The sequence below is a fragment of the Xanthomonas euroxanthea genome (assembly GCF_900476395.1).
GTDB lineage: Bacteria > Pseudomonadota > Gammaproteobacteria > Xanthomonadales > Xanthomonadaceae > Xanthomonas > Xanthomonas euroxanthea.
On sequence record NZ_UIHB01000007.1, the window covers coordinates 57,672 to 113,053 of the forward strand.

The 55,382-nt window shown below is 66.7% G+C and carries 57 protein-coding genes and 1 pseudogene (1 of these 58 only partly in view); 35 read left to right on the top strand and 23 right to left on the bottom strand.

Annotated features, from left to right (window positions below; translation table 11 throughout):
- A protein-coding gene (gene speE / locus CPBF1521_RS19440; RefSeq protein WP_115677995.1) for a polyamine aminopropyltransferase crosses the window boundary here: on the top strand, positions 1-430 show its 3' portion. 434 nt of this gene lie to the left of the window's left edge; 430 of the gene's 864 nt are visible here — the last part of the coding sequence; its start codon lies beyond the left edge, outside the window; the stop codon is at positions 428-430.
- A gap of 160 nt (positions 431-590) precedes the next feature.
- Here the strand turns inward: speE and CPBF1521_RS19445 are convergent, their stop codons facing one another.
- A complete protein-coding gene (locus tag CPBF1521_RS19445) occupies positions 591-1,202 on the bottom strand; it encodes a PH domain-containing protein (RefSeq protein ID WP_104584958.1) in 612 nt (203 codons plus the stop codon).
- Between the two features lie 637 nt (positions 1,203-1,839).
- Here CPBF1521_RS19445 and CPBF1521_RS19455 point away from each other — a divergent pair.
- Entirely contained in the window at positions 1,840-2,496 is a 657-nt protein-coding gene (locus CPBF1521_RS19455; RefSeq protein ID WP_164739214.1) for an RIO1 family regulatory kinase/ATPase domain-containing protein, read from the top strand.
- A gap of 157 nt (positions 2,497-2,653) precedes the next feature.
- On the opposite strand, the gene CPBF1521_RS19460 is transcribed toward CPBF1521_RS19455, so the two are convergent.
- A complete protein-coding gene (locus tag CPBF1521_RS19460) occupies positions 2,654-4,633 on the bottom strand; it encodes a glycoside hydrolase family 84 protein (RefSeq protein ID WP_115677997.1) in 1,980 nt (659 codons plus the stop codon).
- Positions 4,634-5,102: 469 nt separating this feature from the next.
- Complete coding sequence (locus CPBF1521_RS19465; protein WP_016904463.1) at positions 5,103-5,441, bottom strand: P-II family nitrogen regulator; 339 nt, start codon at positions 5,439-5,441, stop codon at positions 5,103-5,105.
- A 191-nt stretch (positions 5,442-5,632) separates the two neighbouring features.
- On the opposite strand from CPBF1521_RS19465, the gene ubiK reads away from it, so the two are divergent.
- The 3 genes from ubiK (at position 5,633) to CPBF1521_RS19480 (ending at position 8,232) form a co-directional block, all read left to right on the top strand.
- Positions 5,633-5,911, top strand: coding sequence for a ubiquinone biosynthesis accessory factor UbiK (gene ubiK / locus CPBF1521_RS19470; protein ID WP_115677998.1), 279 nt, complete (start codon positions 5,633-5,635; stop codon positions 5,909-5,911).
- Between the two features lie 15 nt (positions 5,912-5,926).
- Positions 5,927-7,447, top strand: coding sequence for a YifB family Mg chelatase-like AAA ATPase (locus CPBF1521_RS19475; RefSeq protein ID WP_115677999.1), 1,521 nt, complete (start codon positions 5,927-5,929; stop codon positions 7,445-7,447).
- 275 nt (positions 7,448-7,722) lie between these two features.
- Positions 7,723-8,232 carry a lipocalin family protein gene (locus tag CPBF1521_RS19480; protein WP_161960161.1) on the top strand — a complete coding sequence of 170 codons (510 nt, stop codon included), beginning with the start codon at positions 7,723-7,725 and terminating at the stop codon, positions 8,230-8,232.
- Positions 8,233-8,845: 613 nt separating this feature from the next.
- On the opposite strand, the gene CPBF1521_RS19485 is transcribed toward CPBF1521_RS19480, so the two are convergent.
- Positions 8,846-9,022 (bottom strand): hypothetical protein, encoded by a 177-nt coding sequence (locus CPBF1521_RS19485; protein WP_010374782.1) that lies wholly within the window; start codon positions 9,020-9,022, stop codon positions 8,846-8,848.
- Positions 9,023-9,405: 383 nt separating this feature from the next.
- Here CPBF1521_RS19485 and CPBF1521_RS19490 point away from each other — a divergent pair, with 383 nt between their 5' ends.
- The gene (locus CPBF1521_RS19490) at positions 9,406-10,965 is read left to right on the top strand and encodes an EAL domain-containing protein (RefSeq protein ID WP_115678000.1); all 1,560 of its coding nucleotides are present in this window, start codon (positions 9,406-9,408) and stop codon (positions 10,963-10,965) included.
- Between the two features lie 246 nt (positions 10,966-11,211).
- Here CPBF1521_RS19490 and CPBF1521_RS19495 read toward each other — a convergent pair whose 3' ends face one another.
- Positions 11,212-12,336: a fatty acid desaturase family protein gene (locus CPBF1521_RS19495; RefSeq protein WP_104584885.1), complete on the bottom strand. Its 1,125-nt coding sequence runs from the start codon at positions 12,334-12,336 to the stop codon at positions 11,212-11,214.
- 9 nt (positions 12,337-12,345) lie between these two features.
- Positions 12,346-13,422 (bottom strand): ferredoxin reductase, encoded by a 1,077-nt coding sequence (locus CPBF1521_RS19500; RefSeq protein WP_104649968.1) that lies wholly within the window; start codon positions 13,420-13,422, stop codon positions 12,346-12,348.
- Between the two features lie 93 nt (positions 13,423-13,515).
- Between CPBF1521_RS19500 and fabR the strand changes: the two genes are divergently transcribed.
- Positions 13,516-14,163, top strand: coding sequence for an HTH-type transcriptional repressor FabR (gene fabR / locus CPBF1521_RS19505; RefSeq protein WP_104584881.1), 648 nt, complete (start codon positions 13,516-13,518; stop codon positions 14,161-14,163).
- A 478-nt stretch (positions 14,164-14,641) separates the two neighbouring features.
- Entirely contained in the window at positions 14,642-15,454 is an 813-nt protein-coding gene (locus CPBF1521_RS19510; protein WP_104584879.1) for a hypothetical protein, read from the top strand.
- A gap of 116 nt (positions 15,455-15,570) precedes the next feature.
- Here CPBF1521_RS19510 and CPBF1521_RS19515 read toward each other — a convergent pair whose 3' ends face one another.
- The 4 genes from CPBF1521_RS19515 to CPBF1521_RS21540 form a co-directional block, all read right to left on the bottom strand.
- Complete coding sequence (locus tag CPBF1521_RS19515; protein WP_115678001.1) at positions 15,571-16,440, bottom strand: alpha/beta hydrolase family protein; 870 nt, start codon at positions 16,438-16,440, stop codon at positions 15,571-15,573.
- Positions 16,440-17,540, bottom strand: coding sequence for a DUF3182 family protein (locus tag CPBF1521_RS19520; RefSeq protein ID WP_115678002.1), 1,101 nt, complete (start codon positions 17,538-17,540; stop codon positions 16,440-16,442). Before CPBF1521_RS19520 ends, CPBF1521_RS19515 begins: the two co-directional genes overlap by 1 nt.
- 108 nt (positions 17,541-17,648) lie before the next feature.
- The gene (locus CPBF1521_RS21535) at positions 17,649-17,825 is read right to left on the bottom strand and encodes a hypothetical protein (protein ID WP_164739817.1); all 177 of its coding nucleotides are present in this window, start codon (positions 17,823-17,825) and stop codon (positions 17,649-17,651) included.
- Positions 17,826-17,987: 162 nt separating this feature from the next.
- Positions 17,988-18,161: a hypothetical protein gene (locus CPBF1521_RS21540; RefSeq protein WP_181901300.1), complete on the bottom strand. Its 174-nt coding sequence runs from the start codon at positions 18,159-18,161 to the stop codon at positions 17,988-17,990.
- Positions 18,162-18,223: 62 nt separating this feature from the next.
- Here CPBF1521_RS21540 and CPBF1521_RS19525 point away from each other — a divergent pair, with 62 nt between their 5' ends.
- The 8 genes and pseudogenes from CPBF1521_RS19525 to CPBF1521_RS19565 all read left to right on the top strand — a co-directional run bounded on the left by CPBF1521_RS19525 (position 18,224) and on the right by CPBF1521_RS19565 (position 23,698).
- Positions 18,224-18,505, top strand: a complete 282-nt coding sequence (locus CPBF1521_RS19525; protein ID WP_104584871.1) for a hypothetical protein — start codon at positions 18,224-18,226, stop codon at positions 18,503-18,505.
- A 28-nt stretch (positions 18,506-18,533) separates the two neighbouring features.
- Positions 18,534-18,800, top strand: coding sequence for a hypothetical protein (locus tag CPBF1521_RS19530; protein WP_164739212.1), 267 nt, complete (start codon positions 18,534-18,536; stop codon positions 18,798-18,800).
- A 94-nt stretch (positions 18,801-18,894) separates the two neighbouring features.
- On the top strand, positions 18,895-19,488 hold the full coding sequence (locus CPBF1521_RS19535) for a DUF4142 domain-containing protein (RefSeq protein WP_104584867.1): 594 nt from the start codon (positions 18,895-18,897) through the stop codon (positions 19,486-19,488).
- A 201-nt stretch (positions 19,489-19,689) separates the two neighbouring features.
- Entirely contained in the window at positions 19,690-20,577 is an 888-nt protein-coding gene (locus CPBF1521_RS19545) for a TIGR01777 family oxidoreductase (RefSeq protein WP_115678005.1), read from the top strand.
- A 148-nt stretch (positions 20,578-20,725) separates the two neighbouring features.
- Positions 20,726-21,391 (top strand): response regulator transcription factor, encoded by a 666-nt coding sequence (locus CPBF1521_RS19550; RefSeq protein ID WP_104584865.1) that lies wholly within the window; start codon positions 20,726-20,728, stop codon positions 21,389-21,391.
- The gene (locus CPBF1521_RS19555) at positions 21,388-22,572 is read left to right on the top strand and encodes an ATP-binding protein (RefSeq protein ID WP_115678006.1); all 1,185 of its coding nucleotides are present in this window, start codon (positions 21,388-21,390) and stop codon (positions 22,570-22,572) included. Before CPBF1521_RS19550 ends, CPBF1521_RS19555 begins: the two co-directional genes overlap by 4 nt.
- 113 nt (positions 22,573-22,685) lie before the next feature.
- Positions 22,686-22,976 (top strand): hypothetical protein, encoded by a 291-nt coding sequence (locus CPBF1521_RS19560; protein ID WP_104649963.1) that lies wholly within the window; start codon positions 22,686-22,688, stop codon positions 22,974-22,976.
- A 59-nt stretch (positions 22,977-23,035) separates the two neighbouring features.
- Positions 23,036-23,698: pseudogene (locus tag CPBF1521_RS19565) on the top strand (DUF3313 domain-containing protein).
- Between the two features lie 338 nt (positions 23,699-24,036).
- On the opposite strand, the gene CPBF1521_RS19570 reads toward CPBF1521_RS19565, so the two are convergent.
- Complete coding sequence (locus CPBF1521_RS19570; RefSeq protein WP_104649961.1) at positions 24,037-24,855, bottom strand: histidine biosynthesis protein HisIE; 819 nt, start codon at positions 24,853-24,855, stop codon at positions 24,037-24,039.
- 242 nt (positions 24,856-25,097) lie between these two features.
- Here CPBF1521_RS19570 and CPBF1521_RS19575 point away from each other — a divergent pair, with 242 nt between their 5' ends.
- From CPBF1521_RS19575 to CPBF1521_RS19620, 9 genes are all read left to right on the top strand, one after another.
- A complete protein-coding gene (locus CPBF1521_RS19575; protein WP_104584857.1) occupies positions 25,098-26,537 on the top strand; it encodes a Do family serine endopeptidase in 1,440 nt (479 codons plus the stop codon).
- A 116-nt stretch (positions 26,538-26,653) separates the two neighbouring features.
- The gene (locus CPBF1521_RS19580) at positions 26,654-27,016 is read left to right on the top strand and encodes a hypothetical protein (RefSeq protein WP_006450942.1); all 363 of its coding nucleotides are present in this window, start codon (positions 26,654-26,656) and stop codon (positions 27,014-27,016) included.
- Positions 27,017-27,019: 3 nt separating this feature from the next.
- Complete coding sequence (locus tag CPBF1521_RS19585; RefSeq protein ID WP_104584855.1) at positions 27,020-27,508, top strand: hypothetical protein; 489 nt, start codon at positions 27,020-27,022, stop codon at positions 27,506-27,508.
- Entirely contained in the window at positions 27,505-27,888 is a 384-nt protein-coding gene (locus tag CPBF1521_RS19590) for a hypothetical protein (RefSeq protein WP_115678007.1), read from the top strand. Before CPBF1521_RS19585 ends, CPBF1521_RS19590 begins: the two co-directional genes overlap by 4 nt.
- Before the next feature lie 187 nt (positions 27,889-28,075).
- Positions 28,076-29,182 (top strand): AI-2E family transporter, encoded by a 1,107-nt coding sequence (locus CPBF1521_RS19595; protein WP_104584851.1) that lies wholly within the window; start codon positions 28,076-28,078, stop codon positions 29,180-29,182.
- A gap of 122 nt (positions 29,183-29,304) precedes the next feature.
- Positions 29,305-30,042 carry an HAD family hydrolase gene (locus tag CPBF1521_RS19600; RefSeq protein WP_104584849.1) on the top strand — a complete coding sequence of 246 codons (738 nt, stop codon included), beginning with the start codon at positions 29,305-29,307 and terminating at the stop codon, positions 30,040-30,042.
- A gap of 42 nt (positions 30,043-30,084) precedes the next feature.
- Positions 30,085-31,455 carry a leucyl aminopeptidase family protein gene (locus CPBF1521_RS19605; RefSeq protein WP_115678008.1) on the top strand — a complete coding sequence of 457 codons (1,371 nt, stop codon included), beginning with the start codon at positions 30,085-30,087 and terminating at the stop codon, positions 31,453-31,455.
- A 593-nt stretch (positions 31,456-32,048) separates the two neighbouring features.
- Positions 32,049-33,143, top strand: coding sequence for a catalase family peroxidase (locus CPBF1521_RS19615; RefSeq protein ID WP_115678009.1), 1,095 nt, complete (start codon positions 32,049-32,051; stop codon positions 33,141-33,143).
- A complete protein-coding gene (locus tag CPBF1521_RS19620; RefSeq protein ID WP_104649955.1) occupies positions 33,140-33,682 on the top strand; it encodes a cytochrome b in 543 nt (180 codons plus the stop codon). The genes CPBF1521_RS19615 and CPBF1521_RS19620 overlap by 4 nt, the downstream gene beginning before the upstream one ends.
- Positions 33,683-33,786: 104 nt before the next feature.
- Here the strand turns inward: CPBF1521_RS19620 and CPBF1521_RS19625 are convergent, their stop codons facing one another.
- The 3 genes from CPBF1521_RS19625 to CPBF1521_RS19635 all read right to left on the bottom strand — a co-directional run bounded on the left by CPBF1521_RS19625 (position 33,787) and on the right by CPBF1521_RS19635 (position 36,634).
- Entirely contained in the window at positions 33,787-34,575 is a 789-nt protein-coding gene (locus CPBF1521_RS19625) for a ThuA domain-containing protein (RefSeq protein ID WP_115678010.1), read from the bottom strand.
- 177 nt (positions 34,576-34,752) lie between these two features.
- Positions 34,753-35,355 (bottom strand): response regulator transcription factor, encoded by a 603-nt coding sequence (locus CPBF1521_RS19630; protein ID WP_104649953.1) that lies wholly within the window; start codon positions 35,353-35,355, stop codon positions 34,753-34,755.
- A gap of 91 nt (positions 35,356-35,446) precedes the next feature.
- Entirely contained in the window at positions 35,447-36,634 is a 1,188-nt protein-coding gene (locus tag CPBF1521_RS19635) for a sensor histidine kinase (protein ID WP_115678011.1), read from the bottom strand.
- A gap of 432 nt (positions 36,635-37,066) precedes the next feature.
- Here CPBF1521_RS19635 and CPBF1521_RS19640 point away from each other — a divergent pair, with 432 nt between their 5' ends.
- The 5 genes from CPBF1521_RS19640 (at position 37,067) to CPBF1521_RS19660 (ending at position 43,189) form a co-directional block, all read left to right on the top strand.
- Positions 37,067-38,311 carry an efflux RND transporter periplasmic adaptor subunit gene (locus CPBF1521_RS19640; protein ID WP_181901301.1) on the top strand — a complete coding sequence of 415 codons (1,245 nt, stop codon included), beginning with the start codon at positions 37,067-37,069 and terminating at the stop codon, positions 38,309-38,311.
- Positions 38,312-38,693: 382 nt separating this feature from the next.
- On the top strand, positions 38,694-39,383 hold the full coding sequence (locus tag CPBF1521_RS19645) for an ABC transporter ATP-binding protein (RefSeq protein WP_115678012.1): 690 nt from the start codon (positions 38,694-38,696) through the stop codon (positions 39,381-39,383).
- Positions 39,384-39,395: 12 nt separating this feature from the next.
- Complete coding sequence (locus tag CPBF1521_RS19650) at positions 39,396-40,556, top strand: ABC transporter permease (RefSeq protein ID WP_104584262.1); 1,161 nt, start codon at positions 39,396-39,398, stop codon at positions 40,554-40,556.
- A gap of 13 nt (positions 40,557-40,569) precedes the next feature.
- Positions 40,570-41,889, top strand: coding sequence for an ABC transporter permease (locus tag CPBF1521_RS19655; protein WP_370659388.1), 1,320 nt, complete (start codon positions 40,570-40,572; stop codon positions 41,887-41,889).
- A 184-nt stretch (positions 41,890-42,073) separates the two neighbouring features.
- Positions 42,074-43,189: an alpha/beta fold hydrolase gene (locus CPBF1521_RS19660; protein WP_104584260.1), complete on the top strand. Its 1,116-nt coding sequence runs from the start codon at positions 42,074-42,076 to the stop codon at positions 43,187-43,189.
- Positions 43,190-43,441: 252 nt separating this feature from the next.
- Here CPBF1521_RS19660 and rarD read toward each other — a convergent pair whose 3' ends face one another.
- Together rarD and yedA are read right to left on the bottom strand one after the other, a co-directional pair.
- The gene (rarD, locus tag CPBF1521_RS19665; RefSeq protein ID WP_104584258.1) at positions 43,442-44,353 is read right to left on the bottom strand and encodes an EamA family transporter RarD; all 912 of its coding nucleotides are present in this window, start codon (positions 44,351-44,353) and stop codon (positions 43,442-43,444) included.
- Entirely contained in the window at positions 44,350-45,246 is an 897-nt protein-coding gene (gene yedA / locus CPBF1521_RS19670; protein ID WP_115678013.1) for a drug/metabolite exporter YedA, read from the bottom strand. Before yedA ends, rarD begins: the two co-directional genes overlap by 4 nt.
- 84 nt (positions 45,247-45,330) lie before the next feature.
- Between yedA and CPBF1521_RS19675 the strand changes: the two genes are divergently transcribed.
- The gene (locus CPBF1521_RS19675; protein ID WP_104584254.1) at positions 45,331-45,747 is read left to right on the top strand and encodes a Rap1a/Tai family immunity protein; all 417 of its coding nucleotides are present in this window, start codon (positions 45,331-45,333) and stop codon (positions 45,745-45,747) included.
- 122 nt (positions 45,748-45,869) lie between these two features.
- On the opposite strand, the gene CPBF1521_RS19680 is transcribed toward CPBF1521_RS19675, so the two are convergent.
- From CPBF1521_RS19680 to rocF, 7 genes are all read right to left on the bottom strand, one after another.
- Positions 45,870-47,522: a M28 family metallopeptidase gene (locus tag CPBF1521_RS19680; protein WP_370659390.1), complete on the bottom strand. Its 1,653-nt coding sequence runs from the start codon at positions 47,520-47,522 to the stop codon at positions 45,870-45,872.
- Positions 47,523-47,882: 360 nt separating this feature from the next.
- A complete protein-coding gene (locus CPBF1521_RS19690) occupies positions 47,883-48,827 on the bottom strand; it encodes an MBL fold metallo-hydrolase (protein WP_104584250.1) in 945 nt (314 codons plus the stop codon).
- A 57-nt stretch (positions 48,828-48,884) separates the two neighbouring features.
- Positions 48,885-50,174, bottom strand: a complete 1,290-nt coding sequence (locus tag CPBF1521_RS19695; protein WP_115678015.1) for a tryptophan--tRNA ligase — start codon at positions 50,172-50,174, stop codon at positions 48,885-48,887.
- Positions 50,175-50,355: 181 nt separating this feature from the next.
- The gene (locus tag CPBF1521_RS19700; RefSeq protein WP_016904514.1) at positions 50,356-50,565 is read right to left on the bottom strand and encodes a CsbD family protein; all 210 of its coding nucleotides are present in this window, start codon (positions 50,563-50,565) and stop codon (positions 50,356-50,358) included.
- Between the two features lie 250 nt (positions 50,566-50,815).
- Complete coding sequence (locus tag CPBF1521_RS19705; RefSeq protein ID WP_016904515.1) at positions 50,816-50,950, bottom strand: entericidin A/B family lipoprotein; 135 nt, start codon at positions 50,948-50,950, stop codon at positions 50,816-50,818.
- A 78-nt stretch (positions 50,951-51,028) separates the two neighbouring features.
- Entirely contained in the window at positions 51,029-51,181 is a 153-nt protein-coding gene (locus CPBF1521_RS19710) for an entericidin A/B family lipoprotein (protein ID WP_006451340.1), read from the bottom strand.
- A gap of 109 nt (positions 51,182-51,290) precedes the next feature.
- Positions 51,291-52,214 (bottom strand): arginase, encoded by a 924-nt coding sequence (gene rocF / locus CPBF1521_RS19715; RefSeq protein ID WP_115678049.1) that lies wholly within the window; start codon positions 52,212-52,214, stop codon positions 51,291-51,293.
- Positions 52,215-52,683: 469 nt separating this feature from the next.
- Between rocF and CPBF1521_RS19720 the strand changes: the two genes are divergently transcribed.
- The 4 genes from CPBF1521_RS19720 (at position 52,684) to CPBF1521_RS19735 (ending at position 55,110) form a co-directional block, all read left to right on the top strand.
- On the top strand, positions 52,684-53,136 hold the full coding sequence (locus CPBF1521_RS19720) for a roadblock/LC7 domain-containing protein (protein WP_104649943.1): 453 nt from the start codon (positions 52,684-52,686) through the stop codon (positions 53,134-53,136).
- A 63-nt stretch (positions 53,137-53,199) separates the two neighbouring features.
- The gene (locus CPBF1521_RS19725; protein ID WP_016904518.1) at positions 53,200-53,559 is read left to right on the top strand and encodes a roadblock/LC7 domain-containing protein; all 360 of its coding nucleotides are present in this window, start codon (positions 53,200-53,202) and stop codon (positions 53,557-53,559) included.
- 94 nt (positions 53,560-53,653) lie between these two features.
- Positions 53,654-54,571 carry a hypothetical protein gene (locus CPBF1521_RS19730; protein ID WP_115678016.1) on the top strand — a complete coding sequence of 306 codons (918 nt, stop codon included), beginning with the start codon at positions 53,654-53,656 and terminating at the stop codon, positions 54,569-54,571.
- The gene (locus tag CPBF1521_RS19735) at positions 54,568-55,110 is read left to right on the top strand and encodes a GTP-binding protein (RefSeq protein WP_016904520.1); all 543 of its coding nucleotides are present in this window, start codon (positions 54,568-54,570) and stop codon (positions 55,108-55,110) included. The genes CPBF1521_RS19730 and CPBF1521_RS19735 overlap by 4 nt, the downstream gene beginning before the upstream one ends.
- Positions 55,111-55,382: the final 272 nt, after the last annotated feature.

Sequence of the window (55,382 nt, forward strand, 5' to 3'; positions counted from 1 at the left end):
CATGGCCAACTGCCCGGCCGGCAGCGTGGACATCGTGATCGTCGACTCCACCGATCCGGTCGGCCCGGCCGAAGGCCTGTTCAACAAGGCCTTCTACGAGAGCTGCTTCAAGGCACTGAAGGACGACGGCATCCTGGTGCAGCAGTCCGAATCGCCGCTGGCGCTGCTGGAGCTGATCAAGGAAATGCGCACCGAAATGGGCAAGGCCGGCTTCCAGTCGTTCAAGACGCTGCCGTTCCCGCAGCCGTGCTACCCCACCGGCTGGTGGAGCGTGACCATGGCCAGCAAGCAGGCCAACGCCGATTTCGCTTTTCGCCAGGACGCCGCGCAGGCCAAGGGCTTCGAGACGCTGTACTACACCGCGCACCTGCATACCGGCGTGCTGGTCGCACCGCCGTTCGTGGCCAAGGCGCTGGGCGAGTACGCGTAACTGACAGCCCGTTGCGCTGCCGGCAGGTGCGGGTGGCGCGCCGGGAGCCATGGGAGGCGTGGTTCCCGCCGGTTCCGGGCCGCGGCCGCGCCCGCCTGGCGATCGGCGCAGTCGTTTGTCGGTCCTGGCCGTGGCCACGGCCAGGTACCGTGGCGAGCGCCTACAACCGCGCCAGCACCTCGGTTTTCTTGGCGTCGAACTCCTCCTGGGTGACCAGCCCCGCATCCAGCAACTGCCTGAGCTTGCTCAGCACCTGTATCGGATCGTCCGCGGCGGCTGCCGTGCTCGGCGATGCAGACGGCATGCCGCCCTGCGCGCCGGGTGCATGCACCACCACGCCACCGGCCGAGGCGCGCAACTTGTCGAACTCCAGCTGCTGGCGTTTTTCGTAGGCCGATTCTTCCACCTGCTGCGCATAGGCGTAGACCCGCCGGGCCTGTTTCTTGGGCAGGCTGTCGATGGACAGGTAGCCGCCCTGCGTGGTGCGGCACATGATCGTCGCTCCCAGCATCTGCTCGCTCATGTGCACGTCGAGCACCTCGCGCCAGGGGACATCGCGAAACGTCATCCCGAACAGCGTGGGGTGCACCACGATGAATCTGCGAGTGGTCAGCACCACCGCGGCCGGCGACAGGTTCACCACCATTTTCTTCTGCACCGCGATGTACTCGACCTGCTCGTCCCGCGTCAGCAACTCGTTTACCTTGGGCAGGATCTTGCCCACGGCCACCGGGTCCTGCTCGTCGGCCAGGAATTGCGTAAAGACCTCCATACCTTCCTCGTCGTGATCGCCTGCGCCGCAGCGTTGTCCTGTATGACACCACATCCGTGCCTTCGTGGTGCCGATCAGAAACCCGGCCAGCAATGCACAGTGCCGGATCGCTGAGTGCTTCAGGCAGCCCCAACGGGGCAACAAGACGGATGTCGCCATCGCCTTGCTGTGGGCACCACGCTGGTTTTATCGCCGGCGCGAAAGCGGACTCCGGCGCCGGAGCTCAGCACTTCAGCACGATTGATCGTGATGTCTTCGTCGTCGTACTCGTCGGCATGCAGGTCGTTCGTGTGGGGCGCGCTCACACTGACATGCTGGCCGATAGCCACACCGCAGCCTGTACCCAGAGCGGCCACCGACGTCGAAGCCCGCCACGCCGATGGCCACGGCACGCCCTGCGTGCCAAGTCGCCGGCTGCATGCAGTGCGCCGCCCGGATACAGCGACAGGATGAGCCTTAGATGACGCTGCAAGCTGTTGATTCTTCAAACCGTTCCACTCCCGGAACATTTCATTTGTTAAACAAATGTAATTACCATACTTCCAAGTTCTAAAATTCACCGGACCGATCCCTCGCGATCATCGTGAACCTGCCAGACGCGTGATTCCTCCGCGCCGACAAGGTCCGGAGACTTGCCATGCATTACCAGCCGCTGGACACCTCCAGCCTGCAAATCGTCACGCCGGTGTTGCTCAAGCAGGGCACCCGGCTGCTCGAGCCCAACGTCTATCGCACGCATCTGGATGGACAGCTGGCGGTGGTCAAGGACTACAGCCGCTACCGCCGCACGCTGCTGGCGCCGGTCGCGCGGCTGATGGTGCGCCACGAGGCAAAGATGCTGGCCCGCCTGCACGGTTGGCGGCATGCGCCGGCCCTGCTCGGCACGTTGGGTGGTCTGGCGCTGGGCATGGAGTTCATCCCCGGCGACACTCTCAGTGCCAGTGCGGTGGTCGGCCAGGAAGTCTTTCAACAATTGCAGCAGGCACTGCGTCGCCTGCATGCGTTCGGCATCACCCATAACGATCTGCACGGCACCAACGTGGTGGTCAGTGCCGGGGTGCCGGTGTTGATCGATTTCACCTCGGCCTGGCGCTTCCCGCGCTGGTTGCGGCGCGGCACGCTGGCACGCCAGCTGCAGCGCAGCGACGTGGCCAATTTCCAGAAGATGCGCCAGCGCCTGGCCGGGATCGCACCGACCGCCGACGAGGCCGCACGCAGCGCCGAACCGCGCTGGGTGGGCACCCTTCGCGGCGGCTGGAAGCGGCTCTATCGCCGCCTCAAGCGCGGCGCGTAAACAGCTCGGAGCCGCCTGACGAGCATCCGTCAGAGAGGTGCGGACCGCGCGGGGAACCGGCTTGTAGGAGTGGTCCACGCCGCACTTGGCAGCGGCTGCACCGCCTGCCGGTGAGCACAGTCGCTGTGTCAGCGGCTCTCAGCCGCCAACAGCACCATCAGTGCTCCACCGCCGCCGACCCGGCGGGTGCCTTGTAGGCGATCAGGCGCGGCGCGTCGGCGATGAAGCGGTCCAGCACGCCATCGGCAATCTTGACCGGGCCCCCGAAGCGCGTGGCGCCGGGAATCGAGACGATTGCTGCGGCTTCGGCCGCGATCCGCTTGGCATCGGCAAACGCAACGGACGCCTGCGCGTCACCACGATTGGCGGCATCCAGCCCGGCCGCGGTCTGCTGCAGCGCGCGGCCCCAGCCGTCCATCGCTTCCAGCCAGGGACGCGACTGTTCCGCAAAGCCCTTGTCGGCCACGCCCGTACGGATGATCTGCGGCGCAGCCGCGAACGCGTCCGCCGTGCGCGCCAGTTCGGCGATGGCCTGGCTGCGCGCTGCCGCATCGCCGAGCGCAATCGTCTCGCGTACATGGTCGAGCACGGCCTTCAGGCGCGGTGCCTGTTCCTGCCACGGCTGGCTGCCGAAGGTTGGCGCCAGATGCTGGGTATCGAAGAAGGTCAGCAGCGCGGCGGTCACCTGCGCGTCGCCACCGGCCAGGTCGCGCGCGGCCGCGTGCCAGGTGCGCTGGGCGTCGTAGCCGGTGTCGTTCCATGCGAACGCGGTCAGCCCCATCACCGCGACCCGGCTGGGCACTTCCTGATTCATCGGGTTGGAGACGATGCCGGACAACTCCGCCGACAGGCCGGCTTCGCGCCGCGCATACGGGGCCATCAGCAGGCGCCCGGCCGAGGTTTCGAAATCGTTGACCGGGTAGTTGTCCCACAGCAGCGTCTTGCGGCCGAATGCCTTGGTGGCCGCGCGTGCATCGGGAATGGAAATGGCCGGCGGCACCACGTCGGTGCCGGTCCACTGCACCACGATCTTCGGGTCCAGGTGCTTGCGCAGCGCTTCCTTGTACGGGCTTTCCTTGGCGTCGTAGTACTCGGTCGGCACCATGATCAGTTCCGAAGACGCATCGTGGCGGGCCACCAGGTCGGCCTGCACCAGATTGAGCAGGTACGACTGCGCGATGCCGGCCGCCTGCGCGCCGGACGCGCCGAAGGTGGTCTTGTCGCGCTCGCAGTTCCACTTGGTGTATTCGATATCGTCCAGCGCCACGTAGAAGCTACGCACGCCCAGCGCGCGGAAGGCATCGAACTTGCGCAGCAGTGCCTTGGCATCGGCCGGATCGGAGAAGCACACCGTCGGCCCCGGCGAGATCGCATAGACGAAGTCGACGTGATTGCGCTTGGCGGTGGCCGCCAGCTTGCCGAGCGCCTTCAGCGTCGCGGCCGGATACGCCTCGCGCCAGCGGTCGCGCGCATACGGGTCGTCCTTGGGGCTGTAGATGAAGGTATTGGCCTTGCTGCGGGCGAGAAATTCGATGTGCTTGCTGCGGTCGGCCATCGACCATGGCGCGCCGTAGAAGCCTTCGATGGTGCCGCGGATCGGCATCGCCGGATGATCCTGGATCGCCAGGGCCGCAATGGCCGGGCGCTCGACCAGCTGGCGCAGCGTCTGCGCCGCATGGAACAGGCCATCGTTATCGTGGCCGGCCAGCGTGATCAGGCTGCCGGTGCCGCGCGCCACGCTGGCCAGCGTATAGCCCTCCGTGTGGGTGTCCTGCACCGCCTTGCTGCGCGTCAGCGCATCGCGCACCACTGCCGCCTCACCGGTGCCGAGCACGATATGCGGGCGGTCGAGCGTGGCCGGCAGACGCGCCGCAGTGGCGATCTTGGTGACGCCGGCCGTGCCGAGGATGCGGCGCACCAACGCGACCGCCTCCGGATCTGCGCCCGGCGCCACCACCAGCACCACCGACCGACCCAGCGTGACCGTGCCGCCGTCCAGCGTGATCGCGACCGGCGTGGGGAAGATCGCCGGCTGGGTGACCGGCTGCGCCAGTGCGGGGACTGCCGCCGCTGCCAGGCCTGCTGCCAGCCACAGCGAGAGCGGGCGCAAGCCCGACGTTCCAGCGCGTCGCTTCATCCCCGAACTCCGGTATTGAAATGGTATTAGGCCCTAGAGTAGGCAAGTCCTCGCGTGGCGACAAGCAGGCGCGGCCTTTTGGCGTCCTGGCTCGATTTGGGAACGGCAAGCAGGGTGAAGCGCCTCAGGCGGATGCCGAGGCTGGCCTGTGGTGCCGGATCCGGTCTTCGGTATTGAAATGGTATGAGAACGCTGGCTGGCGGCTTATAGCAGCCTAGCTTGAGGAGCGCCCGCGCGACTGCGTCGAGGGCGACCCCGGCTCAGCATTGCGTGCCCACCTCAGCCGTCGACGGCCGCGTGCCACCCTGGAGGACGCAGTGACCGGCGATGCACTGCGCACGCCATGGCACTGCGTCGCCGCACTCAGCCGATCGTCGGTCGCCGACTGGCGCGGTATGGTGTTCCGGCAAGCGGGCGGTTGCCCAGGCTCCAGGCGCACCGTCGCCGACGTCGCTGCCCGCCGGCGCGCTTACAGCGCGTCGCTATCCAGCTCGCCGGTGCGGATCCGCACCACGCTGCCCAGGTCGTAGACGAACACCTTGCCGTCGCCGATCTTGCCGGTCCCGGCCGCGGTCACGATGGCCTCGACCACGCGCTCGGCCTGGTCGTCGGTCACCGCCACTTCGATCTTCACCTTGGGCAGGAAATCGACCACGTACTCGGCGCCGCGATACAGCTCGGTGTGCCCCTTCTGGCGCCCGAACCCCTTGACCTCGGTCACCGTGATGCCCGCCACCCCGCAGCCGGCGAGCGCTTCGCGCACATCGTCGAGCTTGAACGGTTTGACGATGGCCATGATCATTTTCATCGGTGCAGTACCAAGGGCATGACGGGGCGCGCAGCATACCGTGGACGGCCATAACACTCACCCCATGGCGTACCGCCGTCACCGCGGCCGACAGCCGAATGGGACTATCCTTACCGCCTGCCGACTGCCTTGCCGATGTTCCGCGTGTCCCGGCCTGCACTAGGCTTCCTACGGACCTGCGGAGAACACCCATGATCGATTTCAACCAGCTCGACGACCTCGCCCGCCGCCTCAGCGACCTGGTGCCGCCGGGCCTGCGCCAATCGCGCGAAGAACTGCAGAGCACCTTCAAGGGCGCGCTGCAGGCCGGCCTGGGCAAGCTGGACCTGGTCACCCGCGAAGAGTTCGACGTGCAGCGCGCGGTGCTGCTGCGCACGCGCGAGAAACTCGACGCGCTGGAACAGGCCGTGGCCGCGCTGGAAGCCCGCGCGCCCGCGACGCCGCCCGCGGCGGCGCCCACCGCTCCCTGACCAGGGCCTTCCATCATGAGTCTGGCGCTGGTGCACAGCCGTGCCCGCGTGGGGGTGCATGCGCCTGAGGTTCGGGTGGAAGTGCACTTGTCCGGCGGGCTTCCCTCCACCCAGATCGTGGGCCTGCCCGAGGCTGCGGTACGCGAATCGCGCGAACGCGTGCGTGCGGCGCTGCTGTGTGCGCAGTTCGAATTTCCCGCCCGGCGCATCACCATCAACCTGGCCCCGGCCGACTTGCCGAAGGAAGGCGGCCGCTTCGACCTGCCGATCGCCCTCGGCATCCTGGCCGCCAGCGGCCAGATCGATCGCCAAACCCTGGCCGATTACGAATTTCTCGGCGAGCTCGCGCTGACCGGCGAATTACGTGGCGTCGATGGCGTACTGCCGGCCGCCCTGGCTGCCGGGCAGGCCGGCAGACGGCTGATCGTGCCGCTGGCCAACGGCGCCGAAGCAGCCATCGCCGGGCACGTCGAAGCCTTCACCGCGCGCACGCTGCTGGAAGTCTGCGCCGCGCTCAACGGCAGCCAACGGGCACCGGCCGCCGAGGTGGCGGTGCCGGCGCTCGGCGCGCGTGCCCTGCCCGACATGGCCGATGTGCGCGGCCAGCCGCATGCGCGTCGCGCGTTGGAGATCGCCGCCGCCGGTGGCCATCATCTGCTGCTGGTCGGCAGCCCCGGCTGCGGCAAGACCCTGCTCGCCTCGCGCCTGCCCAGCCTGTTGCCCGAAGCCAGCGAAGCCGAGGCACTGGAAACCGCTGCCATCACCTCGGTCAGCGGCCGCGGGCTGGATCTTGCGCGCTGGCGGCAGCGGCCTTACCGGGCCCCGCACCACACCGCCAGCGCGGTCGCGTTGGTCGGTGGTGGCACCCATCCGCGTCCCGGCGAGATCTCGCTGGCCCATCACGGCGTGCTGTTTCTGGACGAGCTCCCGGAGTGGCAGCGGCAGACGCTGGAAGTGTTGCGCGAGCCCCTGGAATCGGGGCTGGTGACGATTTCGCGCGCAGCGCGCAGCGTGGATTTCCCGGCGCGGTTCCAACTGGTTGCTGCCATGAACCCGTGTCCGTGCGGATGGGCCGGCGACGGCAGCGGGCGGTGCCGCTGCAGCAGCGACAGCATCCGCCGCTACCGCAGCCGCATCTCCGGTCCCTTGCTGGACCGGATCGATCTGCATGTCGACGTGCCGCGACTGCCACCGCATGCCTTGCGCAGCGGCAATCCCGGCGAAGACAGCGCCAGCGTGCGTACACGCGTGGTCGTCGCACGCGAACGGCAACTCGCCCGTGCCGGCACACCCAACGCACAACTGGATCAGGCACAGACCGATCATCATTGCCACCTGCAGGGCGACGATCAGGTGCTGCTGGAACGCGCCATCGAACACCTGCAGCTCTCCGCGCGCTCGATGCATCGCATCCTGCGCGTGGCTCGCACCATTGCCGATCTCGACGACAGTGCAGCCATTGCCACCCGGCATCTGACCGAGGCCATCGGCTACCGCAAACTGGATCGTGCGGTGGAGACGGCGAGCGCGGCGTAGTGCGCCGACCCGGGTGCGTCGAGGCGACCGCCCGCCCGCCGCACCCCCCATTCCACGCCGTTGGTTAGGACGCTAAGCACTTCAGCAGGGCAGGACGGTCGACCGCTTCATCGCACCGTCGCTCGCTGCCTGTGCGCCTGCAATGAGCGTGCACGCGCCTTTCTCTGGCGGCACGGCATTGGCCCCATACGTCCAACCGCTCTCTCCGGCGTCGCAACATCCATTTCATGGCAATGCACGTACAACGTCCGCCACACCACTGCGCAGAGGCCGCCATGAGCCGACATCCCGACCTAGTCACCGTCCCGTCCCTGGATCTGAATCGCTATCTGGGCACCTGGTACGAGATCGCACGGCTACCGATTCGCTTCGAGGATGCCGATTGCACCGATGTATCGGCGCACTACTCGCTGCAGGACGATGGCACGGTGCGGGTGCAGAACCGCTGCCTGACCGCCGAAGGCGAGCTGGAAGAGGCCGTCGGCGAGGCGCGCGCCATCGACGACAGTAACGCGCGGCTGGAAGTCACCTTCCTGCCCGAAGGCCTGCGCTGGATTCCGTTCACCAAAGGCGATTACTGGGTGATGCGCATCGATGCGGACTACACCGCCGCGCTGGTCGGCGGTCCCGACCGCAAGTATCTGTGGCTGCTGGCAAGGCTGCCGCAGCTGGACGAAAACATCACCCAGGCCTATCTGGCGCATGCACGCGAGCAGGGCTTCGACCTGGCCCCGTTGATCCACACCCCGCATACCGGGCGACTGACCGAGCAGCCACTTCCCTGAGTGCTGCACACGGCTGCCATCGCAGTCTGCCCGGTGGCCAGAACGCGCGTCCTCGGCCAGCGAATGCTGGTCCGCAGGGGATTGGGTCGCACCGATAGATCGACTGCGGAGCTGGATCAAGAGCGGCTGATCTGCGGCCTGGTTGCAGGGCCCTTGCCTACCCTCGCGCCTACCCACCCTCGCGGGACACGCCGTGACTCCGTTCCCGGAGACTCTTCTGCGGCGTCCATGCCGCACAAGGCCCCGCGGCGGTAGGCGAACAAGGACCACTCAGGATGGTCGCTGTGCCTGGTGCAAGCAGTGCAGGGCTTGGGGTGTCTGGGGTGTGCGCGGCCGGCGTTCCATCGCAAGCCAGGCAGCGGACACCCCCTCAACACGCAACCTACAAACGTCTCATCTGCCCGCCGCACGCCGACTGGCAGGAACGCGGCCGACCGATTTACCGGTGCGGTAGCCCGGCCGGTTACGGAGCCTTTGGCGGCATGGATGCCACCAAGGACCCCTAAGGATGGACGACCTGTCCTGCAAGCGGTGAGGGCACGCACCCTCGGACCTATCCGCGCCTCCGACGCTCCGGCATTGAACGACTGCGCAGACCGGACTGCAGCCCGACTCAACCGTTGAGCGTGCCCAGATCCTTGGCCGCAGCCTGCGCGCCTTCCAGGCTGTCGAAGGCAACACCGGTGTCGCCGACCACGTACTTGGTCAGCTCGCCATCGCGGGTGGTTTCCTGCATCTTGAAGATCGGCACTGCATCGGTGCCGCCGACGCGTTCTTTCTGCGTTGTCATGGTGATTCCTCCAGGGAGAGTGCCTTGCACGGAGCCGGATGGCGCCGCGGCTCCCACGCGGGAGCACAGACGACCCGACCCTAGCGCGCCGTCTAGTGCAGGGGCGTGAATCCATTGACGAGGCCGATTCCCACGGCGCCCGGCACCATCATTTGCAGAAAATCACATCCGCTTCGCCCCGCGGACGCGCGCAACCCACGCGTCTGTCGTACATTCGCGACGTGCAGCCTCATCAGTCCACCGTCACTCTCTCCACCGTCTTGCCGCGGCATGCCCGCGTGCGGTGCAACTACGCCGCGCCGTTCGTGGGGCGATGCATGTCAGCGCTGCCCTGCGCGGGTTGTCGTGCGTGAGCACGCCTCCCCGCAGATGTGGGTGGTGAGGTGAAGCGTCAACGCATCATCAGTGTGACCGTGTTGCTGGTGCTGCTGTGCGCAACGCTTCCGATCAGCCTGTCCTACTACCTGGCATGGCGGCTGGCGCTGGACCGCGAGGAAGGCAAGCTCGCGCAACTCGCGGCATTGTCGATCCGGCGCACCGAAACCGCCTTTGACGAGGCACACGGTGCGCTCTTGAGCATGGGCGCATCGCCGCTGCAGCCGTGTTCCCAACCGCATCTGGCGCAGATGCGCGCGCTGGTGCTGGCCAGTCATTACATCGTCGAACTGGGCTACCTCCAGCAGGGCCGGCTGCGCTGCACCTCGTGGGGCCCATCGCCGGAGGTCGTGGCGCACACCGCTGCCGACTTCGTGGTCAAGCGCGGCATCGCGGTCACCACGCGGTTGCGCCCGCTGGCCAATCCGCACCACCCGCTGATGGCCTTGCAGTTGCGGGACTACAACGTGCTGATCAATCCGACCACGCTGACCGACATCAATCTGCCGCCCGGCCTGCAATTGGCGATTGGCACGCCGGACGGCCAGATACTTAGCAGCACCGGCACCGCCGCCGAGCAGCTGCTGATCGCGCTGCCGACCGCTGCATCCGGCCCCGGGCCGGACGCCCAGGCATTGTCCGGCCGCGACCGCCGCGGCGACTGGGCCGCGGTCGTCACCGAGCCGGTGGCCTATCTGCGCGGGCCGCTGGCTGCTGCACGGCTGCAGGTGGTACCGGTCGGCATCGCGCTGGCGCTGCTGTTGGTCAGCCTGGTGATTTGGGTCTCGCGGCGGCGGTTGTCGCCGCTGGCGCGGCTGGAAATCGCCGTGCAGCGCAACGAGTTCGTGGTGCACTACCAGCCGATCATCGCGCTCGACACCGGCGCCTGCGTCGGTGCCGAGGCGCTGGTGCGCTGGCAGCAACCCGATGGCGTGTTGATCCCGCCCGATGCCTTCATCCCGCTGGCCGAAGAGAGCGGCCTGATCCTGCCGATCACCGATCTGGTGGTGGCCGAAGTCATCCGCGACCTCGGCCCGACCCTGGCGACCGACCCTTCCCTGCACGTGGCCATCAATGTCTCAGCCGACGACATCAAGAGCGGCCGTGTGCAGACCGTGCTGGCCCGGGCGCTGCATGGCACCAACGTGGACAGCGGACAGTTGTGGGTGGAGGCGACCGAACGCAGCCTGATGGACATCGAAGCGGCGCGCACCACCATCACCCACCTGCGCGGTGCCGGCCACACGGTGTCGATCGACGACTTCGGCACCGGTTATTCGAGCCTGCAGTACCTGCAAGGCTTGCCGCTGGATGCGCTGAAGATCGACAAGTCCTTCGTGGACACCATCGGCACCCACTCGGCCACCAGCGCGGTGACCTCGCACATCATCGACATGGCCAAGACGCTGCAGCTGCGCACCATCGCCGAAGGCGTGGAACGGCAGGAGCAGCTGGACTATTTGCGCGCGCACGGCGTGGACCTGGCGCAGGGCTGGCTGTTCTCGCGCGCGCTGCCGGCCACCGGCTTCATCGCCTACCACGCGCTGATGCGCGGCGGCGCGCACTGACCAGCGCCGCTACGGCGTCAACACCGACGTGGAGCCGTGACGGCGAGTCGTCGACCAACCGGGCACGGCGATCCAGGCGCGGCAATCAGCGGGATGCACACACGGCCTGCTCGAATCGCGGCCAAGACGGTTCGCCGGTGCCGAAGGCAGCGAGGTTGCACGCCGACCAGGCGCACGCTCGTGTGGCCGCCAGGCCGGATTGACTGGCCCGACAAGAAAAAGGGCCGCCAGTGGCGGCCCTTTCGATCAGGCGCCTTGCAGGGCACCTTCGCGTTGGCGACGTACCGGCCTGGGCCGGCTCGGGAACGCATGCCGCACGATCCGCCACATCACCTGGCCGAACTGACGCGGCAGCGAGCCGGTGTTGTAGTGCTGGCCGTAGCGCGCACAGATCTGCTTCACCTCGACCGCAATCTGCGCGTAACGGTTGGCCGGCAGGTCCGGGTAGAAGTGATGCTCGATCTGGTGGCTCAGATTGCCCGACAGCACGTTCATCAGCTTGCCGCCGGTGAGGTTCGAAGACCCCCGCAGCTGACGCAGATACCAGTGACCGCGCGACTCGTTGCGGATCGACTCCTTCGGGAACACTTCCGCATCTGCGGTGAAGTGACCGCAGAAGATGATCACGAAGGTCCAGATGCTGCGCAGCACGTTGGCGGCCAGGTTGCCCAGCAGCACGGTCAGGAAGAATGGGCCGGCCAGCGCCGGGAACACGATGTAATCCTTGAGCATCTGGCGGCCGATCTTGCGGCCGACCGGCAGGAACGAGGCGCGTAACTCGGCCGCCTTCATCTTGCCCGCGAACCAGCGGCCCAGGCGCAGGTCCTGGATCGCCACGCCCCATTCGAACAGCAACGCGAACACCACCGCAATGAACGGCTGCAGCAGGTAGAACGGGCGCCAGCGCTGCTCGGGGAAGATGCGCAGCAGCCCGTAGCCGATGTCGTCGTCCATGCCGCGCACATTGGTGTAGGTGTGGTGCTTGAAGTTGTGCGTCTTGCGCCAGTTGTCGCCGGTGGCAACGATGTCCCACTCGTAGGTGTTGCCGTTGAGCTGCGGGTCGCCCATCCAGTCGTACTGGCCGTGCATGACGTTGTGGCCCAGCTCCATGTTCTCCAGGATCTTGGACAGCGTCAGCAGCACCACACCGGCGATCCATGCCGGGATCAGCACGCTGTGCACGAACGCGCCCAGGAACAGCAGCGCGCGTCCGGCCACGCCGGTCCAGCGCACCGCGGCCACGATGCGGCGGATGTAACGCGCATCGGCGGCGCCGACCTGGGCCTGCACGCGGGCGCGGATGGCATCGAGCTCGTCGCCGAAGGACTGTAGTTCGGCAGCGGACAGGGCGCGGTTGTGGACTCGGCTCATGAGGATTCCTTACAGATCCAGGATCAGGTCAGTGCTCGGGGCACTGATGCACAGGCGGACCTGTGCGGTGGGTTCGTTGCTGCGCTCGCCGGTCAATAGGTGGCGCGTGGTGCCGGCCTGGCGCGCGCAGGCGCAGCTGTTGCAGATGCCCATGCGGCAACCGTGCTTCGGCCGCAGGCCTTGCGCTTCCAGCCCCTCCAGCAGCGACTGGCCGCGCGGCAGGGTCAGCGTACGGCCGCTGCGTGACAGCTGGACCTGCACCTCACCGGCTTCGCCGTCGTCCAGCACCGGCACGCTGAAGGCTTCGGCCTGGAACGCGGCCACGCGGCCCTGCAGGCGCGCGCGCGCTGCCTGCACGAAGCCGCCCGGGCCGCAGACCATGACGTGGCGGCTGGAGAGATCGGCGACCTGCTCCAGCGGGTAGCCATCGATGCGCGCAGCCGGCGTGGCGCCTTCGCGGGTGGTCAGCAGGCGCACGCGCAGGCGCGGATGTGCGGCGGCCATCGCCTCGAATTCCTCGACGAAGCAGGCTTCGTCGCGCTGGCGCACCCAGTACAGCAGGTCCACGTCCATCGGCATGCCGGCCTGCGCGGCGGCCTGCAGCAGCGCGCGCATCGGGGTGATGCCCGAGCCGGCCGCCAGCAGCAACAGCGGCGTCGGGGCGGCCGGCAGCAGCATGTCGCCGAAGGCCGGATCCAGCGACACCACCGTCCCGATCGGCGCATCGCCGGCCAGGTAGCGGCTTACCAGCCCGCCCTCGATCGCCTTGACGGTGATCGCCAGGCGGCCATCGGCCAGCACGGTCGGGCTGTAGCTGCGCAGCAGGCGGCGGCCGTCGATCTCCACGCCCAGGCTCACGTGCTGGCCGGCCTGCAGCCCCTGCCAGTGGCCGTTGGGCCGCAGCACCAGGGTCACCGCGTCGCGGCTGGCCGGCGTGCGCGCGACCAGGCGGGCCATTGGCCGTTCCAGGGTCCACAGGGGGTTGAGCCGGGTTGCCCAGAAATCGAACAACTGCGGCGACACCAGCCGGCGCGCCAGGCGCGTCGGCAATGGGGACTTGGACTTGGGGTCGGATGCCAGGTTCATGGATTGCACTATACGCATGCATGCACAGCCGTGTATACAGTTGTATATCGATCAGAGGAGCTATGATTCAGGCCCACGCCCGGCTACCGCCTCATGACCTCCATCGCCCTGCCTTCCAACGACGCGCCGCCGTCACGCAAGCCGGCGATTTCACGTGAGGATCTGATCGCCGCGGCACTGTCGCTGATCGGACCACACCGCAGCCTGTCCACGCTGAGCCTGCGCGAAGTGGCCCGCGAAGCCGGCATCGCGCCCAACAGCTTCTATCGCCAGTTCCGCGACATGGACGAACTGGCGGTGGCCCTGATCGATCTGGCCGGGCGTTCGTTGCGCACCATCATCGGCCAGGCCCGTCAGCGCGCCACCTCCACCGACCGCAGCGTCATCCGGGTATCGGTCGAAGCCTTCATGGAACAGCTGCGCGCCGACGACAAGTTGCTGCACGTGCTGCTGCGCGAAGGTGCGGTGGGCTCGGATGCGTTCAAGCAGGCGGTGGAGCGTGAGCTCAGCTATTTCGAAGACGAGTTGCGGGTGGACCTGATCCGCCTGGCCGCCGCCGACAACGCCAAGCTGCATGCGCCGGCGCTGGTGTCCAAGGCGATCACCCGGCTGGTGTTTGCGATGGGTGCGGTGGCGATGGACTCGCCGCCGGAAAAAGACCCCGAACTGATCGAGCAGATCTCGCAGATGCTGCGCATGATACTCACCGGTGCACGCACCTTGGGCACGCACGGCGGGTGAGCGTGGCCTGACGCTGGAAAGCCACCGGTCTGTCTCGCGTTGACCGGTGACGCATGCTCGCTTCGAGCGATACGCCTGGCTGGTTGCCTACGCATCAAGTCGCACGCATGCGCTGTCGGTGCGTCAATGACCTGCGCGCAATAAGGTGCGCAGTCCGCGTGCATAGCCACGCCAGGTGCATGCAAGCGCCTGTGCATGGATATCGGCACATGCCGCGTTTTGTGCAGACAAGCGAACATGGCGATCGCTGAAACATCGGCAGTGCCTGTTTGTCTTCAAAGCCATCCAACACCCGCAAGGCGATACGGTCGTACGTCTATCTTCTATCGACCAGCCTCATCCATGGCGGCGAATGCACAGTTCAGTCTTGTCGCGGTGGTGCTCACATCCAAGCACACGCGTTTCACTCCTGGCTGGCCAAGGTGGGCCACGTTCGCGATCTGCTCGACAGACGCACCTACAGGCACACGGAGACGACATGAGCAACCACGACACCCCTCTCGACAAGCAGGAACGCAAGGCCGAAGCGCAGGATCTGAACCGCGATCCGATCTCCGGTACACCCGGTTCGCATCCGGTCGGTGTGGGTGTGGGCGGCATCGCAGGCGGCGCTGCTGCCGGTGCGCTGGCCGGCACCGTGTTCGGTCCGCTGGGCACACTGATCGGCGCGGCGGTCGGCGTGGTGGCCGGTGCCGCAGCCGGCAAGGGCGTGGCCGAGCGCCTGGACCCGACGGTGGAAACCGAATACTGGCGTCAGGAGCACCAGAACCGTCCTTACTACAAGGAAGGCACTGATTACGACCGCGATTACGCCACCGTCTACGGCTTTGGCCTGCAGGCGCGCGAAACACGTCCGACCAGCACCTGGGAAGAAACCGAGGCCACGCTGGCTGGCGAATGGCCGCGCAATCGCGGCGAATCGCGCCTGGAATGGGAAGAGGCACGCCTTGCCGCGCGCGATGCCTGGGAGCGTGCCGATCGCACGCATAGCGTCTATCGCGAGGGCGATACGCATTACCAAGGCCGTTTCGACAGCGCGAGCTATCGCGACGCCGAATATTCCTACGACGATTATCGCCCTGCCTATCGTTACGGCATGCAGGCACGTCAGCAATATGTCGGCCGCCAGTGGGACGACCATCTGGAACGCGACCTGGGCGATGGCTGGGACCGTTTCAAGTCCAACTCACGCCTGAGCTGGGAAAAGGCCAAGCATGCCGTGCGCGAAGCGTTCGATTCGGAAAATCACGATCAGGCTGCACGTCGCAACCCGACCGACCCGCGCGTCTAAGGTGTCGCGGCCTGGCACCAGGCCACGCTGATCTGTGAAAAAGAACGGGCCCGATGGGCCCGTTCTTCATTTGTCGAAAACATCGACGGGGACGCTGACCCCGTTGCGTGGACGACTCAGCTGGAGCTGTTTTCCACGGCACGGATGTCGCCACGAAATTCGCGCGCGCCCTGCCCGGGCGATGACACTGCATCGCCCTGTTGCTGCTTGAGCATCTGCTTGCGTGCGGCCACCACTTCCTTGGCCAGGGCGATGCGCCGGCCAACCACCATTTCGGTCAGCCAGTCGATCAGGGTCCGCGTGTATTCCTGCTGGTGTTCCTTGATGCTCAATGCGTGATCGGCACCGGCAATCACCCGCGCGCTCAGCGAGCGCGCATTGACGAAGGCATTGGCATAATTGCGCAATACCGGATGCGGCACGATCACGTCGTGTTGCGCCTCCACCAAAAGCACATCGCCCTTGTAGTCGGCACAGGCCGCCAAGGCGATATTGTCGTCCGGGGTCAGCACGCGCTGCCGGTATTCCATCAATTCCGGATCGGCGTTGAGGCTGACCTTGGGGCGATCCCAATGCTCGTCCTTGTACAGCGCAGGCGAGCGTAACGCCAGCCATTCCACCGGGCGTTCGCGCGTCAGCAAGGCGGACAGGTAGCCACCGTAGCTGAGCCCGACCACGGCGATCGATTGCGGGTCGACATACGGCAGGCCGGCAAGCTGATCGTAGGCCGCCTTGATGTCGTCCAGGTTCTGCGCGCGTGTCACGCTCTGGCGCATGGACGCGTAGCCTTCATGGCCACGCAGGTCGAAGGTCATGCAGATGCAGCCAAGGCCGACCGCTTCGCGCGCGCGCACCAGGCTGTGATGCTGGCTACCGCCCCAGCCATGCACGAACAGCACGGCGGGAATGCCGGTGGGCGTGAGCAGGGTGCCACTGAGTTCGTCCTGGTCGACCGGGATCTGGATGCTGGAAAGTTTGGCTTCCATTACGTGGTGGATACCCTCCTGTATTTGAAGCGCGGACCCGGCCCAGGGCGTTCGGCGCGGTAGTAGATCTGCGCATCTGCGGGCGGTTCGCCCTGATAGATCTCGTGCGTGGATGCATGCACCCAGCGCAGGTTGGCATCGTCCTGAAAGCTGCCAATCGCCGCAAGCTCGGCCGGTGTGGCGCCGCCGACGCGCCAGGATTGCTCCAGCACGCCGCAGACCGCACCGTTCCTCCCATCGTCGCCGCTGACCACATCGTAGTTGCGCCGCGAGATGTGCAACCCAGGATAGGCGGCGGTGATGAATCGATCGTATCTGCAGGCTTGCGCGACCACACGCTGTTGCAGGGGCGGTAGCGCCGTCACGGCCAACGCTTCGAGCGATCCGCGATACACATGCAGCGATGAGCCGCCATAGACGTCCTCGCCCTGCGCATTGCGCACGCTGCATTGGGTGCCGTAATAGGCAATCTGGACGCCGGCAACGCATAGCTCGCCCACGCTATGTGTCACCGGCTGCAGGATATTGCGCTCCAGGACCGCACCATGCGTGCCCAGATAGTCCTCCGGCAAGCTGTCCAGCACCTGCGTCAGTTGCGCTGCATCGGCAATACGCCACTGGCCGTTGCCACCCACGCCGGTCGGGAGCTTGAGTCGCACACCGCCATCCGGCAGCAGGGCCTGCAGCGCACGCAGGGCATCGGTGCGCGAAAACACCGTATAGCCCGCCAACGTGGCCGGAATCAGCGCGGTGGCCAGTGCCTGGTTCCATCCGGGGACGCTGGCTGCCTGCTCGGCAATCAGCGGGTGGCCGATCACCTTGGTTGCGAGAAAGGCATGCGGCACGATGCCGCCCAGCAAGTCCGCAGCGTCATCGATGCCGAGTCCATGCGCCTGTTCCGACGTCAGGGTTTCATCGGGCACATGAAACACGGTCTCGGCAACCACGTGTCCGGAGGCGGCACGATGCCCTGCGCCGCGCACGCCCAGCAGCCGTGCAATTTCGCGACAGACCCACGCATGCGTGGCACGCTCATGACCATCCTCGGGCACCGGCCGCGTGACATGCCCCACGACCTGGCAGTACTGCTTGTGCGCCATCACGTCTCCCCTCGCAGCGTCGAACCGCGTGCCGTTGCTGGCTTTTCAAGCAATTGAAACCCGCGCAGTCGGTGATGCAGCGCTACGCCGGCGACGGAAGAACCCGGCTTACTTCAAGGTCAGATAGAACGCAAACACAATTACAAGGACGACGATCAAGCTGATGGCGACACGTCCCCCACGCAACTCCACCAAGGCATGCCACCACACACGTGCTTCCGAGGTGCCGCTGGCGGCTTGCGGCTTACGACTGCTTTCGCTGTCCTGCATCCTGAGTACTCTCATCTCCATCATGTCATCCGACATCCTAAGCATCAGACGTTACACAAGTGTGGAACGATTCAGAATCTTCCGTAAATTGCGGCATTGCGTGCATGTTTGCCCGGACATCATCGCAACGATCGCCCGATGCACGGTGGCAATGGGACCTTGCCGAACGTGGACCTTTCAAAACAATGCAATCGATTGCTGACGGGTGCTCACCGCTGCGATATGACTTGAATCGCCGATGCACGCTGCAGACGACACGACCTGCATGCGCAGCATGTCACGGCGCAAACGAAGCTGACCAGTTAAGCACGCGCTGCTGCGATTGGGCCAATAGTCGGGTTCGATGATCATCCGTTGACACAGCCACGGTTACCCTGCGTGTCAAGTTTGTTTAACCCGGACCACGCGAAGTCATGAGCAGAGACCCATCCGTCATCGATGTACAGGCCGAAATCGCGCATTGGCAGGCGCGTCACGCGCAGGGCAACCTGGGCGCAGGCAAGTTCAGCGAATTGTCCCCGGTGGTGAAAATGGCCTGCGATATCTATCTGCAGGCACCGCGTTCGAGCGATCAGGAACGTCTGCGCCTGTTTCGCGACCGCCTGGAGCATCACTTCATTTCATCCAGCACGCAGTCCAATTACGAGCAGTTGGCGACCGATTGCTGGCAGCGGTTAGGCAACCGCAATAGTTGAGCAAGACCGTTCCTCATTGGAGAGCATCATGAAAACCCCGTATCAAGTGCAGCAGGAGCTGGAGCGATTGGAGCGGTTGGTTCCGCACATCGTCAGCGACCAGGGCGACCGCGCGGAGGACATCCTAGGCTTCCATGTCGCCAGCTTGCTGGGCAGTGCCCCGGCCAGCGAACACGCGTTGATTCGCGAACGCACCGCACGCATGGCGCGCGTGTGCCGCACCGCGCAGGATACGGTGCGCACGCCGGCCAGATCGTTGGGCCTTGGCGCAGTCGCCCAGCCGCAGCTGGCCTGATCGGCAGGCACCGATCCACGCATCACCGGAGCCGCGTAGCGGCTCCTTTGCATTTCACCGTCGGCAGTGTTGGCCGCCTCTTTCCAGGACCTCCATGAAATCCCTTCTTGTCGCGACATCGCTCCTCGCCATGCTTTCCCTTACCGCCTGCGACCGTCCCGGCGGCGATGCGTCGCGGACTGCGCCGGCAGTGTCCCCCGAACCGACTGCTGCACCGGTCTCCGGGACTGGTGCCACCGAACTGGCCAAGGGCGACGCCGCCGTGCTCGGCGTGTTGGTGGCGCTGGATGAAAACGAGATCGCGCTGGCCAAGCAGGCCATTGCCCAGGATCTGGGCGGTGCGACCGATACGTTCGCCAAGCAGCTGCTGCACGACCACGAAGCCAACCTGGAAAAGAGCAAGGCGCTGGGTGCCACCGACAGCCCCCGTGCCGATGCCATGCGCGCCAAGGGCAAGGCGGCAGTGGACGCACTGGCAAAGACCGCGACCCTGCCCGATGGCAAGGACGCCTACCGCAATGCCTTCATGCGCACGATGGTCAGCGACCACGGCGACACCATCAAGATCATCGATGCCGAACTGCTGCCCGCCGCCGAAAGCGCGCCGGTCAAGCAGCACCTGGAAGAAAGCCGGCGCGTGGTGTCGGCGCACTTCGAGCGGGCCCACGCGGTGTCCTCCTCGCGCTGAGCCTGGCGCACCGTCTGCAAGCATCCAACGCGCCGGCCTGTCCGGCGCGTTGGCGTTTGGGCCTCGCCGATCGAGCGCGCTGTCCACCCGACCGCCATCCTGGCGCCACGCGGCGACCGCCACGCATGCGGCAGCGACTTCACCCTGCAGCAGGCAGCGCTGGCCTATCGTGCCGCATCGATTCGGCGCAGGAGTGTCCCCATGCAGTTGCTCATCACCGGCGGCACCGGCTTCATCGGCCAGGCCTTGTGTCCGGCACTCCTGCAGGCCGGGCACCAGGTCAGCGTGCTGACCCGCAACCCGCGCCGCGCCGGGCGCAGCCTGCCCGGCATTACCGCGGTGGACACGCTGGACGGGGTGCGGGCCGATGCGGTCATCAACCTGGCGGGCGAACCGCTGGCTGCCGGTCGCTGGACTGACGCGCGCAAGCAGCGCTTCCGGGCTTCGCGCCTGGGCATCACCGGCCAGCTGCATGCCTGGATCGCGCAGCAGCCGGCCGAACAGCGCCCGTCGGTACTGATTTCCGGCTCGGCGGTGGGCTATTACGGCGAGCGTGGTGACAGCGTCCTGACCGAGGCAGACCCTGCCGGCGACGATTTCTCCGCGCAGCTGTGCCGCGACTGGGAAGCCGAGGCGGCCAGCATCGCCGCACTCGGCCCGCGCGTGAGCTGGGTGCGCACCGGCATCGTGCTCGACCGCGACGGCGGCGCCCTGGCCCGCATGCTGCCGGCGTTCCGTTTCGGTGGCGGCGGCCCGTTCGGCGATGGCAGGCACTGGATGAGCTGGATCCACCGGGCCGACATGGTGGCCTTGCTGCTGTGGTTGCTGGACCACGGCCAGGGCAGCGCCTACAACGCCACCGCACCGACCCCGGTCACCAATGCCGAATTCGCGCGCACCCTGGCCCACGTGCTGCATCGCCCAGCGCTGCTGGCGTTGCCGGCCGGCCTGCTGCGACTGGGCTTTGGCGAGATGGCCGAGCTGCTGCTGATCAGTCAGCGCGTGCTGCCACAACGCGCCCTGGAGGCCGGCTTCCGCTTCCGCTATGCGCGCCTGGACGAGGCGTTGCGCGCCATCCTGCAGCACTGACCCGCGCGTTGCCCGGGCGGGGCCTTGCGCGCAGGGCGGGCCGCCGGCCGCCCTGCGACGGCCGTTAGCCATGCACTAATATTTGCCTAACGACCATCCCCGACAGTGCTGCCGATCTCGGACTGGCCCCGGGCCCGGCGGAACACCTATGCACCTGCTCCTTGTCGAAGACGACACCATGCTGGCCAACGCGATCTGCGATGGCGTGCGCCAGCAGTCCTGGACCATCGACCACGTCGGCAGCGCCAACGCCGCCAAGACCGTGCTGGTGGACCACCGCTACACCGCGGTGCTGCTGGATATCGGCCTGCCGGGCGAATCCGGGCTGACGGTGATCCGCTTCATGCGCGGCCATTACGACGCCACGCCGGTGATCGCACTGACCGCGCGCGGGCAGCTCACCGACCGCATCCGCGGCCTGGATGCCGGCGCCGACGACTACCTGGTCAAGCCGTTCCAGTTCGACGAGCTGATGGCGCGGCTGCGTGCAATCACCCGGCGCAGCCAGGGCCGCGTGGTACCGCTGCTCACGCAGGGCGATGTCTGCGTCGACCCGAGCAGCCGCAAGGTCACCCGCGACGGCAAGTGGGTGGCGCTGAGCGCGCACGAATACCGGCTGCTGCTGGCGCTGATGGAACGCGCCGGGCGCGTGGTCACCAGGGACCAGCTGGAAGAAGGCGTCTATGGCGGCCCGTGCGAAGGCGGCAGCAACATGATTGCGGTGTACGTGCACCAGCTGCGCCGCAAGCTGGGTGATGCGCTGATCTCCACGGTGTATGGCCAGGGCTACATGGTCGGCAAGGCACCGGAATGAAATCGCTGCAGGCGCGCATGCTGGCGGCGCTGGCCGCAATCGTGTTGCTGAGCTGGTGCACCTCCCTGTGGATCCTGGTCGCCCTGGTCACCCAGGGCCATCACAGCGTGTTCGAGCAGGAACTCAACATCTTCGGCGACCAGCTGATCGGCACCCTGCCCGACGCGCTGGAGCACCGCTTCGATACGCAAGCCGAGCCGCAGGCTGCGCTCGACGCGCGCGCGCCGAGCGGCAATGTGTCCTCGCGCATGAGTTTCAAGCAGACCCTGATTGCGATGGTGCTCAACACCGTGCAACTGGGCGTGCTGGGCCTGCTGGTGTGGTGGGCGGTACGCACCGCGCTCGCGCCGCTGCGCACCATTTCCAGCGCCATTGCGCAGCGCACCGGGCTGGACACCGAACCGGTGCCGCTGGCGCAGGTGCCGGAGGAGATTCGCCCGCTGATCGGCTCCTTCAACTCCCTGCTGGCCCGCGTAGAAAAGACCGTGCAGGCCGAGCGCGATTTCGTGGCCGATGCGGCGCACGAACTGCGCACGCCGCTGTCTGCGCTGCATGCCTATGCCGAGGTCGCGCTGCGTGCGCCCACGCTGGAGGCCAAGGACGCGGCGCTGCAGCAGCTGCTGGAAACCGCACGGCGCAGCAATCGGCTGGCTGCGCAATTGCTGGATCTGGCGCGGCTGGATGCAGGCATCAGTTCGGCGGCGTACCGGCAGGTGGACATGGGCGAGTTGATCTCGCATGTGCTGGACGAATTCAGCGTGCAGGCCGACGCCCGCCACATCACTCTGCAGGTGGAGGCATCGCCGTGCCTGCTGCGTTGCGATGTGGACGCGATAGGCATCCTGATCCGCAATCTGGTCGACAACGCCATCCGCTATGGGCGCCTCCACGGCACGGTGGAAGTGAGTTGCGGCTACTGCCTGCGCGCCGATGCGCTGCATCCGTTCGTGCAGGTCAGCGATGACGGCCCGGGCGTGCCGGAAAGCGCCCACGCGTCCATCTTCGAACGCTTCTACCGGGTCGCCGGCAGCCAGGTGCAAGGCAGCGGGATCGGGCTGTCGCTGGTGGCCGGTATCGCGCGCCTGCACGCGGCGACCATCGAAACCTGCGAAGGCCACCAGGGCCGCGGCCTGTGCGTGCGCGTGGTGTTCGCCGGCGAAGGCGTGCGCCGCACTGGCTGAACGCAGGCGGCGCGCGGCGATCGCCTATCGCCTGTCGTTATCGCCCAAGCCAATAAGTTTCCAACACCCGCTGCCTACAGTGCACTCACCGCATGCATCCAGGATGCCTGGTGATGGTCAACTCGATCCGTTCCACCCCGCTCGTCCCCGCTGCCGTCGCGCTGCTGGCACCGCACGCGGCCGCCAACGACAGCGTCATCCCTGCCGCCGTCACCAACGCGGCACTACGGGAATTCCGCTGTGGCCGCACAGGCACGCGCAATCGCGACATCTGGCGCGCACTGCCGGATATCCGTAGCGCGCGCCAGGCACGCCGGCTGCAGCGCTGGGCCAACGGCGGTGTGTTGTTCACTGCCGCCGCAGTGGTGTTTGCGCTGGCGGTGGCCAGTTATCTGATGCATTGAGCGCGCGGCCCCGCTCGCGCGTGCTTGTCCCTATCTGCTTCCTCTCCAGGTATTTGCCCATGTCGTCGTATTCCCTTGTCCGTTGCTGCGCGCTGCTGGTTGTCGGCGTGACGCTGATCGGTTGTGCCAGTACGCGCCCGATGCCGTACAGCCAGTTGCCATCTTCAAGCTATCTGCGCCCGCACGTTGGCAGCCGCGGTGACCGCATGCCGTACGCCTACCAGGGCGCGGTGGATTGGACACGCTACCGCGCCGCACTGATCGAGCCGGTCAGCATCTATCGCGGTCCCGACGCGCAATTCGAAGACGTGCCCGAGCAGGACAGACGCATGCTCGCCGATTACATGCAGCAGGAGTTCGGCAATGCGATCGGGCAGCGTTGGCAACGCGCGACAGTGGCCGATCGAGACACCTTGCGCGTGCGCATCAGCCTGACCGGTGCCAAACCCAGCAAGCGGGTGCTGGGCACCTTCATGAAGGTGGATCTGGGCGGCGGTTCCTATAACGCGGTGCAGGCCGCACGCGGCAAGGAAGGCGCGTTTTCCGGCTCGGTCAGCTACGCGGTGGAAATCTTCGACGCGCAGAGCAACCGCCTGCTCGCCGCCTAAGTCGAAAAACAGTACCCGAGCGCAATGAACATCAAGGCCAGCCTGGGCGCCTACGACGCTGCGAAGGCGGGTATCCGCAAGGGCGCCGAGCAGTTGGTCAAGGGAATGGATTAGCTGGGATTCGGGATTCGGGATTCGGGATTGGAATCGGGAATCGGGAATCGGGAATCGAGAATCGAGAATCGGATTATCGGAAGCGATGGCTTCTAGTTTCCTTCTCCCACCGGGAGAAGGTGCCCTGCAGGGGCGGATGAGGGTACGGACCAGAGGCCCAATCCAGCCCAGATGTCAGATTCGATTACCTGCCCGATCACAGGAGCACAGCAAGACCGCGGTCGCCGGGTCACCGATCAACCCACGAAAAGGCCGGCGCCGTACGGACAGCGCCGGCCTTTGTCAGTTTGCACGGCCCACGTGTTGTCAGCGGGCCATGCCCTCTTGGCGCTGCAGCCTCAGCGCGTGACCCGCTTGGCCGCCTTCTTGCCGACGGCCTTGCGGGCGGCGGTGGTCTTGGCCACGGCGCGCGTGGCCGGCGTCTTGGTGACCTTGGCGGCCTTCTTCAAGGTGGTCTTGGTCACCGCCTTCTTGAGCGGCACCTTCTTCACTGCAGCCTGCTTGGTGGCGGTCTGCCTGGCCACCGGCGCCTTCTTGGCGGCGGGCTTGACGATGGTCTTGGCGACCGGCTTCTTGACCGGGGCCGACTTGGCCACCGCCTTCTTCGCTGCCGCGCGCGCACCCACCGTGGCCACCGCGCTCTTGCGCGCCGCGCTCTTGGCGGCCGTCTTGGCACTGAGCGCCGCCGCTTCGGCCTTGGCATTGGCCTTGGCGGTCTCCAGCTTCTGCCTGGCGCTGGCCTTGCTGTTGGCCAGTTTCTGTTTGGCAGCATCGGTGGTGGTGCTCAGCTTCTGCTTGGCCGCATCCTTGGTGGAGGCGAGCTTCTGCCTGGCGGCAGCACTGGTGGCGGCCAGTTTGTCCTTGGCGGCCGCTTTGCCCGACACCAGCGAACGCTTGGTCTTGGCCACGCTGCGCTTGACCGCGGTGGCTGCATCGCCGGCTTTGTCGACGACGCGCTGTTCGACCTTGACCACGGCCTTGCGCGCCTTGGCGACGCCGGTCCTGACCTGCGCCGCCGCCGTGCCGGCCGCGTCCTGCACGCTGGCCACCGCGTCGCTGGTGGTGCTGGCGATGGTCTCGCCCAGTTCGGTGGCCGTGCTCTTGACGCTCTCGACAGCGTCGGACAGGGTTGCCGTCACACCATTGCCGTTGTTCATAGACCCTCCTTAAGGGCGTCAGTGCGGAAAACGCGGGCGATGCGCAGCGGCATGCGTATGCTGAACAGGCATCGGATCAAGCGGACGCTACGCCGGGCTCAAGCGGCTGTCAACGCAGCGCCCGCAAGGGATCTGCTGCGCTTTCACCAGGCGTTAAATTGCCCGCTGGCACTCTCGTTCAGCTTGATTTACGCAGCCAGACGCCCTATTCCTCTTCCACCGCGTAACCCGGACTTCGTTGCATGCGCCCGCTGCCTACCTTGCTGACACTTTCCCTGGCCGCTGCCTTCGGCGGTTTTGCCGCCACCGGCATCAATGCCTGGATGGACAACCGCGCCGAGGCCACACCGGCCGGCGCCGCCACCACCTTCAGCCTGCCGGCGGCTGCCGCGTTGCCGGCCGCCGTGGCCGGGCAACCGGTGCCGTCGCTGGCGCCGATGCTGCAACAGGCGATGCCGGCGGTGGTGAGCGTCAACACCAAGCAGGTGGTGCGCGTGCGCAACCCGTTCTTCAACGACCCGATCCTGCGCCGGCTGTTCCCGGAGATTCCGCAGGACCGCATCAATGAATCGCTGGGCTCGGGCGTGATCATCGATGCGCAGAAGGGCTACGTGCTGACCAATCACCATGTCATCGAAAACGCCGACGACGTGCAGGTTACGCTCGGCGACGGGCGCACGGTCAAGGCCGATTTCATCGGCTCCGATGCCGATACCGATATCGCGTTGATCCGCATCAAGGCCGACAAGCTCACCGACATCAAGCTGGCCGACAGCAACGCGCTGCGCGTGGGCGACTTCGTGGTGGCGATCGGCAACCCGTTCGGCTTCACCCAGACCGTCACCTCCGGCATCGTCTCGGCGGTGGGCCGCAGCGGGATTCGCGGGCTGGGCTACCAGAACTTCATCCAGACCGATGCCTCGATCAATCCAGGCAATTCCGGCGGCGCGCTGGTCAACCTGCAGGGCCAGTTGGTGGGCATCAACACCGCCAGCTTCAACCCGCAGGGCAGCATGGCCGGCAACATCGGCCTGGGCCTGGCGATCCCCTCCAACCTGGCGCGCAATGTGGTCGAGCAACTGGTGACCAAGGGCGTGGTCGTGCGCGGCACGCTCGGGCTGGAAACCCAGAACCTCACCCAGCAGATGCTGCAGGGCCTGGGTGTGGATTCGTTGCGCGGCGCCCTGGTGACGCGCGTGTTGCCAGGGTCCGCCGCGGCGGCCGCAGGCGTGCAGCCGGGCGATGTGGTGGTGGCGGCCAACGACCAGCGGGTGGACAGCGCAGAGGCATTGCATAACTATGAAGGCCTGCAGGCGGTCGGTAGCGCGGTAAGGCTGGAGATTCGCCGCGATGGCAAACCGCTCACGCTCACCGCGACACTGAAGGAGCAGGACCGCGCAGTCACCGGCGACATGCTCGACCCACGCCTGGGCGGCGCCACCTTCGTGGATCTGCCCGAATCGCTGCGCCAGTCCGGCATCACCGGCGTCATGGTCAGCGAGGTCAAACGCGGCGGTCGTGCTGCAGCCAATGGTCTGGTCACCGGCGATGTGATCGTGGCCAGCAGCGTGGGCGAGTTTGCCGATCTGGCCAGCTGGCGCGCCAATTTCCAACGCAAGCCGCAGCAACTGGTGGTGCGCATCCTGCGTGGCAATGCGCAATACGACGCGTTGATGCGTTGACATGGCGTGCACTGCCCTCGACCTGCACTAACACCTCCTACACCGCAGCGATGCTATTGCTGCACCACGCCCGCATGCTGTTCGCGGCTGCCATCAATGACCGAAGGAGATATCGCATGAGCCCCACCAATACCGACCAGCTGAAAGAAAACCTGAGCGAAGCCAGCACCCACCTGAAGTCTGCCGCCAGCGCCGCAGGCGAAGCCGTCAAAGGCGCCACCAGTGCTGCCGGCGACGAACTCAAGCTTGGTCGTGCCAACGTCAAGGCAGAGCTCTCCGATACCGCACTGGCCGGTATGGCGGCTGCCGAGTTCGGCGGCGCCGCTGCCAAGGAGCAGCTCGACGTGCTGGTCAGCAAGGGCAACGACCTGCTGGAAAGTGCGACCGATCTGATCCGCGAGCGGCCGCTGGCTGCGTTCGGTGTGGCGTTCGCGACCGGCTGGATCATTGCCAAGCTGGCACGCAGCAACGACAACTAAGTCGTGAGCGATCAGGCCTCCACAGCTGCCGCCTCCGACGCGCCCAACGCGCGGCCGGAAACGCCAGGACTGGACGAAAGCGTACGTGCGGTCGGCGCAGCCGGCCGTGCGACGCTGGGCTCGGCCAAGGACACCAGCCGGGCATTGCGCCGGCTGGTGTCGGCCGATTTACAACTTGCACGCAGTGCCTTCGGGCGCGGACTGGCCTGGGCATGCGTTGCCGTGGTCTTCGGCGCCTCGTCGTGGCTGTTGTTGGCGGGTGCGATCATCGCCCTGCTGCAACGCGCGGGGCTGTCGTGGTTCCAGGCGATGTTTTTCACCGCGTTGGCCAGCCTGTTGGTCACCGGCATCGCGGCGTGGCGCGTGTTCTTCTACTTCGACCACACCGGCTTGAATGCAACACGCCGTCAGCTGGTCAAGCTGGGCATCTTCGATGACAGCAGCGACGACGACGATGCCCATGCATCGGCTGCCACTGGAGCACGTACATGAAGTTTGGCACCTTGCGTCAGCGCGTCGATCGCGCGGAATTCCTGGTGGAAGGGCGCGCACAGGAAACGCGCCTGCATTGGGGAGAACTGCGTGACACCTGGCGTGCCGGATGGTCCCCGTTGCGGATCATGGTGGCCGGGTTCGGCCTGGGTTTTGTCACCGGCCGTAACGAACCGCAGGCGGCGTTGGGCAGTATCGCCAGCAAGCTGGGCGGTATCCCGAAAATCCTGCAGATGATCAGCACGATTTCTGCGCTGTTCACTGCACATCGTGCGCAGGAAGCCTCCGAGCAGGCCGAACGTGCCGCCGACAATGCCGAAGAGGTCGCTGCCGATCCACCGGTGACGGTGGTGCAGGCACCGGTTGATCGCGCCGCATAATGACGACGGTCCCGGGCCATCGCCCGGGATCACGCTGCGCAAGGTGTGCCACCCGGTACACGGCAGAGCCCGCCACTGACATCGTTCGGGCCTGACATCCTGCGCACACCCTCTGTGCGCGGTGTTGACGCGTTCGGCTGATAATGGCGCACCGCTGGCAGCACGCCAGTCTGCTGCCAGGGCGCGCATGACTCTTCCCGTTGATTCAATGGATGCTGCCGTTGCGGCAGATTCGCTTCCGCCGCCACCGGCACCGCGCCCGCGCGCACCGGTCTCGTTGGTGGTGCTGGCCACGCTGGCGGTCGGTTACACCCTGTGGGCGGCACAGACGATCATCCTGCCGGTGATGCTGGCAGCGTTTTTTGCCTTGATCGGCAATCCCATCCTGCGCGGTCTGCGCAAGCTGTATATCCCGCGCTTTCTCGGCGCCTTGATGGTGTTGTGCCTGGGCCTGGCCGCGACCGTGGCGCTGGCTGCGCAGCTGGCCGGGCCGGCAGCCGAGTGGGTGCAGCAGGCGCCCCGACAGATGCGCCAGATTGCGCGCGACGTGCGCGATTTCACCAAGCCGATGATGCAGGCCAACCAGGCCGCGGAAAACTTTGCGCGCGCCGCCGGCGGCGACGGCCAGCGCAGCGTGCAGATCGTGCGCACGCAGATGGACGACCCCTACAAGGCGCTGGTGCGCACGCCGAAACTGGCCGCCTCGGTGCTGGCGGTGGTGCTGCTGACGTTCTTCTTCATGGTCTACGGCGAAAGCCTGCAACGGCATGCGATTGCGTTGCTGCCCAATCGCCAGCAGCAACGCTTCACCACCGAAATCATGCTGGACATCGAGCGCGAGGTCTCGCGCTACGTGCTCACCATTAGCGTGATCAATACGCTGGTCGGGCTGGTCTTTGCCGGCATTCTCTATGTGCTCAAGATTCCGCTGCCCGAAGCGCTGTTGTGGGGCACGGTGGTGGCGCTGCTCAATTTCGCACCGTACGTGGGTCCGTTGATCGGCGTGATGCTGATGCTGCTGATGGGCTTTGTGGAATTCCGCACCACCTTGTCGGCAATGCTGCCGGCGATCCTGTATCTGGCGCTGCACACCATCGAGGGCCAGGTGGTCACTCCGATCGTGCTCGGCCGCCGCATGGCGATCTCGCCGCTGATGCTGATCCTGGCGCTGATGCTGTTCGGCTGGCTGTGGGGCATGATCGGCCTGCTGCTGGCGGTGCCGCTGCTGGTCTGCATCAAGATGGTGCTGAGCCGGGTGGAGGGAATGCAGCGCTGGGCCAGGCTGCTTGAGTAGCCGGGATTCGGGATTCGGGAATCGGGAATCGGGAATCGCAAGAGCAGTGAAGCAGCCCGCCAAAGCGTTGCTCTACCCATTCTCGATTCCCGACTCCCCATTCCCGGCATTACAATCTCGCGATGAGTTTCCCAATCAGCGCCATCACTCTCGACCTCGACGACACGTTGTGGCCCTTTGCGCCGATCGGGGCGCGGATCGACCAGGTGTTGTACGACTGGATGCGCGAGCACAGTCCGGTCACCGCCGAGCGGTTTCCGGTGGAGGCGATGCGCGAACTGCGCGAGCGCAGCTTTGCCGACAACCCGCACCTGCATCACGATCTCAGCGCGCTGCGGCGGCTGACGCTGGAAATGGCACTGCGCGAGAGCGGTGGTGATCTGGCCTTGCTGGAGCCTGCGTATGAGGTCTTCTACGCCGCGCGCAACCAGGTGGAGTGCTACCCGGATGCGCTGGACGCGCTGGCACGCATCGCCGCGCACGTGCCGGTGGCGGCGCTCAGCAACGGCAATGCCGATCTGCAGCGCATCGGGCTGATGCATCACTTCGCGTTTCAGCTGGGCTCGCGCGAGCACGGCAGCGCAAAACCCGACCCGAGCATCTTCCTGGCCGCCTGCGCGCGCCTGGAGGTGCCGCCGGCACAGGTGCTGCATGTGGGCGACCATGTGCGCATGGACGTGCTTGGCGCGCTGGATGCCGGCCTGCGCGCCTGCTGGATCAATCGCGACCGAGCACAGTGGTCACACCCGACCCAGCAGCCGGATCTGGAGTTCGATTCCATGACCGGGCTGGCCGATTGGCTGGACGCGCAGCAACCGCATCCAGGCACCGCACACGCTGGCATCCGCCTTCCCGCCTGAGCCACTTCTGCTCGGCGCATGGCGCCGCCTCCGAGGATTTCCATGTCGCAGCTCACCGGTTTCATCGATCCCAACGCCGCAGCCCTGCCGCTGCATGTGCTCGACCGCGAAGGCTTTGCAGGTTGGTGCGCCGAGCAACCTACGCGCGTGCTGGCGTGGGCGCAGGCGCAGCGTTTCGATGCGGCGCCGGGCAGCGTGCTGTTGCTGCCGGGGGAACACGGGCTGGCCGGCGCGGTGCTGGGCATCGGCGACCGCGCCGATGCCTACGCCTACGCGCACGCACCGATGGCGCTGCCGCCGGCCAGCCGCTGGACGCTGGCCAGCGCGCTGAGCGAGAACGAACAGGCGCTGCTGCACCTGGGCTGGGGCCTGGGCGCGTATCGCTTCTCGCGCTATCGCAAGGTGCCGCGTGCGCCGGCCGAATTGGCTGCCGCACCATCGGCGCAAACCCGTGCCTTGATCGAGGCCTGCCTCCGTGTGCGCGACTGGGTCAATACCCCGACCGAAGACATGGGCCCGCAGCATCTGGAAGAGGCCGCGCGTGCAGTGGCACAACCGCACGGTGCGCAAGTCGAGGCCATCGTCGGTGAGGCATTGCTGGCGCAGAACTTCCCCACCATCCACGCGGTCGGGCGTGCCTCGCACCGGGCCCCGCGGCTGATCACGCTGCAATGGGGCGACGCGGCGCATCCGCATCTGGTGCTGGTCGGCAAGGGCGTGTGCTTCGACACCGGCGGGCTGGACCTGAAACCGGCCGATGGCATGCGCAACATGAAAAAGGATATGGGCGGGGCGGCGCATGCCTTGGCGCTGGCCGGCCTGGTGATGGCGCAGCAGCTGCCGGTGCGGCTGACCCTGTTGATCGCCGCGGTGGAAAACGCCGTCGGCCCGGATGCGTTCCGCCCGGGCGAAGTCATCACCACCCGCGCCGGTGTCACGGTGGAAGTGGACAACACCGATGCCGAAGGCCGCCTGGTGCTGTGCGATGCGCTGAGCTATGCCACCGAGCAGCGCCCCGATCTGATCCTGGATTTCGCAACGCTCACCGGCGCCGCACGCATCGCCCTAGGGCCGGACCTGCCCGCGCTGTTCGCCAACGACGATGCGCTGGCGCAGGCCTGGTTGAACGCCGGCGAGCAGACCCGCGACCCGGTCTGGCGCATGCCGCTATGGCGCCCGTACCTGCGTTACCTCAACAGCCATGTCGCCGACATGGCCAACGCCGGCTCGCGCATGGCTGGCGCGGTCACCGCCGCGCTGTACCTGGAGCGCTTTGTCGCACCGGGCCAGCCGTGGGCGCATCTGGACGTCTACGCCTGGAACGACAGCGACCGCCCCGGCCGCCCGGCCGGCGGCGAGGCACTGGCGTTGCGCTCGGCTTACGCGATGCTCGAGCAGCGTTACGGCGGCTGAGGCCGGCTGACAGCACGGCCTCAACAAGCTCGCCTTCGTCGACGCGTGAAGTGATGTCGACGATGGCAGCGACGTTGATCGGATTAAAGTGCGTGATCAGCCCGCGCTGCATTCACGGCTCGCATCCATGCACACCGACCATTCCGACTGGTCCTTGCCCGCCCACCGTCGCGGGACCTTACGCGGCATGGATGGCCGCGTAAGAGCTTACAAGGACGTACTTGCAGCGTGTCCCGCGAAGGTGGGCGGGCAAGGGGCCTGCAGCAAACCCGCAGATCATCCGCTCCACAACCGATGCATCCACTCTGTTCGATTACCTCTAAAAGGGGAGCGAGCGCTCGAGCTTCAGCATCGTTTGACTATCCCCAAGCTGAGCGGGTCGAGGGCGTAGTGCCTTGAGCACGCTGCGCCATTGCCCGTCATCTGGATCATTCATCGACCGCTTTGGTCGCGGCATCACACACCAGACGCACTGGAGCGTGGACTATGCGCCCACGGGTCGTGCCGGTGCCGCAGGTTGGGCGGGGTGGCGATCACGGCGCCACACGCCTCACCGCATCGACTCTTTGCCGCATTGCCCACCGGAGCCAGCCATGAACTTGCCACCTCCCGCTCCACCCCCGCAGCGCGCACGTGTTGTGGCGCCATTGCTCGGTATCGCCGCGATTGCCGGCGGTATCGCGGTGGCGTTCGCCTGGACCGCCGGCTGGATCGGTGGCGACCGGCTCACTGCCGCGCGCATGACCGACACCATCGAAGCCAGCGGGCCGCCGCATCCGGGCTTTCGCCGCGCGCACACCAAGGGCGTGTGTGTGAGCGGGGAGTTCAAGGCCAGCGGCAAGGCCACCTGGCTGTCGTCGGCACGCATCTTCAGCCAGGCCAGCACGCCGGTGCTCGGGCGCATGTCGATCGGCGGCGGCGACCCGCATGGCGCCGACGGCGCGGCGCGCGTACGCAGCATGGCATTGCTGCTGCGCAGCGACGACGGGCAGGAATGGCGCACCGCGATGAACAGTTTTCCGTTCTTCGTGGTGGCCACGCCGGCCGGTTTTCAGGCCTTGAATGTGGCCTCCAGGCCGGACCCGGCCACCGGCAAGCCCGATCCGGCCAAGCTGGCCGCGTTCGGCAAGCAGTATCCGGAAGCGGCCAAGTTCCAGCAGTGGGCCAAGACCGCGCCGTGGTCCAACAGCTGGGCCAACACCCAATACAACGGGGTGAATGCGTTCCGCGCGATTGCGGCCGATGGACGCGAGCGCTACATCCGCTGGTCGATGCGTCCGCATACGCCGTTCAAGGAGCTCAGCGCCGAGCAGCGCGCGCAGGCCGATGGTGATTTTCTCGCCACCGACCTGGACACGCGCCTGGCGCAGGGTCCGCTGCGCTGGGACATGGTGCTGACCGTGGCCGAGCCGGGCGATGCGGTGGACGATCCCTCGCAGCCATGGCCGGAAAGCCGCAAGCAGATCGTGGCCGGCACGGTGTCGATCGATCATGCGCAGCCGCAGGCCACCGGCCCGTGCCGCGATCTGAATTACGACCCGCTGATCCTGCCCAAGGGCATCGCCGGATCCAACGACCCGATCCTGGCGGCGCGCTCGTCGGTGTATTCGCAATCGTTCAACCGGCGCGAGCATGAGATCGCCAATGGCACAGGCAACGCTGCCACCGGCCAGGGAGCGCACCGATGAGCAGCCATCCCCACTTCAATCTGCCCGCGCGCATCCTGCATTGGTTGATGGCCGCGATGATCCTGACCATGCTGTTCGTCGGCGTGGGCATGGTGGCGTCGGTGACGCAGCGGCCGTGGTTGATCGACCTGCATCGCCCCCTGGGCATTGCGATCCTGGTTCTTGCGGTGCTGCGCCTGATCAACCGCCTGCGTCACCGCCCGCCGCCGCTGCCGGCCGACCTGCCGGCCTGGCAGAAGGCCGCCGCGATCGCCTCGCACTGGCTGCTGTATGCGTTGATGCTGGGGATGCCGTTGATCGGCTGGGCGATGCTGTCGGCCGGTGCGTATCCGATCGTGCTGTGGCCGGGTGCGAACCTGCCGCCGATCGCACCGCACGATCCGGCGCTGTACGCCTGGCTGCGCAGCGCGCATGGCTGGTTGGCGTATCTGTTGTTCGCCACCGTGCTGGGGCATCTGAGCGCGGCGCTGTTCCATGCCTGGGTACGCCGGGATGGCGTGTTTTCCAGCATGGCGCGTGGGGAACGGTCTGCGCGTTGACGGATTGGATGGGTGGGTGTTGGAAGACGTGTTGCGCTGAGTGATTTCACTGCGCGGACGTACCCTCACCCCAACCCCTCTCCCGAAGGGAGAGGGGCCAGGATCTAACGCTGGCGCTTTGTCTTGGCCGCTGGCGCGGGTGCCTGAATGCCCTTGCCGGTCGCGGCCCAGTAGATCCCGCCATACAGATGCTCCAGATAACGCGGGTCGTTGTAGGCCTCGGCCAGATGGCCGAGCGCGGTGGCGAACACGCGGCCGCCTTCGAAGTGGTGGTACCAGGCCACCGGGTGCCGGGTGCCCATGCCCTTGGCAACCTGGCCCGGCCAGATCAGCGTGGGGTCGTAGCTGCTTTCGTCCACCGTCAGCAGCGTGACCAGGTCATCGCTGTACGGCGGATCGTATTCGTACCACTCGTCGGTCCACACCCAGCGCCTGGGCAGGCCGGCGGTGGCCGGGAAGTTGGGGTCCACCACGTCGACCATCGCGGTCTGCATGTACGGATGGGTGCGGAACGAGCGGCCGATCAGATGGTCGTACCACTCCCAGTCGCCACGCTTGATCGCAAACGCCTTGTGCACCGCCACCACGCCGCCGCCGTTGCGCACGTATTTCTGGAAGTTCGCACGTTGCGCCGGATCCAGATCGGTGGCCGGCGTGTTGAGCAGCACGATTGCCGCGTATTGCGATAGATCGCCATCAAAGGCCTTGGCATTCCACGCCCAGACCAGCTCGACATAATGCTTGCGCGCCATCGCTTCGAATTGCGGCTTGGCCACCGGGATGTAGTCGTGGTGATACTGGTTGGGAATTGCCGCCACCAGGATCTTGAACTGCTCGGCGGACGCATTGAATGCGCAGGCCAGCAGCAGACCCAACAGCCACAGAGGTTTCATGCCGTTCGCTCGGAAATCGTTCTGGCCCGGCAGTGTACCTGCGCCTGCACGGCATGCTTTGCGCATGATCTGGAATAGCTGTCCGCTGCGCCGGTGATCGAGTGATGCGTGGCAGTGCATGGCCAATGCCATCCAGCGCTGCGCCCGCTGACAGCGCAACGCGTCTGCCTCACCGGTTCACAGCCAGCCTTTCTGCCGGGCCAGCCGATACGCCTCGATGCGATTGGCCACGCCCAGCTTGCCGATGCATTCGGACAGATAGTTGCGCACCGTACCGTGCGACAACTGCAGCTGCTGCGCGATCTCGCTGGCCGAGCGCCCTTCGCCGGCCAGCCGCAACACGGTGCGCTCGCGTTCGCTCAAGGGGTCGGCTTCCACCCAGGCGTCCAGGGCCAGGTGCGGGTCGATCACCCGGCCGCCGCGCTGCACCTGACGCAGTGCGCTGACCAGTTGTTCGGCCGGCGCGTCCTTGAGCAGATAGGCAGCCACACCGGCATCCAGCGCGCGGCGCAGAAATCCCGGGCGGGCGAAGGTGGTGACGATCATCACCCGCACCGGCAGCGCCTGGCGCTGGATACGCTGGGCCAGTTCCAGGCCGGTCAGGCCGGGCATTTCGATATCGGTGATCAGCACGTCCGGCTGCAGGCGTTGCAGGTCGCGCCAGGCACTTTCGCCGTCGCCTGCGCTGCCGACCACCTCGATATCGTCTTCCAGCCCAAGCAAGGCGACCAATGCGCCACGCAGCAGCGCCTGGTCTTCGGCCAACAACACCCGGATCATCACGCGCGCTCGTATGCAGACAACGGTGGCGCACGATAGCAGCGGTGGCGCCTGCCGTGCATGGGTCGATATGCAGTGGACGTGCGTGCGATCAGCGCGCCGGTGTCACCAGCGGGACCGGCACCGGCGGCTGCGCCGGCGCCGGTGTGGGCTGCGGCAACGGCACGCTGGCGCGCAGGCGCATGCCGCGCGGCAGCGCTTCCACCTCCAGCGCACCGCCCAGGCCGCGCAGGCGTGCGCGCATGCCGTCCAGGCCATTGCCGGGCACGATCACCCCGCCGCGCCCGTCGTCGCTGATGTCCAGCACTGCCTGGTCGCCGTGCGCGCGCAAGCTCACGCGCACGTGTCTGGCCCGCGCATGCCGTTGCACATTGGTGGCCGCCTCGCGCACCACCAGCGCCAGTGCGGTTTCGTGTTCAGGCGGCAATGCCAGCGTCTGCAGGTCGTGTTCCAGCACGATGCCGTCCATGTCCAGCAACACCCGCGCCGACGCCAGTTCGGCCACCAGCCCGGCCGCGCGAATGCCGGTGACCGCGCGCCGCACCTGCGCCAGGGCATCGCGCGAAATCTGCGCCACCGCATCGATCTCGCTGCGCGCCCCCTGCGGATCACGCTCGATCAGACGCGCGGCCAGATCGGATTTGAGCGCCACCAGCGACAAGGTGTGGCCGAGCAGATCGTGCAGATCGCGGCCAATCCGTTCGCGCTCGGCGGTGGCCGCCAGCCGGCGCACTTCGTCCTGCGACAGGCGCAGCAATGCGTCCTTGCGTTCGTTGATGCTGTACACCGCACCGACCCCGGCCATGCCCAGCACCGACACCGGCAACCACACCAGCGATTGCAGGCGCATTCCCAGCCAGTGCGCCCAACCCAGGTAGAGCACGTTCATCACCACCAGCATCGCAAAGTGCCGCCACAGGGCATGCCGTGTGGACGGGCGCAGGCTCAGGCAGGCGAAGACGAAATAGCTGATCCCCGCCGGATACACCGGCAGCAATGCGGCACTGAGCGCACCCATCGCCCAGGCGTAGCGATACAGCGTGCCGCGCGGCGCCAGCAACATCCGCGCGTACAACAGCAGAAACACCGGATACGACAGCACGGTGCACAGCAGCCAGGTGCTGTCGTAGCCACGTGGCGAAAACACCGGCACCACGAACACCCAGCTCGACCACAGCAGATGCACGGCATCCATCCACGGCGACTGGCCCTGCGCCAGCCGTGCGGCAACCTGCGACGTGGCGGCGGGGCGAAGCCAGGCGGGCAGCGACAAGCGCATCGGGATGGGTCCGTGTGAGTGATCGGATTCTGCCACTGCCGGGCCCGGCCGGGCGCCCGATGCGGCAGCTCGCTGCGAACCGGCACGCTCATGCATCTGCGCCGCGCCCGCTCATGGTGATCCTGCACAGCACCGACCCGGGCAATCGCGCAGGCCGACAACAGCAATGAACGCAGCGCATGGCCAATCCGGCAGTATGAGGATGGTGCAGCCTCGCGCGTGCTGCAAAGCCCGGCCAGTTGCCGCTGTCATGGACGGCAGGTGACAGCTGTCACTGGTGGAGGTGCCGCGACGGTCGCATGCTCCGCAGCACCTTGCAGCCGCGTCGATCGCGCTACCGCTCGTCGCCCCACCTGCATTGGTGACTTCCGGCAGCTTGCGGCGCCGCCCGCGTCCGGTCACATTTCGCGCAGCATCCCGTCCCGGTTATCGATGAATACTTCTGCCGATCTGCTCAAGCAACTGCGCATCGACCGCCAGCGTCCTGCCGCCCCCGAACCTGCACGGCGCGGTGGCTGGATCATCGCCGCGGTGGTCATCGTGATCCTGTTGGCGACCGCGGCGTGGTGGTTCACCAGACGCCCAGTGATGAAGGTGCAGACCGCACCGGTGGTGGCGATCAGCGCCGGCAGCAGCAGCGCCTCGGTGCTGGACGCATCCGGCTACGTGGTGGCGCGGCGCATGGCCACGGTGTCGGCGCAGGTTACCGGCAAGGTGCGCGAGGTGATGATCGAGGAAGGCATGCGCGTCGAACAAGGCCAGGTGATGGCCACGCTGGACCCGCTGGACGCCGATGCACAGCGCACGCTGTCGGCATCGCAACTGTCGGCCGCACGCAGCCAGGTCGACAACATGCAGGCGCAGCTGGCGGTGGCCAATGCCGATGCGACGCGGCTGCAATCGCTGGTCGGCGCGCAACTGGTGTCGCGCTCGCAATATGAGCAGGCCACTGCACAACGCGATGCCTTGCGCGCACAGCTGCAGAGTGCGCAACGCAACGTGCGCGTGGCATCGGACCAGTTGGCGATCTCGGCGATCCGCTCGGACTTCAACGTGGTGCGTGCGCCGTTTGCCGGCGTGGTCACCGCCAAGGCCGCCCAGCCCGGCGAAATCGTCTCGCCGCTGTCGGCCGGCGGCGGCTTCACCCGCACCGGCATCGGCACCATCGTGGATATGGAATCGCTGGAGATCGAAGTGGAAGTGGGCGAGTCCTACATCGGCCGCGTGCAGCCGAAGATGCCGGTGGAAGCGGTGCTCAACGCCTACCCGGACTGGAAGATTCCCGGCGAGGTGATCGCCATCATTCCCACCGCCGATCGCGGCAAGGCCACGGTGAAGGTGCGCGTGGCGTTCAAGCTCAAGGACCCGCGCATCGTGCCGGAGATGGGCGTGCGGGTGAGCTTTCTGGAGCGGGCCAACACGAAAGAGGCCAGCAAGCCGCAGGGCGTGCGCGTGCCGGGTGCGGCGCTGGTCGAACGCGACACGCGCACGGTCGCGTTCGTGCTTGGCGAGCGCAACACCGTCAGCGCAAGGACGGTCACTCCCGGCATGGTGATGGGGCAGGACCGCCAGGTGGTATCGGGCTTGAGTGCAGGCGACAGCGTGGTGCTGGATCCGCCGCAAGGCCTGAAAGACGGTGACACGGTGGCCGAAGCGGACGCGGACGCTGCCGAATAACCACAACGGATATTGCAGTCAACAACGCTGGGCAGCAACGCCGCTGCGGCGAGCGCGGCGCCCATAGTGGCAGCCGGCGGCGTATGCGCTCGTTGCGCCTGGATGGCGTTGTGATCGCACACAGCGATGTCGCCATGGCGCCGGGAGCGCGGTCGATCGCGATCCGCATTTGTCATCGGTCATTGCAGAACCACGCTTGGCTCGCCGCCGCCATGCGTCGTCGCCGTTTTCACCCAGCAGTTGCGTCCGTCGTCAGCAAGCCTCGCACCGCCTTGCCGCGTCACCGTCACCGTCATCGCATCGCCGTGTTGCCGTCTCATGCCAGCGCGGTCGCCATGCTGCATCGCGCTTGCCTCTTTCCCTTGCACCGTCAGGAGTCGCCATGACCGCTCTCGTCAGCTTGCGCAACATCACCAAGACCTACCAACGCGGCCCCGAGCAGGTGCAGGTGCTGCACGGCATCGACCTGGACATCGCCAGCGGCGACTTCGTCGCGTTGATGGGTCCGTCCGGTTCGGGCAAGACCACTTTGCTCAACCTGATCGGCGGCCTGGACAGCCCCAGCGGTGGCGAGATCGAGATCCAGGGCGAGCGCATCGACCGCATGAGCGGCGGCCAGCTCGCGACCTGGCGTAGCCATCATGTCGGCTTCGTGTTCCAGTTCTACAACCTGATGCCGATGCTCACCGCGCAAAAGAATGTGGAACTGCCGTTGCTGCTCACCGCGCTCACCGCCGCGCAGCGCAAGCGCAATGCGGAAATCGCGCTGACCCTGGTCGGCCTGCAGGAACGCCGCACCCACAAGCCCAGCGAACTGTCCGGCGGCCAGCAGCAACGCGTGGCGATTGCGCGCGCAATCGTGTCCGATCCCACCTTCCTGATCTGCGACGAACCCACCGGCGATCTGGATCGCCATAACGCCGAGGAGATCCTGCGCCTGCTGCAGGAACTCAATCGCGAACACGGCAAGACCATCGTGATGGTCACCCACGACCCCAAGGCCGCCGAGTACGCCACCCATACCATCCATCTGGACAAGGGCGAGCTGGCCGACGCGCCGCTTGCGCTCTAACGGAGTGATGCCATGAAGTATCTCTCGCTGGTGTGGGCGCAGTTGTTCCGCAGCAAGACGCGCACCTTGTTGACCTTGCTGTCGGTGGTGGCGGCATTCCTGCTGTTCGGCATGCTCGACTCGGTGCGCGTGGCCTTCACCGCCGGCGGCAATGTCAGCGGCGTGAACCGCCTGGTGGTGGCCTCGCGCCTGTCGATCACCCAGTCGCTGCCGATCAGCCTGGAGCCGCAGATCCGCAGCGTGCCGGGCGTGCGCGACGTGACCTCGGCGATGTGGTTCGGCGGGATCTACCGCGACCCGAAGAACTTCTTCCCGAACTTTTCGGTGGCGCCCAATTTCTTCGACGTCTACAGCGAGTACGAGCTGCCCAGGGAGCAACTGAAGGCATTCCAGACCACGCGTACCGGCGCCATCGTCGGCGAGACCCTGGCCAAGGCCAATGGCTGGAAGATCGGCGACACCATCCCGCTGCAGGCCACCATCTTTCCGCGTGGCGGCAGCAACGACTGGCCGCTGCAACTGGTCGGCATCTTCCGCATGAAAGACCGCGCGGTGGCGGCCAACCAGGAGCGCCAGTTGATGATGAACTGGAAGTACTTCGACGAGTCCAACGACTACATCAAGAGCAAGGTCAGCTGGTACACGGTGACGCTGGCCAACGCCGACCAGGCCTCGCGCGTGGCGCAGGCCATCGATGCGTTGTCGGCCAACTCCGATCACGAAACCAAGTCACAGACAGAATCGGCGTTCCAGCAGGCCTTCATCAAGCAGTTCGCCGATATCGGCCTGATCGTCACCTCGATCATGGCCGCGGTGTTCTTCACCTTGCTGCTGCTGACCGGCAACACCATGGCGCAGGCGGTGCGCGAGCGCATTCCGGAACTGGCCACGCTCAAGACGCTGGGCTTTCAGGACCGCACGGTGTTGAGTCTGGTGATGGTCGAATCGGTGCTGTTGATCGGGCTGGGCGGGCTGCTCGGCATGGGCCTGGCAGCGCTGGTGATCCCGCTGGTGGCCGCGCGCAGCGGCGGGGTGATGCCGGTGCAGAGCGTGCCGCTGCAGACCTGGTTGATCGGGCTGGGCCTGATGGCCGGCATCGGCGTCGTGGTGGGTGCGCTGCCGGCGCGACGCGCGCAGCGCTTGAAGATCGTCGATGCCCTCGCCGGCCGCTGACAGGAGCATGCAGATGCAAACCAAATGGAAGAACCATCTCGTCAATCTGCTGTCGGTCGTGGCGCTGGCCGCCGGGCTGGGTGTGTGGATCGCATTGCCCTGGATCGGCGTGCTGGTCATCGCAGCGTTGCTGGCGGTGTGGCTGCTGGCCACACGCAGCGGCCGGCTGTCACTGGCCGCCGCACGCATCGGCATCGCCACGCTGCCGCAACGCTGGGGTGCCAGCTCGGTGATCGTGGTCGGCATCGCCGGTGTGGTCGGCGTGCTGGTGGCGATGCTGGCGATGGGCCAGGGCTTCCAGGCCACGCTCAACAGCACCGGCGACGACACCACCGCCATTGTGTTGCGCGGCGGCTCCCAGGCCGAGACCAACTCGGTGATCACGCGCGAGCTGGTGCCGCTGATCAGCAGCCTGCCCGGCATCGCCGCCGATGCCAGGGGCCGCCCGCTGCTGTCGCCGGAGCTCTCGCAAGTGGTCAACATCGCCTCCAAGTCCGATGGCACCGACGTCAACGCGCAGGTGCGTGGCGTGGGCGAACAGGCCTGGGCGGTGCACGCCAAGGTCAGGCTGGTGCAGGGCCGGCGCTTCACCACCGGCCTGCGCGAGATCGTGGCCGGCAAGGGCGCGTTGAATCAGTTCCGTGGCTTGGAGCTGGGCAGGACGCTCACCCTCGGCAGCCAGCAATGGACCGTGGTCGGCGTGTTCGCCTCCGGCGATGCGCACGATTCGGAGCTGTGGACCGACGCGCAGACGCTGGCCACCACCTACAACCGCAGCGCCTATCAGTCGATCAGCGTACGCACCACCGGCAAGGCCGGTTTCAGCCAGTTCAAGACCGCCATGGCGGCCGACCCGCGGCTCAAACTGGATGTCGAAACCACCCGCGCCTACTACGGCAAACAGGGCGGCGGCTTGAACAGGTTGATCAGCGTGCTGGGCACGGTGATCGGCGCGATCATGGCGGTGGGCGCGGTGTTCGGCGCGCTCAACACCATGTATGCGGCAGTGGCCACGCGGGCGCGCGAGATCGCCACGATGCGCGCGATCGGCTTTCGCGGCACGCCGGTGATCATGGCGCTGATGCTGGAGACCATGCTGCTGGCACTGCTGGGCGGCCTGCTCGGTGGCTTGATCGCCTGGGCCATCTTCAATGGCTACAGCGTGTCCACGCTGGGCAGCAACTTCAGCCAGATCGTGTTCCAGTTCAAGGTCTCACCGGAGCTGTTGTGGAGCGGGCTGAAATGGGCGCTGGGCATTGGCCTGGTCGGCGGGCTATTTCCGGCCTTGCGCGCGGCGCGGTTGCCGATCACGACGGCCTTGCGTGAGGTGTAGCGCGGGCCTTGGCCCGCCGGGAATCGGGAATCGGGAGTGGGGATTCGTGACAGCCAAAGCGGAGCAAGTGCGCTGCTGCGGCTGAACCTAGTGCAGGCTGTCATCGTTTTGTCACTGCAGTGCGGTAGATGCGCGGGCGGGCAGGCCGTAGGCTGCTCGGCCGTTGCATCCATCGATCGTGCCCATGACGCGCCTGATTCTGCTGGCCTGCGCCTGCCTGTGGCTGGCCGGCTGTTCTTCGTCCTCCACCTCGCTCAGCGAACGCCTGGTTGCGCCCGGCGGCACTTCGCCATTGCTGGATGCCGAGCGCATTGCCGCCACCATCGCCACGGTGCCCAACCGCAGCGGGCATGTGGTCACGCGCGACCAGGTGCCGATCTTCTGGCGCGCGATCGACCCCGGCCAGTACGCCATGCACTACCGCTATCTCGGCCAGCGCCACGATCCGGCGCATGCGCTGGATGTGGATTTCAGTTTCAAGGTGCCCACCGCCCCCCCGCCGACGCCGCGCGGCACCGTGGTGCTGTTGCACGGCTGGATGATGGATGGCGATTCGCTGCTGCCGTGGTCGCTGGAACTGGCCCAGGCCGGCTACCGGGTGATCACCATCGACCTGCGCAACCACGGCCATTCCGGCGGTGGCCCGTCCGGCTACGGCACGCGCGAATCCGACGACGTCATCGATGTGCTCGATGCGCTGCAGCCGCGCGGCGAGATCCGCGGCCCGCTGTACCTGTTCGGCATTTCCTACGGCGCCGCCACCGCGCTGTTCACCGCCGACAAGCTCGGGCCGCGCGTGACCGGCGTGGTGGCGATGGAATCCTTCGCCAACGCCGGGCGCGGCATTCGCGACATGGTGCCGCACCTGCTCGCCAGCCAACCGAACGGCTGGCGTGGGCAGGCGGTGGCCGCGTATGCGCGCTGGCGCTATGCCGACCAGGATCTCGATGCGGTAATCGCTGCCGCCGACCGCCAGCTGCAGCTGGATCTGGACCACGTCGATGTCGCGCACGCCCTGGCCGACACCCGCAGCTGCGTGCTGCTGGTGCATGGCGATGCCGATCAGCACATCCCGGTGGCGCATGGACGTGCGCTGGCGCTGGCCAGCCCGCGCGCGCACTACGTCGAGCTGCCCGGCGAAACCCATCTGAGCCTGCCGCTACGACTGGACCTGCTGGGCGGGCCGATCGACCAGTGGCTGGCGCAGACGCAGCAGGATCCGAATCACTGCCCTGCCCCGCAGGCACTGCCGACCTCCACGCTCGCGGTGGCGGCACCGGCGTCGGCGCCGCGCGGCTGAGGGCGGCCGACAAGAACCTTGCGCGGTCGGCAGGCCGGAGCGGACCGCACGCTCTCAGCCTGCGTATACGAAGGACATGCCGATTGCGGGCAGCGACCACGCCCGCATGGCACCGAGCGTAGTGCTCTGCTGGTCGCCCTGCATCCAGACGGGAAGTGGCCGGCGGCAGGCTGCACGGAGCGCGCAACCGCACTGCTGCCCGCCACGCGATGCCGTCGCTGCGCGCTCACCCCGAGCGCGCACCACCGATGCTCACGGCACCGCCACAGCCGGCCGCCGCGACCGCCACACGCTATCGCCGACGAACAGCAGCAGCCCGACCCAGATCGCGGCAAACCCGATCGCGCGCCCCTGATCGAACGGCTCGTGGAAGAACCACACGCCCAGCAGCAACTGCAGGCTCGGCGCGATGTACTGCAGGATGCCCACCAACGACAGCGGAATCCGCCGCACGCCATACGCAAACCCGATCAGCGGCACCGCGGTCAACACGCCGCCGAAGATCAGCAACAGATCGGTGCGCAGGTCCCAGCCGCTCAGGAAGGCACCGCCGTGGCCCTGCTCGCCCCAGCCCGCCAGCAGCAGTGCCGGCACGAACAGATACACGCTTTCCACGCCCAGCCCGGCTACCGGATCCACCGCCACCAGCTTGCGCAGCAGGCCGTAGGCACCGAACGAGAGCGCCAGCCCCAGCGCGATCCACGGCGGTGCACCGGCATCCAGGGTCAGCCACAGCACGCCCACCGCCGCGCATACCACCGCCACCCATTGAATGCGCTGCAGGCGTTCCTTCAGCACCAGCACGCCCAGCAACACGCTCAGCAGCGGATTGATGAAATAGCCCAGGCTGGCCTCGATCACATGCCCGGCGTTGATCGCCCAGATGTACAGGCCCCAGTTGAACGCGATCGCCACGCTGCTGCCGGCCAGCATCCACAGCGCGCGCGGCTGCGTGGCGACAGCGCGCCACCAGCGCAGGCCCGAGGTGGCCAGCAACCACACCACCACCAGCAACGCACTCCAGACGATGCGGTGCGCGATGATCTGCAGCGACGGCACCGCCTTGAGCAGATGCCAGTACAGCGGCACCAGGCCCCAGATCACGAAGGTCGATGCGGTGATCAGCAGTCCGCGGCGTGCCTCGATCGGCGAAACCACCGTCATCGCCGCGCCTTTGCCAGCGTCACCACCAGCACGCCGGACAGGATCACCGCCATCGCACCGATGTCGTGCGCGCTGAAACGCTCATGCCCCAGCCAGGCGCCCAACGCCACCGCAATCACCGGGTTGACGTAGGCGTAGCTGCCTGCCAACGCCGGGCGCACGTGATGCAGCAGCCACACGTAGGCGGTGAACGCCACGATCGAGCCGAACACGCACAGGTAGGCCACGGCCAGCAGCCCCTGCGAGGTCGGCAGGCGCTGTGGGCGTTCGCCGATCAGCAGGCCGGTGCCGACCAGCAACACGCCGCCGCACAGCATCTGCCCGGCGGCGGTCATGAACGGCGACGGCAGGTCGCGTCCGCGCGACCACACCGAGCCCAATGCCCAGCCGATCGGCGCGATCAGCAGCAACACCAGCCCGCCCGGCGAGGCGGTCAGGCTGCTGCCGGCATTGAGCCAGACCACGCCCAGAAAGCCGACCACGATGCCCAGCCATTCGCCACGGCTGGCGTGCTGCCCGCGCACGGCGCCGAACAAGGCCATCCACAGCGGCACCGACGCCACCGCGGTGGCAGCCAGGCCGGACGAGACGCTGCGCTCGGCCAGCACCACCATGCCGTTGCCCAGCAACAGCAGGGCCGCGCCCATCATCGCCACGTTCTTCCACTGCGCACGCGTCGGCGCGGCCACACCACGCCAGCGCAACACCGCATACAACACCGTGCCGGCCACGATGAAACGCGTCCCGGACACCATGGTCAGCGGCAGCGCGCCGCCTTCCAGCGCAAAGCGGATCGCCAGATAGGTCGAGCCCCAGACCACATAGACCAGCAACAAAGCGACAACGACCAGGCCGCTGCGCGCGGGCACAGCAGCATCGTGTGAAGAGGACATCGGAGATTGCCAAGTGCAGCAGAAGCTTCAATTCTAGATCACCTGCCCACGCCAACGGCTACGCCCTCAGGCCCCTGCCGCGTTATGGTGCGCAGTGATCCCCGGCTTGGAGTGCCCATGCAGCGTCACGTCACCTGGTTGACCTTTGCCGCCCTGACCGTGTTATCGGCCAGTGCGTCGGCGCGCGTCCCCGAACCCTGGGAACCGAGCGGGCGCAAACTGCTCGAGGCCGGGCTGGACGGTTCGTTGGCGCCGGAAATCGCGCCCGAACAAACCGAACTCAAGGTCATGCTCTCGGCAAACCGCGCCGGCGCCTACCTGCTCGGCGTCGCCAGCAGCAGCTACCGCACGCACTGGTGCATGCCGGCCGGCAAAAGCGGCCCGCCGGATCTGCAGGCGATCATCGCCGATATCGGCGCGCTGCCGGATGCGCGCCTGGACGAGGCCGCACCCGCATTGATCGTACAGGCGCTGGCCAAGCGCTATCCGTGCCGCAAGTAGCGGGCGGTCGCCAGAAGCAAGCTCGACACACACCATGCAATGGCCGGATGTGGTGCACATGCGCCGCGCGAATCGCTCGCCGCGCCGGCTTGGACGCACCAGGCGTTTGAACACCGCTGGCATTACTTGCGCGCGGCATCGCTGCTGGCGCGGATCGCCTTGAACTCCGAACCGTCCTGCCAGCTCGGCCACTGCCGGCCGTTGGCCAGCGCCACGCCCACGTCGTAGACCAGGGTGGTGTCGGCCGCGTGGCCGCTGGCGTCCCATTGCGGGGTCCAGCGGTCGCAGGGCTGGTGATAGCATTCGGCAAAGTACTTGTCGCGCAGCGCCTTGCCGGCCGCCACGCCGCCTTCGAGCATGTCCAGACCGGGCCCTGCGGTGATCGCCGGCACGCCCATGCGCGCAAAGGCGAAATGGTCGGCGCGGTAGAAGAAGCCCGCTTCCAGATTCGGGTCGGGCGAATAGCTGCGGCCGCGCGCCTTTGCCGCGGTTTCCAGATCGCCTTCCAGCGACACCCGTCCGCGTCCCCACGAGGCGATATCGCGGGTGGGGCCATCGGGGCTGAACATTTCCATGTTGAGCACCGCCACGGTCTTGTCCAACGGCGCCAGCGGATGGGCGGCGTAGTAATTGGCGCCGAGCAGGCCCTTCTCTTCCGCCGTCAACGCGATGAAATACAGCGTGCGCTGCGGCTTGGGGCCGGCGGCAAACACGCGTGCCAGCTCCAGCACGCTGGCCACGCCGGTGGCGTTGTCCACCGCGCCACGCCGCACCGTGTCGCCGCCGGCATCGGCCTTGCCCATGCCGAACGCATCCCAGTGCGCGGAGAAGATCACCGTCTCGTCCGGATGCTGGCTGCCGGTGAGCTTGGCCACCACGTTGTGCGTGACCACGCGCTCGCGCTTGAGCTTGAAGTCCACCGACAGCGTCGCATCGCCCAACGCCATCGGTACGAAATCGCGCTGCTGCGCACGCTGCTTGGCCTGCGCAAAATCCAGCCCGGCGCGCTGGAACAGCGACGCCGCCAATGCCTGCTGCATCCAGCCACGCACCGGTACGTGCTGCGCCTTTGCATCGGCGTCGCTGCGTTCGATATCGAACAACGGCGACAGGCCCGAACTCTGCACCGTCGCCCAGCCGTACGCGGCCGGCGCAGTCTCGTGCACGATCAACACGCCGGCGGCGCCGCGACGCGCGGCCTCTTCGTACTTGTAGGTCCAGCGGCCGTAGTAGGTCACCGCCTTGCCATCGAAGGCGCCCGGCTGGCTGGATTCAAAGTCGGCATCGTTGATCAGCACCACCGCGATCTTGCCGCGCAGGTCTACGCCCTTGTAGTCGTCCCACTGCCGCTCCGGCGCGCTGATGCCGTAGCCCACGAACACCAGCGGTGCATTCTTCAAGCGCACCGCGGCCTGCGGACGCAGGCTCTGCAAGGTCACATCGCTACCATTGACCAGCGCCTGGGTCTTGCCGCCGACACGCAGGCTGGCGTGCACCGGGCCGTCCACCTGCGCGCGTACCAAGGGCACCGCCTGGGTCCAGCCGCCCTGCTCGCCACCCGGCTGCAGGCCGCCGGCCTTGAACTGCTCGACCAGGTAATCGACCGTGCGCTGCTCGCCGGCACTGGCCGGCGCACGGCCCTCGAACTCATCCGATGCCAGCAGGCGCACATGCCGCGACAGCGCTTCGGCATCGATGCCGCCACCGGGCAGATCGTTGGCGGCCTGCGCCACGCCTCCCACGAACAGGCAGGCGGACAACAACAGGATGCGCATCGGATTCACGGCGTGGCCTTGCAACAGATAGATGACACACAGTTTACAAGCGCGCGCCCGCCACGGGACAGCAGACACGCCTTGCATACGCAACCTGCAACCTCTCGCCTGCCGCCGCAGGCCAGGCAACACATTCTCAAGAAAGCAACCTGCAAACGGTCTGGTGCGGTGTCCTCGCCGGTTGCGGGACCGCGTGGCGGCATGGATTCCGCCACCGAGCCTCCACGGACGGGGTCACGGCGTGTCCCGCAAGCGGTGAGGGCGCCGCACGCTCGACTGACTCGGCCTTTGACTGCAGCCACGCGAGGCTACGGCTCGCGACAGCGTTCGCCTGGTGGGGCGTTACCCGCTCCAGGCGCGCTAATTCGTACGCGTCGCGCGGTCCAGCCAGCAGGCCAGGCCCTGCGCGTTGAGTTCGATATCGGTACCCAGCAACTGCGCCACGCGCGCATCGTCCAGGCGGCAGCCGTGCAGGCGGGCGCGCTGCAGATACAGGTCGGTCAGCGCCTCCACCATGCAGCGATGGCGATCGGCGCGCTGCGCGCACGCCAGCGCGATGGCGGTCATCGCATGGATCTGCTCGACCAGCGCCTGCGCCAGCGGTGCCGGCGATTCGACCCGGCCGTAATGGGTGAGATACATCGCCTGCGGCGCGGCCTCCATCAGCCGCGCGATCGACTGCAGCATCGCCTCCGGCTCGAACTGCACCGGCGAGGAGGTCGGCAGGATGAAGGCGCCCTGCGCGCTGTCGAGCTGGCGATACGACAGGCCGAAGGTGTCGCCAGTGAACCAGCTGCGGCTGCGCGCATCCCACACGCACAGATGATGTCGCGCGTGGCCGGGCGTCTCGATGGTGCGCAGCGCGCGCTCGCCCAGCATCACGGTCTGTCCGTCGGCCGCTTCCACCACGCGCTCGGCCGGTACCGGCACGATCGCCCCGTAGCTGCGCGCCATTTCCGCCTCGCCGTACACCGCCGTGGCACCGGCAATCAGCCGGGTCGGATCGATCATGTGCGGCGCGCCGCGCGGATGCACCAGTACCCGCGCATTGGGCAGGTGCTGCAGCAAGGCACCCGCACCGCCTGCGTGATCCAGATGCACATGGGTCAGGATCAGCCAGTCCACCTGCGCAGGCGTCAGCCCGGCCGACTGCAACGCGGCCAGCATCTGCGGCACCGACAGCGAAGTGCCGCAATCGACGAAGGCACCCCGTTGCGCCTCGACGATCAGGTACGCCGCATCGAACTGCACACCGCCAAAGCCGGTGTCGATGGTCTGGATGCTGGAATCAGCAATCGCTGTCATTGCTCCTCCACGGCTATGCGAGAGGCCCCAGTCTAGCCATGGGTTCCACGCATGTCGTTACGCCTCGCGCAACACGCGCATCGCCGCCAGGATCAACTCCGCCTCCACCTGCGCATGCACGCCCGGCAATTGCAGGTCGCTGCCCTGCTCGGCCTGTTTCAGCCGCGCGATCAGCTGGCCCGCATCGCGTGGCGAGGCGAAGCCATCGCTGTGCAGCAGCAATGCGCCGGCGCCATCGGTCAACTTGAAATAGAACTGCCCATCGCTCTCGCGGTACTGCTTGAACACCGGCGGTGCGCTCTTCTCGCCCACCGCCGGCGCGGCCGCATCGCCCTGGCTGGACAGGTCGCGCAGGCCCACCGCAGCACGCAGCTCGGCCAGGAACGGCGTGGCGTAGCGTGCGCGCAGACGTGCGCCACCGGCGCGCAGAATCGCCTCGATCTTGCCCGGCTCGGCCATCAACGCGTCATAGCGCGTGCGCAGCGGAGCGATCTCCTGATCGATCCGCTCGAACAGCTGCTGCTTGGCATCGCCCCAGCCGATGCCATCGGCGAAGGCCTGCGCAAAGGCGGCCGTTTCCTGCGGCGTGGCAAAGGCCTGGTACAACTGGAACAACGCCGACCCCTGCGTGTCCTTGGCCTGGCCCGGTGCGCGCGAATCGGTGAGGATGGAGAACACCAGCTTGCGCAGTTCCTCGCGCGGGGCGAACAGCGGAATCGTGTTGCCGTAGCTCTTGCTCATCTTGCGGCCATCCAGACCCGGCAAGGTCGAGACCTGCTCATCGATCACCGCCTCGGGCAGGGTGAAAAAGTCGCGGCCATACACGTGGTTGAAGCGCTGGGCGAAATCGCGCGCCATCTCGATGTGCTGGATCTGGTCGCGTCCCACCGGCACCTTGTGCGCGTTGAAGATCAGGATGTCTGCGGCCATCAGCACCGGATACATGAACAAGCCGGCGGTCACGCCCGCGTCCTCGTCCTCGCCATCGGCGCGATTCTTGTCCACCGCCGCCTTGTAGGCATGCGCACGGTTGAGGATGCCCTTGCCGGCCACGCAGGTCAGCAGCCACAGCAACTCGGTGGTCTCCGGCACATCGGACTGGCGATAGAACCACACCGTTTCCGGGTCCAGGCCGCAGGCCAGCCAGCTGGCGGCGATCTCCAGCGTGGAGCGTTGCGTCCGCGCCGGGTCCTGCGCCTTGATCAGGCTGTGCAGGTCGGCCAGGAAGTAGAAGCTCTCCGCATCGGCCGCCGCACTGGCCTGGATGGCCGGGCGGATCGCACCGACGTAATTGCCCAGATGCGGGGTGCCGGAGGTGGTGATGCCGGTAAGGACGCGAGTGGTCATCTGCGTAAGGCCAGGGAGTCAGCACGCAAGTTTAGCGGTTCCGCGCCCCTGGCATGAACGAGACGGTGCCTTGTACCTGCCGCTACCAGCAGCGGCGGCAGACGCAAGACGGGCCGCATCAAGCGGCCCGTCCTGTGCAGTTGCGATCACCACGGCGGGTGGGCGCGGTTGCGTGGCACCGTCAGGTGTCGTCGCGCAACGACTTTTCGAAGGCGCGCACCTCGGTCTGGGCGCGGTCGCGATCCCAGCCGTAGCGCTCCTGCAACTTACCCTGCAGATATTCGGCGTTGCCCTCGGCAACCTTGAAATCGTCGTCGGTGAGATCGCCCCACTTGGCCTGCGCCTTGCCCTTGAGCTGGGTCCACTTGCCGGAAATGATGTCAGTGTTCATTGCGTCGACTCCGCTGATGCGGCCGCGATTGACCGTCTGCACAGGTTGCCCACCGCGCCGTTCGCCGCAGATCAAAAGCCGTCAAATCCGCACTCACCGCACTGAACGGTTGCCGACGCTTGCGGTGCAGTTCTACGTATGGCCGCGCCGTCGCATGCCCAGATGCGTCGCCGCGCTGCCCTGCCTTCGCAAGGCATCAGGCAAAAAAAAACGGGCCTTGCGGCCCGTTTTTTCTGCATGCAGCGCTAGATTACTTGCGCGCAGCGTCTTCCACCTTCTCGCCAGCGCCCTGCACGTCCTTGCCGGCACCTGCGACGGTGTTGCAACCCGACAGCATACCGACCGACAACACCGACAGCACCAGCAGCACAATTGCACGCTTCATAACAGACTCCTTCGTGGGTAAAGCGGCGGCTTGCCGCAGATCAATCAAATCAAACAACTAGGATTCAAAACGCAAGGATCAGCACTTACCGTCGCTGCAATTGTCGGCCTTCTTTTCGACCTTCTCGCCTGCACCCTGCATGTCCTTGCCGGCGCCAGCCATGGTGTTGCAGCCAGTCATCACGCCGGCCGAAAACAGGCCCAGTACCATCAGTGTCAGCAGTCGCTTCATCGGTCTTCCTCAGTTCTGCGTTCGGTGCAGACGCACCATCTCTGGCGACAAATCTGACTGCGCGGCCGTGGATTTGATGTGAACGTGGCGTGCTGCGTTCAGCGATCGATCAATCTCGCATCAGTGTCGACTTGCCGAACAGGCTCTCGACCAGATCCACCGCCAGCTCCGCGGTGGCATTGCGGTTGTCCAGCACCGGGTTGAGCTCGACGATGTCCAGCGACCCCATGCGCCCGGTATCGGCGATCATCTCCATCACCAGCTGCGCCTCGCGGTAGTTGGGTCCCCCCGGCACGGTGGTGCCCACGCCTGGCGCGATGCTCGGGTCCAGGAAATCCACATCGAAGCTCACATGCAGATGGGTGTCCTCGCTCATGCCCTGCAAGGCGGTCTCCATGGTGCGCTTCATGCCGGCCTCGTCGATGTAGCGCATGTCGTAGACATCGATGCGGTGCTGCTTGATCAGGCGCTTTTCCTCCGGGTCCACCGAGCGGATGCCGATCTGCCGCACCTGCTCGGGCAGCAGCGCCGGCGCACTGCCGCCCAGGTGGGTCAACGCCTGCGGACCCAGCCCGCACAGGCAGGCCACCGGCATGCCGTGCACATTGCCCGACGGCGTCACCTCGCTGGTATTGAAGTCCGAGTGCGCATCCAGCCACAGCACCCGCAACGGGCGTTGCTGTTCGCGGCAGTACCTGGCCACGGCGGTGATCGAACCGATGCCCAGGCAGTGGTCGCCACCAAGCATGATCGGCATGCGCCCGGCACGCAGCTGCGCATAGCTGGCCTCCATCAGCGCCTGGTTCCAGGCCACCACTTCGTCCAGGTGCCGGTAGCCGGCCTGCGGGGCCTGCCAGGGATTGCGCGGCCCATCCAGATTGCCCAGATCGCGCACCTCCACGCCGCGGCCGATCAAGGCCTCCTGCAACCCGGCGATGCGCAGCGCCTCCGGCCCCATCCGCGCACCACGGTGGCCGGCACCGATGTCGGTGGGAACGCCAATCAGGGAAACCGGCACGTACTGCGTCGCCATGCATTGCTCCAGCATCGAGAAAGCGCTGCAGTCTAGTCGCCGGCCCGCGCGCTGACGCGCGGCAGCGCAGCACGACGCACGCCGTGCGTCCCATCACGCAATCGCATCTGCCACTGCAGCAATCGAAAGTGCGGCCGATAGTGCGTAGCGGGCAGTCGTCGGACCGGTTCGGGCAGCAGGCGCAACACCGCCGCGTCGGCGTGATGCAGCCCGGCGAACCAGCGCCATTGGCCGCGTCCGCTTGGGGCGGCAACGGCGTCCCGACGGCCGCTTCAGGTGACGTGGTTGGGCAGTTTGTGGCGTATTCGCGCTTTGCCGAATGTGCTTGCCTGACCGCACAGTTAAGACATTGAGGGTGCTATGACGATGACAAAACGTGCCGATGCTACTGTTCGCCCGCCAGCGCGGGACCCGGTGTCATCGACAGGGTCCTTCATCGCGCAGCGCGTTTCGTATAGGGGAGGATTTCATGCCGCATAACGCCGTCAACCAGGTCGTCAAGGCTGCCGTGGGCGAGATCGCGCGGGCGACGCATCACTACGATCTGCAGCGCATCGGGCGCGAGTTCGCGCAGACCATCGAGCGCGAGCGGGGCATCCGCCTGTTGATGCTGTCCACCGCCGACGGGCGTGCCATCGCCGAACACTCCAGCCTGGATGTGGACGGTCGCCGTCTGGCGGCCATGGCCAATTCGTTCCTGACCCTGGGCGAGACGCTGGCGCGCGAATCCAGCCTGAGCGAAGCCGACTACGCCACCATCAGTACGCGTGGCGGGCAGCTGGTGCTGATCCGCATTCGCGCCGACAAACCATTGACGCTCACTGCGGTGGGTGGCAGCGACATCAATGCCGCGGCGCTGTTGTTCAACGCGCGCGACTGCGCCGGCCGTCTGGCTGCGGCGCTGGCGCAGCCGGCGAACTGAGCGTTTGGCATCGTTCGTGCTTGTGCCAATGCACCCATTTCTCATCGCTCGTAAGGACGACCCGTGTCAAAACTCAATCTGGAACACCTGCATTCGATCGCCGGCTTCGTCGGCGCCGCCCTGGTCGATAGCGACAGCGGCATGGCGCTGGGCATGACCGGCGGCACCGATCTCAACCTGGAACTTGCCGCGGCCGGCAATACCGAAGTGGTGCGTGCCAAGCGCCGTATCGCCGAGCAGCTCGGTCTGAACGACACCATCGAAGACATCCTGATCACCCTGGCGCGTCAGTACCACCTGCTGCGTCCGCTGGAGAGCAACGGCACCTTGTTCCTGTACGTCGTGCTGGATCGCGCCAAGGCCAATCTGGCCATGGCCCGCCACGAGCTCAAGGCGTTCGAGAAGACCCTGGACTTCGGTTGATGCCACACCGGCGGCGCGCACGCGTCGCCTGCCCGGCCTGCCGGCTTGTCCCGGCAGGCACCGCACTTTCAAAGCGCCGACGCGGCGCCCTGTCATGACCACACCCATTCACGCCATGCGGGTCGCCACGGCCGGCCTGGACCTGCTGCACACCACGCGCCTGAAACTGGCGTGCTCGTTGTTGCTGGCCGAGCGCATCGACGTGCAGCTGGGGCAATGGCCGCAACATACCGCCGAGGTGGTGGTGCTGGGGCTGGAAAGCGCCGACGGCCTGGCCGCCTGGCAGGCCTTGCAGGGGCAACCCGTGCGTGTGCTGGTGGTGTCGCGGACACCGGTCGGCGGCGCGTGGCTCAAGCACGGCGCCACCGTGCGCGAACTCAACGAACAGATGCGCCTGCTGCTGTCGTCCTCCGATCACGCGCAGGTCGCCGAGCCGGCATTGCTGGTCCGCCATTGCCGCGGCGAGTTCGGTACCGCTGCGGTGCTGTTGCGCCATGCACACCTGCAGGTGCGCGTGGATCCGGCCAACGGCTGCGTGCAGCTTCCCGCCGGCATTGCGTTGCCGGAGCTGGTCGCCGCACTGGATCACCCCGGCTGGCAGGTCGTACCGGACACCGCCAATAGCGCATTGACCCAACGTCTTTCGTTCGAGGCGCTGTATTTCGCCCTGCCCGAGCACCTGCGCCCCGCGCTGCCGGCGGTCGAACCCAGCCACGCGTTGCAGCTGCGCCAATGGCCGGAGCTGAGCGCCGAGACCAGTTCGCCGGCGCGGCTGCTGGCCATTGCCCACCTGCATGCGCGTCCGTGGCGCCCGCAGGCGCTGGCCAAGGCTTGCAAGCTACCGCTGCAAACGGTGGAATGCCTGTTCGCCGCGGCACTCGCCAGCGGCCTTGCCCAGACCGCGGAGATTCCCGTGCCTGCAACGCAGCCCCGCCCGGACAGCAGCAACTCCCGGTTTCTCTCCTGGGTCGCACGTCGCTTTGGCCTCTCTCTCTTTCAGGCGCAGTCATGAGTCTTCCGGCCAACAAACTGGTGTTCGTTGGCGGCATGGGCGCCGGCAAGACCACCGCCGTGCGCGCCATTTCCGACGTGGAGCCGGTCAGCACCGAGATGCCGCTCAGCCAGGATGCCTACGGCGACAAGACCTACACCACGGTCGCGCTGGACTACAGCTCGATCGAACTGGAAGACGGCGAGTTGCTGCACGTCTACGGCGTGCCGGGGCAGAAGTACCTGGATTTCATGTGGCCGCTGGTGTGCGACGGCGCCTTGGGCGTGATCGTGCTGGTCAGCGCGCGTGATCCGCAGATGCGCGATGCCACCGTGGCCTTGCTGCGCGAGTTTTCGCAGATCGCACCTGCGGCAAGCCTGGCGGTGGGCATCACCATGACCGACGAAATGCAGGACTTTTTGCTGCCGCCGTTCCGCGACGCGTTGGTGGCCGAAGGCTTCCGCATCCCGGTCATGCGCGTGGATGCGCGCTCGGCCACCCAGATCACGTTCCTGGTGAAGTCGCTGCTGTCCTATCGTTACACCTCGGCAACCAGCTGACCGGCCACGTGCCTGGCGCATGCCGAGGTGGGCGGCGCAAAGACAAGACGAGGCGCGAGACAAAACAAGGAATCCGGTCACGACGGTGCCTGAGGGGCGTCACGCGGGGGATGCCGCCTCTAGGGTGGCGGCGACGCGTCCATCTTCCTTGATGCCAGGCACGCGACGCGAACGTCATACCTTCGAGCGCGCTGCCTGACTTGTTCAGTATGGCGCACGGTCGGAAACCAGGGCATCGGGACATTCCCGACATCGCGCAGGACATACCGGCG

Coding starts and splice junctions, on each gene's coding strand:
- CPBF1521_RS19595 (WP_104584851.1), top strand. CDS start 28,076: ATGACTCTTCCCGTTGATTCAATGGATGCTGCCGTTGCGGCAGATTCG.
- CPBF1521_RS19510 (WP_104584879.1), top strand. CDS start 14,642: ATGAGCAACCACGACACCCCTCTCGACAAGCAGGAACGCAAGGCCGAA.
- fabR (WP_104584881.1), top strand. CDS start 13,516: ATGACCTCCATCGCCCTGCCTTCCAACGACGCGCCGCCGTCACGCAAG.
- CPBF1521_RS19615 (WP_115678009.1), top strand. CDS start 32,049: ATGAACTTGCCACCTCCCGCTCCACCCCCGCAGCGCGCACGTGTTGTG.
- CPBF1521_RS19515 (WP_115678001.1), bottom strand. CDS start 16,440: ATGGAAGCCAAACTTTCCAGCATCCAGATCCCGGTCGACCAGGACGAA.
- CPBF1521_RS19455 (WP_164739214.1), top strand. CDS start 1,840: ATGCATTACCAGCCGCTGGACACCTCCAGCCTGCAAATCGTCACGCCG.
- CPBF1521_RS19620 (WP_104649955.1), top strand. CDS start 33,140: ATGAGCAGCCATCCCCACTTCAATCTGCCCGCGCGCATCCTGCATTGG.
- CPBF1521_RS19630 (WP_104649953.1), bottom strand. CDS start 35,355: ATGATCCGGGTGTTGTTGGCCGAAGACCAGGCGCTGCTGCGTGGCGCA.
- ubiK (WP_115677998.1), top strand. CDS start 5,633: ATGATCGATTTCAACCAGCTCGACGACCTCGCCCGCCGCCTCAGCGAC.
- CPBF1521_RS19500 (WP_104649968.1), bottom strand. CDS start 13,422: ATGAACCTGGCATCCGACCCCAAGTCCAAGTCCCCATTGCCGACGCGC.
- rarD (WP_104584258.1), bottom strand. CDS start 44,353: ATGACGGTGGTTTCGCCGATCGAGGCACGCCGCGGACTGCTGATCACC.
- CPBF1521_RS19675 (WP_104584254.1), top strand. CDS start 45,331: ATGGTGCGCAGTGATCCCCGGCTTGGAGTGCCCATGCAGCGTCACGTC.
- CPBF1521_RS19520 (WP_115678002.1), bottom strand. CDS start 17,540: ATGGCGCACAAGCAGTACTGCCAGGTCGTGGGGCATGTCACGCGGCCG.
- CPBF1521_RS19590 (WP_115678007.1), top strand. CDS start 27,505: ATGAAGTTTGGCACCTTGCGTCAGCGCGTCGATCGCGCGGAATTCCTG.
- CPBF1521_RS19710 (WP_006451340.1), bottom strand. CDS start 51,181: ATGAAGCGACTGCTGACACTGATGGTACTGGGCCTGTTTTCGGCCGGC.
- CPBF1521_RS19475 (WP_115677999.1), top strand. CDS start 5,927: ATGAGTCTGGCGCTGGTGCACAGCCGTGCCCGCGTGGGGGTGCATGCG.
- CPBF1521_RS19600 (WP_104584849.1), top strand. CDS start 29,305: ATGAGTTTCCCAATCAGCGCCATCACTCTCGACCTCGACGACACGTTG.
- CPBF1521_RS19645 (WP_115678012.1), top strand. CDS start 38,694: ATGACCGCTCTCGTCAGCTTGCGCAACATCACCAAGACCTACCAACGC.
- CPBF1521_RS19560 (WP_104649963.1), top strand. CDS start 22,686: ATGGTCAACTCGATCCGTTCCACCCCGCTCGTCCCCGCTGCCGTCGCG.
- CPBF1521_RS19635 (WP_115678011.1), bottom strand. CDS start 36,634: ATGCGCTTGTCGCTGCCCGCCTGGCTTCGCCCCGCCGCCACGTCGCAG.
- CPBF1521_RS19705 (WP_016904515.1), bottom strand. CDS start 50,950: ATGAAGCGTGCAATTGTGCTGCTGGTGCTGTCGGTGTTGTCGGTCGGT.
- CPBF1521_RS19525 (WP_104584871.1), top strand. CDS start 18,224: ATGAGCAGAGACCCATCCGTCATCGATGTACAGGCCGAAATCGCGCAT.
- CPBF1521_RS19575 (WP_104584857.1), top strand. CDS start 25,098: ATGCGCCCGCTGCCTACCTTGCTGACACTTTCCCTGGCCGCTGCCTTC.
- CPBF1521_RS19480 (WP_161960161.1), top strand. CDS start 7,723: ATGAGCCGACATCCCGACCTAGTCACCGTCCCGTCCCTGGATCTGAAT.
- CPBF1521_RS19535 (WP_104584867.1), top strand. CDS start 18,895: ATGAAATCCCTTCTTGTCGCGACATCGCTCCTCGCCATGCTTTCCCTT.
- CPBF1521_RS19735 (WP_016904520.1), top strand. CDS start 54,568: ATGAGTCTTCCGGCCAACAAACTGGTGTTCGTTGGCGGCATGGGCGCC.
- CPBF1521_RS19580 (WP_006450942.1), top strand. CDS start 26,654: ATGAGCCCCACCAATACCGACCAGCTGAAAGAAAACCTGAGCGAAGCC.
- CPBF1521_RS19700 (WP_016904514.1), bottom strand. CDS start 50,565: ATGAACACTGACATCATTTCCGGCAAGTGGACCCAGCTCAAGGGCAAG.
- CPBF1521_RS19625 (WP_115678010.1), bottom strand. CDS start 34,575: ATGAAACCTCTGTGGCTGTTGGGTCTGCTGCTGGCCTGCGCATTCAAT.
- CPBF1521_RS19555 (WP_115678006.1), top strand. CDS start 21,388: ATGAAATCGCTGCAGGCGCGCATGCTGGCGGCGCTGGCCGCAATCGTG.
- CPBF1521_RS19720 (WP_104649943.1), top strand. CDS start 52,684: ATGCCGCATAACGCCGTCAACCAGGTCGTCAAGGCTGCCGTGGGCGAG.
- CPBF1521_RS19445 (WP_104584958.1), bottom strand. CDS start 1,202: ATGGAGGTCTTTACGCAATTCCTGGCCGACGAGCAGGACCCGGTGGCC.
- CPBF1521_RS19730 (WP_115678016.1), top strand. CDS start 53,654: ATGACCACACCCATTCACGCCATGCGGGTCGCCACGGCCGGCCTGGAC.
- CPBF1521_RS19465 (WP_016904463.1), bottom strand. CDS start 5,441: ATGAAAATGATCATGGCCATCGTCAAACCGTTCAAGCTCGACGATGTG.
- CPBF1521_RS19660 (WP_104584260.1), top strand. CDS start 42,074: ATGACGCGCCTGATTCTGCTGGCCTGCGCCTGCCTGTGGCTGGCCGGC.
- CPBF1521_RS19680 (WP_370659390.1), bottom strand. CDS start 47,522: ATGCGCATCCTGTTGTTGTCCGCCTGCCTGTTCGTGGGAGGCGTGGCG.
- CPBF1521_RS19570 (WP_104649961.1), bottom strand. CDS start 24,855: ATGAACAACGGCAATGGTGTGACGGCAACCCTGTCCGACGCTGTCGAG.
- CPBF1521_RS19640 (WP_181901301.1), top strand. CDS start 37,067: ATGAATACTTCTGCCGATCTGCTCAAGCAACTGCGCATCGACCGCCAG.
- CPBF1521_RS19695 (WP_115678015.1), bottom strand. CDS start 50,174: ATGACCACTCGCGTCCTTACCGGCATCACCACCTCCGGCACCCCGCAT.
- CPBF1521_RS19530 (WP_164739212.1), top strand. CDS start 18,534: ATGAAAACCCCGTATCAAGTGCAGCAGGAGCTGGAGCGATTGGAGCGG.
- CPBF1521_RS21535 (WP_164739817.1), bottom strand. CDS start 17,825: ATGAGAGTACTCAGGATGCAGGACAGCGAAAGCAGTCGTAAGCCGCAA.
- CPBF1521_RS19495 (WP_104584885.1), bottom strand. CDS start 12,336: ATGAGCCGAGTCCACAACCGCGCCCTGTCCGCTGCCGAACTACAGTCC.
- CPBF1521_RS19690 (WP_104584250.1), bottom strand. CDS start 48,827: ATGACAGCGATTGCTGATTCCAGCATCCAGACCATCGACACCGGCTTT.
- CPBF1521_RS19485 (WP_010374782.1), bottom strand. CDS start 9,022: ATGACAACGCAGAAAGAACGCGTCGGCGGCACCGATGCAGTGCCGATC.
- yedA (WP_115678013.1), bottom strand. CDS start 45,246: ATGTCCTCTTCACACGATGCTGCTGTGCCCGCGCGCAGCGGCCTGGTC.
- CPBF1521_RS19650 (WP_104584262.1), top strand. CDS start 39,396: ATGAAGTATCTCTCGCTGGTGTGGGCGCAGTTGTTCCGCAGCAAGACG.
- CPBF1521_RS19460 (WP_115677997.1), bottom strand. CDS start 4,633: ATGAAGCGACGCGCTGGAACGTCGGGCTTGCGCCCGCTCTCGCTGTGG.
- CPBF1521_RS19545 (WP_115678005.1), top strand. CDS start 19,690: ATGCAGTTGCTCATCACCGGCGGCACCGGCTTCATCGGCCAGGCCTTG.
- rocF (WP_115678049.1), bottom strand. CDS start 52,214: ATGGCGACGCAGTACGTGCCGGTTTCCCTGATTGGCGTTCCCACCGAC.
- CPBF1521_RS19605 (WP_115678008.1), top strand. CDS start 30,085: ATGTCGCAGCTCACCGGTTTCATCGATCCCAACGCCGCAGCCCTGCCG.
- CPBF1521_RS19550 (WP_104584865.1), top strand. CDS start 20,726: ATGCACCTGCTCCTTGTCGAAGACGACACCATGCTGGCCAACGCGATC.
- CPBF1521_RS21540 (WP_181901300.1), bottom strand. CDS start 18,161: ATGATCATCGAACCCGACTATTGGCCCAATCGCAGCAGCGCGTGCTTA.
- CPBF1521_RS19655 (WP_370659388.1), top strand. CDS start 40,570: ATGCAAACCAAATGGAAGAACCATCTCGTCAATCTGCTGTCGGTCGTG.